A 57,671-nucleotide genomic window follows, 5' to 3' on the forward strand; every position below is an offset into this window, starting at 1 on the left:
GCGACATCGTTTTGAATTATTTTTCTCAAGATGCTGCGGTCAACAATCAAATAGATGAATTTGTGAATTTGGCTTTTTTTGCGGACGTTCCCGTGACTCAAATTGTAGAGATTCACATGGAATTAATGGACGAGTTTGCTAAACAGCTAAAAATAGAAGGGCGCAGCGAGGAAATATTGCTGGATTACCGTTTGACCCTGATTGACGCGATCGCTCATATGTGCGAGATGTATCGGCGATCGATTCCGAAAGAGACCTCTCAAGGTAGAATGTAGAAGGGATTCGGTATAATTTAAAAAAAAAGGTAGAAGGTAGAATCTAACAAAAAAGAAAGGAGCCGACTAACTGGCGCGCGAGCGCGAGGCGGAAATTATTATAAAATAACAAAGAACAGCGGATTTAAGACAAATAACAACTACAACTAACATCTGACAACTAATACTCAACATTTAAAAAAGTTCATGAGTCCTCTGAAGAAAACCTACGTTCTGAAGCTGTACGTCGCGGGGAATACTCCCAACTCAGTGCGAGCTTTGAAAACCCTAAAGGACATCCTAGAACAAGAATTTCAAGGTGTCTACGCGCTGAAAGTCATAGATGTTCTCAAAAACCCTCAGCTAGCAGAAGAGGACAAAATATTGGCAACCCCGACGCTGGCCAAAATCCTGCCGCCGCCGGTGCGAAAAATTATTGGCGATTTGTCCGATCGTGAGAAAGTTCTGATAGGATTAGATTTGCTCTATGAAGAACTTCGCGAAGAAGACCTGAATTCATAAGATAATCAGGTGAGAGTCAGTCGATTTTAGATTTGAGACTTCGGTTTGGCGTGAAACGTTCGGCGAGCGCTCAGTCGAAGCGTCGAGTCGCGCGAGCGTCGAACGATGTTAGATTTTAGATTTACTCCACAGATGAATCTGGGAGGTTGAACAAAAGTCTAAAATTTTTATTTTTCCACGACAGGAGTACGTGGCACGGTATCGGTTTTTGGGCGGGGTCATTAGTCAGCAGTCAGCAGTCATTAGTTATTGAGCAAGAGCCAAAACTAAAAGCTGGGTACAAAGACTCATGATCGGCGGTTAATGAGTGACAACTAAAGAATACTGAGAGTTGACAAAAATCGACATGAATGAAATTAGTCAAACGGTTCAACGAAAAGGATTGGTAACGCCAGGAGTTGAAAAAATTCGCACGATGATTGAGGGTTTCGATGACATCAGTCACGGCGGAATGCCACTCGGCAGAACCACCCTAGTCAGCGGCACATCAGGAACGGGAAAAACTTTATTTGCTGTACAATTTCTCTATAATGGAATTACCCATTTTGACGAAGCTGGAGTGTTCGTAACTTTTGAAGAATCTCCGACAGATATTATTAAAAATGCTTGCAGTTTCGGTTGGGATTTGGCACAATTAATCGAGGAAGGCAAGCTATTTATTTTGGACGCTTCCCCCGACCCGGAAGGTCAAGATATCGTAGGAAATTTTGATTTATCAGCCTTAATTGAGCGAATTCAGTACGCCATTCGCAAGTACAAAGCCAAGCGGGTTTCAATAGATTCTGTTACCGCCGTATTTCAGCAGTACGATGCAGCATCGGTGGTGCGCCGAGAAATTTTTCGCTTAGTTGCGCGCCTCAAACAAGTAGGAGCAACTACAGTTATGACGACGGAACGGGTGGAAGAATACGGCCCGGTAGCGCGGTTTGGAGTGGAAGAGTTTGTGTCGGATAATGTAGTGATTGTTCGCAACGTTTTGGAAGGGGAACGCCGCCGCCGCACAATGGAAATTTTGAAGTTGCGCGGTACAACTCACATGAAGGGCGAATATCCTTTCACTATGACTAATGACGGAATTAATATTTTCCCATTGGGGGCGATGCGATTAACTCAAAAATCTTCAAACGTGCGGGTTTCTTCGGGCGATAAAACTCTCGACGAGATGTGCGGTGGCGGTTTTTTCAAAGACTCGATTATTTTGGCTACGGGTGCAACGGGAACAGGCAAAACGCTATTGGTGAGCAAGTTCTTGCAGAACGCTTGTATGAACGGCAATCGGGCGCTGCTTTTTGCCTATGAAGAGTCGCGTGCTCAGTTGTTTCGCAATGCTTATTCTTGGGGCATTGATTTTGAGGAAATGGAAGAGAAAGGACTGCTGAAGCTGCTGTGCACTTACCCGGAATCGGCAGGTTTGGAAGACCACTTGCAGACTATTAAATCAGAAATTGCTGAGTTCAAACCTTCTCGAATTGCTATAGACTCGCTGTCGGCGTTAGCTAGGGGTGTCAGCAATAATGCTTTCAGGCAATTTGTGATTGGAGTGACAGGTTTTGCGAAGCAGGAAGAAATAACCGGCTTTTTCACGAATACAAGCGACCAGTTTATGGGTTCTCATTCGATTACGGACTCTCATATTTCTACGATTACTGACACGATTATCATGTTGCAGTATGTAGAGATTCGAGGAGAAATGTCGCGGGCAATTAATGTGTTTAAGATGCGGGGTTCGTGGCACGACAAAGGTATTAGAGAATACACAATTACTGAAAGAGGGCCACAAATTAAAGATTCGTTCAGTGGTTACGAACGGATTATCAGCGGTTCTCCTAGTCGGATTACAATTAATGAGAAGAGTGAGCTATCGCGGATTCTCCAGGGTGTGCAAGGTCAAGACGATGAGGATATTTGAGAGTTAGCAGTAATTCGTCGTTATTAAAAATAGGTTGGGTTGAGCTAGGAAACCCAACTTTTTTAATTTGAGGAGTTTGTGAACACTATAGAAACCGCGACAATGTTTTGCAAGTTCTTAATTGCTGAAATAGGAGCTTTTATTGCCTATCGAACCCAATACCTATAGTTTTTACACAGCAACAACAATACCTTGGGCAAAATCCAATACCCTGGCGATCACAAATCTCTTGAATTGCCCTTGGAAGGCGAATGCTGGCTGTATGATCAACCTCAGCTCGATTGGCAAACACGTAGCCTTGCTGGTGTTAAAGTTATAGTAGGAGGGCATTCTCCTGAACTAGCTTGGGTGCATGGCCATCGATATATTCCCATCGCCGAAAAAACTGGATTGATTTTGCCCGAAGAGCAAATTGATTTTAGAGCAAGCTTGCGGGCAATATCAGCAGTGCCTAGCAGCAGGACTAATTCTTCCTAATATCGCGGTGAATTTGTCGGCACGTCAACTCAGCCAACCGACTTTAGTCGCTAAGAGCGATCGCATTGTTGAGCGCACCGATATGAAGCCAAAATATCTATAGCTAGAGATTACGGGAACGGCAATGATGCTTAATGTTGACATTAGCTACAATCTTTTGAGCCAATGATCGGAGCATGGTATTGGGATTTATGTCGATGATTTTGGGACGGGGTATGCTGCTTTTAACAACCTGAAAAATTTTCCGGTGAAGTCGCTTAAAATTGCTCGCTCATTTGTCCGTGATTTAGCCAGCGATGTGAGCGATCGCGGAATTGCCAAAGCCATAGTTGCAATCCCAGATGGCTTAAATCTGAGCATAATTGCCGCAGGAATGGAAACCCCAGCGAAATGGGAATAGTTACAAGCGAGCGCCTAGGAAATCGGGCAGCGTTATATGTTGAGGAAGCCTGCCATTGCTGAGTCTGGTCTTCATTTAATCCGACATCCTTAATTGTTGTCTACCACTATGTGGGATCATCAATCCTCCCTCATGAAAGCGCGCAAAAGTCTTATAATTAATTTAATGCTCGTGTAGCTCAAATGACTAAAAATATTTTCTTACGGAATAATATAAAAGTGTTTGGACAAGGCACCCAGACGATGATGTTTGCTCATGGATTTGGGTGCGATCAAAATATGTGGCGTTTCGTAACACGGGCCTTCGAGAAGGATTACAAAATTCTCCTATTTGATTATGTAGGTTCGGGACAGTCTGATATTAGTGCCTACAGTTATGAACGGTATAGCGACCTCAATGGCTATGTTCAGGATGTCCTCGATATCTGTGAAGAATTGGCCTTGACTGATGTGATTTTTGTCGGTCATTCTGTCAGCAGTATGATCGGCCTTCTGTCCTCCATTCAAACTCCTAATTACTTTAATCGCCTGATTTTCGTAGGGCCTTCACCTTGCTACATCAATGATTTACCAAATTATTACGGAGGGTTTGAGCGCAAAGATATTGAGGATCTCCTCGATATCATGGAGAAAAATTACATTGGTTGGGCAAGCTTTCTGGCGCCAATGGTGATGCAGAATCAGGAGCGTCCTGAGTTAAGTGAGGAACTTGAGACAAGTTTTTGCTCTACCGATCCGGTGATTGCAAGTCGCTTTGCCGAGGTAACTTTTTACTCTGACAATCGCAGTGATTTACCCAAGGTATCAGTACCTTCACTGATATTGCAATGCGCTGATGACGTGATTGCTCCCACCGAGGTAGGGGATTACCTCCACCGCCACCTACCTAAAAGTACGCTACGGCTGATGAAAGCTACGGGACATTGCCCGCACCTGAGTCATCCACAAGAGACGATCGAGATGATTAAGGAGTATTTGAGTGTACCTCATACTACCTGATTTGTATGGCAAACATGACCTACCAGATAGACGAGCTACTCAACACGTCACCCTGTGGATTCCTCTCGTTTGCTGACGATGGTACGATCGTAATGGTCAACGCCACATTACTGCAATTACTCGGATACGAAACCGATGAACTGCGGCAACGGAAAATGGATTCCATTCTGCCAATGGCCAGCCGGATTTTTTTTCAAACCCATTTTTTCCCCCTGTTGAAGCTCGACGGTAAAGTAGAGGAAATTTACTTCTCATTAAGGTCAAAGCAGGGCAGTGATATACCCATGCTGATCAACGCTGTGCGTCGGAATCAGGGAGGAAACTTTGTCAACGATTGCATCTTGCTCTGTATCCGCCAGCGTATCCTATACGAAGGTGAAATTATTAAAGCCAAAAAAGCAGCAGAGGCAGCTATTCTGGCCCAAAAGCAAGCAGAAATAGCTCTGCGGAAACAGTACGACAAGGCGATATTACTTCAAGAAATTACTCAACACATCCGTCAATCTCTTGATTTGTCTACAATTTTTGAGATTGCTTCGCAGGACATTCGCCTGTTCCTTGATGCCGAGCGCGTCGGCATATTTAAGTTCGATCCTGACAGTAATTTTGGATATGGTGAGTTTGTCTCAGAATCCGTAGGCGAAGGATGTAAATTGGTAAGCAAAAATCAATTTAACGACCAGTGTGGTGGTGAACAAGATCCTGATTCATATCAAGAATGGAGAATGCAGGTAGTTGAAAATATCAATAATATTGACCTTCAACACTGTTACCGTGCTCTTTGGAAACAATTTCCGGTTCGGGCTAATTTAGTGGCGCCGTTGCTCAATGGACAAGATTTGTGGGGGTTGTTATGTATTCATCAATGTTCTGCACCTCGGCAATGGGAAGAATTGGAAGTTGACCTTGTTAAACAGATTGCTAATCAGTTAGCGATCGCCATTAAACAAGCGGATATTTTTCATAAGTTGCAGAAGGAATTGGCAGAAAGGCAGCAGGCCCAAGCGCGGATGAGAGAAATTAATCAACAACTGGCACTCTCTAACGAAGAACTAGCCCGCGCTACTCACCTCTTAGAACAAGTGGTAAATATTGATGGGTTGACTCAAATTGCTAATCGCCGCTGTTTTAATGACCGCTTAGAGCATGAATGGCAGCGGCTATACCGGGAACAAAAACCTATTTCTCTTTTGTTGTTTGATGTGGATTATTTCAAACGTTATAATGATTGCTACGGTCATCAAATGGGGGATAGTTGTCTGTTCAAACTTGCTCAGACGGTGCAAGAGGTAGTGTACCGTCCGGCGGATTTAGTGGCGCGTTACGGCGGAGAAGAATTTGGCATCATTTTGCCAAATACAGATATTGAAGGAGCGAGTTCGGTGGCCCAACGGATTCACGCTGCTATTCAAGCTTTACATATTCCTCACAAAACCTCTGATGTGAGCGATGTAGTTACTATTAGTATGGGTATCGCCAACTTGATTCCGATTTCGGAACTATCATCGGCTGACTTGATTGCGCTCGCCGATCGTTCACTCTACCGTGCCAAGCAGCAGGGGCGCAATCAGTCCGCGACCTGCGACTACAGTGGCGATTCGATTTTTGACACTGACGCTTAAATCAAAATAGTTGAGACCGAGGACAAAAATTTGTCCCCGGTCTCTCAAAATCAGTCCTTTGATAAATTTAAATGAGCACGGAGGGATTTGAACCCCCGACCCTCAGGACCGGAACCTGATGCTCTATCCACTGAGCTACGTGCCCTCGACTGTTTACAGTATAACACGTCTTGCGGAAAATGGCGAGTGCCGATCGCAAATTTCCTGGCCTGCCTCCAAACCGCTTGACCCATGCGGGTTAAACTCGCCCGCGCGATGATCTAATATCAGGCTGTTCTCGAAGCCAGAGACTGCAACTTTTACCTAAATGGTAACAATAATACGACAAGGGGTAAAATAATAGACTTTAATCGAGCAAACATTAGGTTCACATTCGATCGGGGTCGAGCATCTACCACAGCTAAAATAACCCGCATCAATTCGCCCTAGCTAATCGGCAGTAAATGATGCTGCAGTTAAGACAGGTTGTGCCAATACGGTTCTAGACTAAGTTCACCAAACCTCTCAATCTTATGGTTTCTAAAATTTTAGACAAATTACCGCTGCGAACTGTTCTCATAGTTCCATTTGTACTGCAAATCGTGGGAGCCGTGGGACTCGTAGGATATCTGTCTTTTAGAAACGGACAAAAAGCAGTTAATAACCTTGCTAGTCAGTTAATGAGCGAGGTCACTTTGCGTGTCGAGCAAAACCTGCAAGTTTACCTGACAACTCCCCATCAAATCAATCAAACCAAGCTGGATGCTGTCAAACTCGGGTTGTTAAATATGGAAAACTTATCAGCTTGGGAGAAATATCTTTGGCGGCAAGTACAATTATATCCCTATATCAATTTTACCTCGGTTGGCAACAATAGGGGAGATTATAGATCCGGTGAACAACTGTCTAACGGCTCCCGAACGATGAATGTGATAGAAAAATCTACTGGGTTAAATTTTAATTCTTACAATACGAACGCTCTCGGCGATCGCACTACAGTTACCACCCTTGTCAAAAACTATGATAATCGGCAACATCCTGCGTACCAAAAAGCCGTAAAAGTCGGCAAAGCTACTTGGAGCTCTGTTTTTGTTTCGTTACTAGAACCGACATTACTGATCAGCGCTATCCAACCCGTATACAGCGACAAAAATCAGCTAGAAGGAGTTTTATTTACTGCCTTGCGTCTCGACCATCTTGGGAGATTTCTCAACAATCTCAAAGTTGGCAAATCAGGTCAAACATTTATTATAGATCGCCAGGGTACTTTATTAGCAACTTCCACAACAGAAAAACCGTTTCGCACTAAAGGTAATGACAGACAATTGTTTAAAGTAGAAGAAAGCAGCAACCCTTTCACTCAAGCGACAGCTAAATATTTGACTGCAAAATTTAAAAAATTAGACCAAATTAAAAAATCAGAGTTATTGAGCTTTGAAATAGATGACAAGCGACAATTTTTAAAAGTCTTGCCGTTCCAAGACGGCAAAGGTTTAGACTGGGTAATTGTGGTAGTTGTTCCCGAAGCAGATTTCACCAAAGAAATCGATGCCAATACCCGCACAGCGGTTTTGCTTTGTTTCGCCGCTTTAGGAGTAGCTGTGGTGATTGGCATTCTGACTTCTCAGTGGGTGACAAATCCTATTTTGAGCTTAAATACAGCAGCAAAAAATATTGCTAAAGGTGAATGGGATAAAACAGTAGAAAGCGAACGCTCAGACGAATTGGGGGAATTAGCCAAGTCATTTAACAGCATGGCTCAACAACTGCAACAATCTTTTGAAACTTTAGAACAGCGAGTGCAAGAGCGGACGGCCGAATTGGCGGTAGCTAAAGACAAAGCGGAAGTAGCGAACCAAGCTAAAAGTACCTTTCTTGCTAATATGAGCCACGAATTGCGCTCGCCTCTCAATGCAATTATCGGCTTTTCCCAACTGATGACTCGCAGCCAAACTCTATCTCCAGAGCATCAAGAAAATATTAGCATAATTAGGCTCAGCGGAGAACACCTCCTTACCCTGATTAATAACGTGCTGGATTTATCTAAAATTGAATCAGGTCGCACCACCCTCAATCCCCATAAAATAGACCTCTATCGCCTGCTCAATGACTTGGAAGATATGTTTCAACTCAAAGCAGATGACAAGCACTTGCAGTTGGTTTTTGACCGCAGTCCCGATGTGCCACAATACATAGAAGCTGACGAGTTAAAGTTGAGACAAATCTTAATTAATCTGCTCAATAACTCTCTTAAATTTACCGAAGATGGCGGTGTATCTGTCAGAGTTAGCCAGCATCTGTTAGGCATAAATCAGCAGGACAAAGGGGGGAAAGTTGATAATCCTGAAACATCAAAAAATACAGAAATTACCCCAAGTAATGGTCTTAAGATATCTCAAGTTAGTCAGTCGGAAAATCAGATTTTTGTTCCCCCAAATGACGAGGCAGCTTCTACCTCTTCCTTCTTCCTTCATTTTGAAGTCGAGGATACTGGTTCCGGTATTGCTACCAATGAATTAGACGCTATTTTTGAACCTTTCGTGCAAACCAAGACAGGCAAAGATTCGCAAGAAGGTACTGGCTTAGGATTGCCCATCAGTCGCAAATTTGTGGAATTAATGGGCGGCGAAATGAGCGTCTGTTCTGCTGTTGGTAAGGGAACTAATTTTAAGTTTGACATTCAAGTTATTGCGGTCGATGCGGCTGATATTGAAAGCGCCAAACCGACGCGCAATGTTATTGCCCTGGCACCCAACCAACACACCTATCGAATTTTGATAGTAGACGACAAACCGCTAAATCGCCAATTGTTGATTAAAATCCTCCATCCTCTGGGTTTTGAACTAAAAGAAGCTAATAACGGCCAAGAAGCTATTGAGATTTGGGATAGTTGGGAACCGCATCTAATGTGGATGGACATGAGAATGCCTGTGATGGACGGCTACGAAGCTACGAAATACATTAAAAGCACTATTAAAGGTCAAGCTACTGCGATTATTGCGCTGACAGCGAGCGTTTTGGAGGAAGAACGGGCAGTTATTTTATCGGCGGGTTGCGATGCTTTTATGCGAAAACCTTTCCGGGAAGCCGATATTTTTGATTCTATGCACAAACATATCGGAGTGCGCTATATTTATGAAGATCCGGGTCAAACTAATTTATCGGCAATCAAAGAGAGCGATCGCGCTATGAGTGCGGCTGATTTCGTAAAATTGCCGGATTCACTGGTAGCTGATTTAAAGCTAGCAATACTAAATGCAGATATGGATTTAATTGATACTTTGATAGAGCAAATTCGATTAAAGGATGCAGTAACGGCAAGTGCGATCGCAACTTGTATAGAAAATTTTGAGTACGACAAAGTTTTAAAGTTAATATCTCAAACACTATCACATGAATAACGACCTTTCTAGGACCGATCGCGGTAATATTTTAGTAGTTGACGACACCCCAGCTAATTTGCGACTGCTAGCCGGAATTTTGAATGGCAAGGGCTATAAAGTCCGCCCCGTACCTAGCGGCGAGTTAGCGCTTTCGGCGGCCAAAGGTATGCCTCCCGATTTAATTTTGCTGGATATTATGATGCCCGAAATGAATGGGTATGAAGTTTGCCAAAAGATCAAAGCTGATGAACGAACTTGCGACATCCCCGTAATTTTTATTAGTGCCATTAATGACGTACTTGATAAGGTCAAAGCCTTTGCGGTGGGCGGGGTAGATTATATTACTAAGCCCTTTCAGGTGGAAGAGGTTCTCGTGAGGGTAGAAACCCATTTAGCAATATGCCAGTTGCGAAAAAAACTCCAACAGAAAAACAATGAACTTACAGTTACTTTAGACCAACTGCAAGCTACTCAGAATCAATTAGTGCAATCGGAAAAAATGGCAGCATTAGGGCAACTGATTGCGGGTATTGCTCACGAAATTAATACGCCGTTGGGGGCGATTCGATCGTCTATTGGAAATATTACCAGCTTTTTGGATAACAATCTCGAAAGTTTGCCAGTTTTTTTTAAACAACTGTCAGCAGAGCGGCAGCAAGATTTCTTGCGTTTGATGTACATTTCGAGTCAACAAAATTACTCTTTATCTACTAGAGAAAAACGGGTATTGAAAAAAGGCGTGAAGCAGCAACTTGAGTCGGAAGGCATTGACAATTCTGACAGCCTTGCTAGCATTTTAGTCAATATCGGATTGCAAGGAAATCTGCAAGAATTTTTGTCGTTGCTCAAAGATCCTGACAGCGAAAATATTATAAAAACAGCCTACGACTTTGCTAGCATTCACAGAAGCGCTCGAACGATTGCTACCGCTACTGATCGCGCTGCAAAAGTGGTCTTTGCTCTGAAAAATTATGCGCGTTACGATGTAAATGGGGAAAAAATACAAGTGAATATTACGGCTGGAATTGAAACGGTATTAACTCTTTATCAAAACCAAATCAAGCCGGGTGTGGAAGTTGTCAGAAACTATCAAGATAAATTGCCTGTGGTACTGTGTTATCCAGACGAACTTAATCAAGTTTGGACAAATTTAATTCACAATGCCTTACAAGCGATGGACAATCAAGGAACTTTAACAATTGACGCGGTACAGCAAGATACCAGCGTCCTGGTAAAAATTACTGACAGCGGTAAGGGGATTCAACCGGAGATTATTCCGAAAATTTTTGAGCCGTTTTTTACTACTAAACCTGCGGGAGAAGGCAGCGGGTTGGGATTGGATATTGTCAAAAAAATAATTGAAAAACATCAGGGTAAAATTGAGGTCGAGTCGGCACCCGGTAATACAGCATTTACAGTTTCTTTGCCGATTAATTTAACTGAGTAGGTAAAGCGTTGCAGACTGAAGTCGGGGGCTAAAAATTTGCAGTCTACCCGCGCGGAATGTAGAATTTGGAAAATGGTGTGCTTACCCATCGGGCTTCACCCTGCCAAACTAAAGAAGGAAACTAGCGATGTGTAAATCAGCAATTTTGTGTGTGGACGATGAAGTAGCGGTGTTGGAAAGTCTGGAAATTGAACTGCAACAGGCTTTTAACGGTAAATATCTTTGGGAATTTGCTGAAAGTGCTGCCGAAGCCCTAGAGATTATTGAAGAGCTATCTGAAGCAGAGGTTAAGATTCTAGTGATTGTCTCTGATTGGTTGATGCCCGGAATGAAAGGAGATGAGTTGCTGATTAAAATTCATCAAAAATATCCGCAAATTGTGACAGTGCTGCTGACGGGACAAGCAGACAAAGAAGCCATCGAACGAACACAAACTCAAGCAAATCTTCATGCTTTCATAGAAAAACCTTGGCAAAATCAAGAACTAATTGAAGCGATTAAGTCTGGTCTAGAAAATTTATGAAAAAACCAGTCATTATTTGTGTCGATGATGAGCAGACTATACTCGATAGTCTGGAAATAGACCTGCTAAAAGCCTTTGAAGATAAATATTTAATTGAAACGGCTCAAAGCGGCGAAGAAGCTTTAGAGTTGCTGTCAGAACTTTTAGCAGAACAGTATGAAGTTCCTGTAGTTATTTCCGATCATATCATGCCTAATATGAAAGGAGACGAACTATTAAGGAGCGTTCATGCTATCTCGCCGAACACTCTCAAGATTATGTTGACGGGGCAGGCAGATTTGGATGCGGTAGCTAATGCTATTAACTATGCTAAATTGTACCGATACATACCTAAACCTTGGCAATGTGATGACTTAAAATTAACTGTTACTGAGGCAATATACCGATATTTTCAAGATAAACAATTAGCTGAAAAACAAAGACAACTTCAGGAAATGAATCAGGAGTTGGCTCAATTAAATCGCAAGCAGGCAATGCTGATTGCCCAACTCCACGAAAACGAAAGTCGGTTGACGCAATACCTGGAAGCTATGCCATTGGGTGTGTGTGTACTTGATGCAAATGGGCAATCTTTCTACGCTAATCAGAAGGCGCGGGATGTATTTGGCAAAGGGGCTGTGCCGCATATTAATTCAGAGCCAAAAGCAGCCATTTATCAATTCTATAAAGCCGGAACTAATCAAAGATGCCCCGTCGAAGAATTGCCAATTATGCGGGCGCTTCGGGGTGAAAATGTGCGGACTGAGGGTGTAGAAATTCGTACAGCTAATAAGATTATTCCTGTAGAAAGTTGGGCAACTCCAATTTATGATTCTACAGGCGAAATTTCCTATGCCATTATTGCTTTTAGTGACATAACTGAACGCAAGGAAGCTGAAGCGGCGCTAATTCAAGCTGAAGAGAAGTATCGCGGGATATTTGAAAATGCTCTAGAAGGTATTTTTCAGACGACGCCGGACGGACAGTTTATCAGTGCGAATCCTGCTCTGGCGGAAATTTACGGCTACGATTCCGCGTCAGAATTAATAGAAAGTATTAATGATATTCAGCAGCAATTGTACGTGGAACCGAACCGCCGTCAAGAGTTTCTGGCGCTGATGAAACAGCACGGTACTCTGTGTGAGTTTGAGTCTCAGGTTTACTGTCGAGATGGCAGAATTATCTGGGTTTCTGAGTATGCGCGCACAGTTTATGATGCTAACGGTGAAGTGCTTTACTATCAGGGTTTTGCTAAGGATATTAGTTTGCAAAGACAGGTGGAAGTGGAACGAATCCGGTTTACTAATGATTTAGAAAAAGCTTTGGCAGCCGAAGAAAAGTTAAATGAGGCACTGTCAGAAAACGAAAGCCGATTGACTCAATTCCTGGAAGCGATGCCTGTGGGAATATTTGTTGTGGATGGTAATGGTAAACCTTTTTACATGAATTCTTGGGGCGAAAGGATACTAGCCCAAGGTTTAATTTTTGATGGGGATACTAACCAATTTCCTGAAGCTTATCATTTTTACGACGCTGGAACTAATCAATTGTACCCGAGGGATAGCCAACCGATTGTTCGGGCGTTGCGGGGAGAATTTGTGCGTATGGACGATCTAGAAATTCGTGGGTCGGATCGGATTGTGCCGATCGAGGTTTGGGCGAGTCCAATCTACGACGAACGGAAAAACATAGTTTACGCGATCGCCGCTTTTCAAGATATCACGGAACGTCTAGAGGTAGAAACCGAGCGCCGCCAATTCACAGACGATTTGGAAAAAGCTTTAGCAGCGGAAGAAAAATTAACAGATGCTTACGGGCGGTTTGTACCGCACGAATTTCTCCACTTTCTGGGATATGAAAGTATTCTGGAAGTGAAATTAGGCGATCAGGTGCAGAAAGAAATGTCCGTGCTGTTTTCAGATATTCGCGATTTCACTTCTCTTTCTGAAACGATGAATCCCGAAGAAAATTTTCAATTTATTAATGCTTATTTGTCGCGGATGGAACCGGCAATTACTGGGAATTTGGGTTTTATTGATAAATACATTGGCGATGCGATTATGGCGCTGTTTGATGGCAGTGCGGACGATGCTGTGAAAGCTGGAATTGCTATGCTACAACAGCTTAACGAGTATAATATTAGTCGCAATCGACCCGATCGCCCGCCGCTGCAAATTGGCATTGGCATCAATACGGGTTCTTTGATGTTAGGCACGGTGGGGGGCCAAAGTCGGATGGACAGCACGGTGATCAGCGATGCGGTAAACTTAGCCTCCCGCGTGGAAAGTTTGACGAAAGAGTATGGAGTTTCGATGTTAATTACTCACAATACTTTTATACACTTGAACGATATTTATGATTTGAGGTTGATCGATCGCGTATCAGTTAAAGGCAAATCGCGAACTGTAACAGTTTATGAAGTATTTGCGGCCGATCCGCCAGAGTTACGACAGAAAAAGTTAGAGACAAAGACAATCTTTGAGCAAGCTTTGGTACTCTACAATAGTGACAAGTGTGGCGAAGCTATAAGATTGTTTTCGGCCTGTTTGGAAATCAATCCTAATGATAAGGTAGCTCAAATTTATATGCAGCGGTGTCTGAAAGGAGCGATCGCTCCTGCATAATACCATTTGAGAGTGGAGATTTGAGAATTGGGAATGACTTATGCCATAAGGGTTGGGATTTTGCCTACAGTTGTATTCTTTTTGGAAACTGGTATAATCATTGTTTAGACAGGCAGAGAAACGCAAACTATTGTTTCTTGCTGCGGTACACTTTCTATTTTAAATTCTCCTCCGTGCAATTCTACAAGGCGTTGAACAATAGCCAGACCTAATCCCAAACCTGCTTGTTGATAAAGTTTGCGATCGAACTGCCTGTAAGCTTCTAGCTGGGCAATCTGATCGGTAGTCATGCCGCGGCCTTGGTCTTTGACAGACAGAATAAAAGTCTTATCTTTCACTAAAGTGCTTAATAAAACTGGCGTTCCTTCTAAAGAAAATTTGAAGGCATTGTCCAACAGTTCTTCAACAATTTTTGCGAGTCTGACAGAATCAATAGCTACCGACGAATCTTGCAAGTTTAATTGTAAATCGTCGGTTCTATTCGCGTGTTTTGCTTGCTGCCGCGCTTTTTGACTCAGCAAAGATTTTACACAGCTAAATTCGCTGTTTCGCATCTCCTTCAGCAGTTCGGGATTTGTGGCTGCTATCTCCAGTTCTGCATACAGCAAAAAGTTCTGAATCAGTCGATACAAGCGATGACCGGAAGTTTGAATTTGACCGATCATCTCTAAGATATCTGATTCCTCTAATACCTTATATTCTGACAGAATCAGCTCAGAAAAACCCAGAATTGCATTCAAAGGAGTCCGCAACTCGTGGGGCAGCGACATACTAATATTAGTGCGTAATTCGTCTAGCGTCTTTTGAGATTGTCGGCTAATTGTTTTTTGTTTTTCAAGTCTAATAGCAATGGCATTTAGCAGTTCTTGCGGCGTACACGGCTTAGTAATGTAATCGTCAGCTCCCAGTTCCATGCCCGTGCGAACGTCAACTTTATCGGCTTTGGCTGTGAGGAAAATAAACGGAATTGTGGCAGTCAAGGGTTCGGAGCGCAAAGCTTTGATAACGCCGTGACCGTCTACTTCCGGCATCATCATGTCGCACAAAATTAAATCCGGGATTTGTTCGATCGCCAATTTGATGCCGACTTTGCCGTTAATCGCTCCTATTCCTTCAAAATTCTCGGCTTCTAGCAACTCTAAAATATTCTCTCTAATCGCTTCTTCGTCTTCTATTACCAAAATCTTAACCACGGTGATAGCTCCTTTTAGTCAGTAGTTTGTTGGAAAATTCTGGGTTCCTAAACTTAATAAGTTTGTTTGTTTGGCGCTTAATTAATCGTTAAATAGCGGATATGTATAGTTGATAATTCAGTTGTTATTGACTGGGAGGGCAAATTAGAGGCAAGGTAATAGTGAAAGTTGTGCCTTTTCCTTCTTGACTGTCGATCGCAAGTTGGCCGCCGTGAAGTTCCACAGCCCTCTTCACAATTGCTAAACCGAGACCGGTTCCCGAAATAGTGCCAACATTTGGAGCTCGGTAAAAAGTTTCTAATATCCGCTCTCGATCGGCTTGGGGAATACCGATGCCCTGGTCTTGAACTTGGAAAACAGCTTCTTTGTTTTGACAGTTGAGGTGCAAGGAAACTGTACTGCCGGCGGGGGAATATTTGATGGCATTTGAGAGGACATTTCCCAAGATTTGCTGCAGCAGTTTTTCATCCATTTGAGCCTCGCAGTTGTCGCCTTCATATTGAAAGGCGATCGGGTGTTGGTTGCTGTCGTTGAGCTGCTGCTCTTCTACCAGTTGACGGCAAAATTTTTCAAGGTTTAAGGAAACCGGTTGAAACTGCAAGGTATTGGCTTCGATTTTGCCAATTACGAGGATATCTTCTAATAACTCTGTCATGCGTTTAATTGCTAATTGAATCCGCACAAAATGAGTAGATTTTTTATCTTGGGGCCACTGAGAACTGTAATCTTGCAGCAATCCAGCGGAAAATTGGATGGTTGTCAAAGGTGTGCGAAACTCGTGGGAAACCATTGTGACAAATTTAGCTCGCAGTTGTGAAAGTTCCTTTTCTCGTGCGAGGGCTTTGAGAATTTCCGCTTCTGCTCGTTTGCGATCGCTAATGTCACGGGCTTCCGCAATCAGCAGCAAAACTTGTCCTGTTTCATTTTTAACAGGTTTCAGTGAGAAATCAACTGTCATAATTTGGCCACTTTTGCCTAACAAGTCGATTTCGCTGCGGAAAAACTCGCCGCGACTTGCTTGGCCGATCGCGCATTGCAATTGTTCGGAAACCTGTGGCGACTGGGCCCAAATCGCCATATCCCAAATCGGGCGGCCCACAATACCCTCCGATCGCAATCCGGCAAAATCGAGGGCTGTCTCGTTCACTTCCAGCACAATTCCTTCGGGAGTCAGCAGCTTGGTTAGCTGAAACGATGAGTCAAAAATCGCCCGAAAGCGGCGCTCGCTTTCCCGCAGCATTTGAAATGTTTGAGAGCGTTCGATCGCATAGCGGATCGTCCGCACTAATAATTGAGTAGTAATTTGACCTTTAACAATATAGTCTTGAGCTCCCAAGCGAACTGATTCTAGGGCGATCGCCTCATCGTCCAAGCCTGTCATTACCACCATTGGCACATCAGGAGCAACTTCTCGCAGGCGAGTTAGCGTTTCCAAACCGCGGCTGTCGGGCAAAGAAAGGTCGAGCAAAACTACATCAAAGGGTTGTTTGCACAGTTGTGCGATCGCCTCATGGAGGAACTCAACAGACACCAGTTCCCACTCGACGCCCACAGATACTTCTAACAGTTCTGCAAGCAAATCAGCATCAGCCGGATTGTCTTCTACTAACAGAATTTTAATCCACATAGCTTAGACGTTTTTGACTGTAAAAATTTTACTCTACCCATCTTAGGTTAAACTTTTTGGCTTTCCCTTGCCATTTTCAACTTGAAAATTATTATTTGGGAACTGTCACCACAACCAGCCACCAATCCTTAATCCATCTCACCAGCTTAGCGACTTGACTAAAATCCATAAGCTTAGCGATGTAGCACCGGGCTGACAGGGCATAAAACTTGACCATCTCTTCATCGGCTGCTGAGGTTGTCATAATTACCACCGGAATCATTTTTAACTTGAGGACTGAGTTAATTTATATCAATATGTACAACCATTTTTTTTAGGCAAAATCAAGTTAAGCAGAATTAAATTAGACCGAGAAGGTGAACCGAAAAGCCTGCTTTATTCAATAAATTTATTGCTCATAGCATATTTTATACTATTTTCCAAGTGTTAAAAAGTGGCTTGTCGCCAGCTTTTATAAAGTTTATTCAGCATCGCTAAGCGTATCATCCACCCGCCGAATTTCCATAGGTTGAAAACTTTTATAGCGTGCATAAGCAAAGCATCTGTTCGTTTAATTTAGAGGAAGTTTGACGACTGCCAGCCAGAATTCCTCAATTAACCTGACTACTTTAGTAAATTCTACGAAGTCTACTGGTTTTGTTATGTAACAGTTGGCGTGGAGGGAGTATGACTTAAAAATATCTTCTGGAGCTGCTGAAGTGCTGAGAATCACTACAGGAATTAATTTTAACTTTGGATCAGTTTTAATTTCTTCTAGCACTTCTATACCGCTTTTTTTCGGTAGATGCAAATCGAGCAAAATCAAATCGGGACGAGGTACCCTGAGATAGGGTTCTTTTTGGCGCAAAAACTTGATTGCTTCGACTCCATCCTCCACAAAATGCAAGTTATTCAATATTTTACCCTGACTGAGGACTTCTATTGCCAAATCGGCATCGCTGGGAGAATCCTCAATCAGCAGAATCTCTATAGGTCTAACAGTGCTTCGATCGCTCATAACCGGCGTATCCTTTAAAGTATAAAAACAAAATTGAATTTTGAGGCTTCAGGTACTAATTATAGGAATAGTGAAGTAAAAAGTCGCTCCTTTTCCCTCTTGAGATTCCACCCAAATGCGACCGCCGTGGCGTTCAACAATGCGCTTGCACATCGCCAAACCTATACCAGTACCGGAATATTGGCGGCGGGAGTGCAGGCGCGCAAAAATGATAAAAATGCGCTCGGCATACTGCGGATCGATGCCAATGCCGTTATCGCGGACACTGAACACCCATTCGCTCTCTTGCCTGCAGGCAGCGATATGAATCAACGGGATATCTTGGCGACAAAATTTGATGCTGTTGGCGAGCAAATTTTGGAATAATTGCACCAGTTGAAATTCATCCGCCATCACGGTTGGCATCGCGTCGCAGGTGATTACAGCTTTTGTTTCGGCGATCGCAATTTGCAAATTGCACATAGTTTGCTTAACCACAGCGTTGCAGTCCGCCTGCTCAAACTCCTGACCCCTCGTTCCCAGGCGCGAATACGCCAACAAATCGTTAATTAACTGCTGCATTCTGGTGGCGCCATCGACAATATAATGAATATACTTATCTGCGCGATCGTCCAAATTTCCTTGATAGCGCTGGGCAAGCAATTGAGTGTAACTGGTAACGGCTCGGAGCGGTTCTTGCAAATCGTGGGAAGCCACATAAGCAAATTGTTCTAATTCCTCGTTGGAACGCTTCAAATCTTCTGTAAGTTGCAGCATTTGCTGCTCTGCTTCTTTGCGGCCTGTAATGTTGTAAACCAAGGCGCAACAAGACAGCAAATTCCCCTGGGAGTCCATGACGGGACTGGTAGACATATCAGTCCAAATATCTTTGCCGTCCTTGGTTTTGAATTTAAATTCGTGTTGTTCACCAATACCTTGCTTGCGCCGCTCGATATTTTCAATAGCTTGTGGTTTGTCCCGTTCGTCCATGAAATCAAAAAGCGACCGCCCGAACATTTCTAATTCACTATAACCTAGCATTCGCGCCATTGCGTGGTTTACGTAAGTCGTGAGGCTATTTCTGTCAATTACCCAAATACCTTCTTCTGCTAATTCAACTATTTGCCTGTACTTGAATTCGCTTTCTAGCAAAGCAGTTTCAGTTAGTTTCCGCTCAGTGATATCTTTCATAAAACAGTGGTGACCGTTAAATATCCCTTGTGCGTCGCAAGCTTTTACCATCGTTAATTGCTTATAAAAAAACGAGCGATTTTTTCGGACTCCTCTAGCTTCAACTTCTACTTTGCCAGAAATTAGCATTTCCTGATAAGCTGAGAGCATCATCTCAACATCGCCCGGATGTACGGTGCTCTGCCATTCCATGCCAAGCATTTGTTCCGGTTCGTAACCGCATTTATGAGCGTAAGCTCGGTTAACCTTCACGTAGCGCCCCTCAATATCCAGTCGCGAAATGCCTTCCACCGCATTTTGCATGGCACTGGTTAGGTCACGCAGCTCTTTTTCAGCTTGTTTGCGATCGCTAATATCCTGACCGATACCCAAAAAACCGTTAATATTTCCGCTACTATCAAATAAGGCAGTCACTGACAGCAGTACCGGAAACCGCGAACCATCTTTGCGAATGTAAGTCCATTCATTTTCGTCCGCGATTTCCCGGCACGGCAAGGCAAATAATACTTGAATTCCCGGCTCTATTTTCACTCCTAATGCTTGAGAAAGAACTTCAGCTCTTTGAGCGACCTCCAGCGGATCGTGAATTATTGCTAGCGTTACTTTCCCGACTACTTCTTCTAGCGAATAACCTAAAAGTTGCTCTGCCGCCCGATTAAATGTTTTAATTGTACCGTCGGGATCTGTAGAAATAATTGTGTAGTTAGCGCTATTAAGAATTGCATTTTGCAGTTGCGTCAATTCCAACAAAGTGAGTGCAATTTTTTCGCGGTAAGCTATTTCTTTTTGCAATTGGTGGTTAGAAATTTCGATTTGAGCAGTGCGCTCAGCAACTCGATGCTCCAGAGTTTCATTGAGCCGTCGATTTTCCTCTTCTATCTGCTTGCGTTCTGTAATATCAGTAATAGTACACACATAACTTTTAACCTCCCCATTTTCTCCGATTTTACCGACAGATTGACCGAAGACCCAACTGATTTGAGTGTGATGAATGCCTTGAAAGCGGTACTCAGATTTAAACGGCAATTTCTCCTGCGCGGCGCTATACCATTCAGAAAAAACCCGATCGCGGTCGTCTGGGTGAATGCCTTGCAACCACCCTTTGCCCAAAGCTTCATCACAGGTTATTCCCGAAATTTGACACCAGCGCTCGTTGACATACAAGCAATCTCCTCCAGCATCTGCATAAAATATTCCTACCGGCGAAGCTTCAGTTAAAGTTTGATAGCGAGCTTCCGTTTCTCGGCGTTCAATTATTTCTTTTTGCAGTATTAAATCGATCATCCCTAATTGAGTTGGACTCAGCAGAGTTAATGCTTGGGGAACGAAAGGAATTAAGGCAAAAGCGGTGTAACCAGAAATCGCGGCGGTAATAATTTTTAGAATGCCAGAAGCCCAATAAACAGGATGCCAGAGCGTCCAAACTTCCATTATATGAGTAGAGCCACAGGATATAATAAAGGCTGCACACAGCCAAAAGATATTGCGAAAGGGTAAGTCTTTTCGCTGAACGATAAAATAAATTAGGGATAGCGGTATTGAATAGTAGGCCAGGGCAATTATAGAGTCTGACACTATGTGGAGCGCGACTAGCTCTCGCTGCCAAAGGTAACAGTAGCCTTGAGGAATATAATTCCCGGTGAATAACAACTGATTTAAAAAATTCCAAATCATCATAAATGGAATGGGTAATCGAGAATTAGTAATTGGTAAGCGGGAATTGGTAATTGGTGATTTAACCCAATGACTTATAACCTATCTCAAATTTTTGAAAGATACAGTCTTGAACGCACCGGGGGCTAAAAACCCGGTTTCTGGTTAGATGCCTCGTTGCCAAACCGAATATTGTCGTAGAAACTGGTTTTTCTTCCGTAACTCTTAATATAGCAATTCTTAATGATTCGCGAGTTCTAGCGAGCTCTAGGTTGGGTAGAACGAAGTGAAACCCAATATTCCGATTTTAGATTTTAGATTTTAGCTTTTCCTTCCTTCTTTCTTATCTTCTAGATAACTAAAGCCTTCTCTCCTAGATAACTAAAGCCTTCTTCCATTTATCTGTTACATCTGTTACATCCGAAGAAAGCTAATCCGTTGCCGAACTTCCTTCGGCTATAAAAAATGGGGCGAGCTCGAAGCCCGCCCCACCAAAATTTATGCTGCTGCTATTAACCCAACAGCGCCTGAGCCTTAGCTACCACATTATCAACGGTGTAGCCAAACTTTTCTAAAGCAACGGGGCCCGGTGCAGAAGCGCCGAATCTGTCAATACTGAGGCTATCGCCTTCAGAACCCAAATAACGTCCCCAGCCGAAGCTAGAACCTGCTTCAACGGCCAACCGCTTAGTAACAGCTTTCGGCAGTACAGATTCACGGTAAGCGGCATCTTGTAAGTCAAACAATTCCCAGCAAGGCATCGAAACTACGCGCACTTTATTACCTGCGGCGCGCAATTTTTCAGCCGCATCAACGCAGAGGTAGGTTTCGCCACCGGTGCCGATTAAAATGATGTCAGGAGTGCCGCCGTCGTCGGACAAAATGTAAGCGCCTTTGGCTGTTCCTTCGATCGAGCTTCCAGCCAAGTTAGGCAAGTTTTGGCGCGACAAAGCCATTAAAGTTGGGCGGGTGCGGCTTTCAACTGCCACTTTGTAAGCGCCGGATGTTTCATTACCATCCGCAGGGCGCATTACCAACAAATCGGGAATTACTCGCAGAGAAGCGATGGTTTCCACGGGTTGGTGAGTGGGGCCGTCTTCGCCCAAGGCTACGGAGTCGTGAGTCATTACATAAATAACTCCAGCTTCCGAGAGTGCAGAGAGGCGAATTGCTCCCCGCATATAGTCAGCAAATACCAAGAAAGTAGCGCAGTAAGGAATTAAACCGCCGTGCAGAAGCATACCGTTGGCGATCGCACCCATGCCGTGTTCCCGCACACCAAAGCGCAGGTTACGTCCTTCGTACTGACCTTTTTGGAAGTCTTTTTCACCCTTGAGCAAAGTCATGTTAGAAGATGCCAAGTCAGCGGAACCGCCGATCAGTTCAGGTAACACACTTGCCAAAGCATTCAAACATTTTCCAGAATGATTCCGAGTCGAATCGGCCTTATCTTCTGCCTTGTATGTCGGCAAAACTTTATCCCAACCTTCAGGAAGTTTACCGGCAACTGTGCGCTCATATTCTGCTGCTTCTGCAGGATATGCTGCTTTATAAGCATCAAAAGCTTTCTGCCATTCTTGCTCAGATTGAGCGCCACGTTCGACTGCTTTGCGGAAGTGTGACAAAGCATCATCAGGAATCTCAAACGGTGCGTGTTCCCACTTCAAGAAATCGCGAGTTGCTTGCACTTCATCGCTACCCAAAGCAGCGCCGTGAGCACTGTAAGAATTGCGCTTGTTGGGAGAACCGTAACCAATGATGGTACGGACTTTAATCATGGACGGTTTGTCCGTGACTTTTTTGGCTTCTTCAATAGCTTTGTGAACTGCTTCTAGGTTAGTATCTTCGTCTAGAGCGGTATTGTCTACTGTAATAACGTGCCAATTGTAAGCTTCAAAACGCTTGCCGACATCTTCAGTAAAGGCCAAGCTTGTGTCGCCTTCAATAGAAATGTGATTGTCATCGTACAAGGCAATTAATTTGCCTAGTCCGAGGTGTCCGGCCAAAGAACAAGCTTCGCCAGAAACGCCTTCCATGTGGCAGCCGTCACCCATGATGACATAGGTGTAGTGGTCAACAATTTTGTGGTCGGGCTTGTTAAACTTAGCAGCGAGGTGAGCTTCTGCCATTGCTAAACCGACGGCATTAGCAATTCCTTGTCCCAGGGGGCCGGTGGTAACTTCTACGCCTTCGGTGACGAAGTTTTCGGGGTGTCCGGGGGTTTTGGATTCCCACTGACGAAATTGCTTGATGTCGTCGAGGGTGACGCTATCGTAGCCGGTCAAGTACATGAGGGCGTACTGTAGCATACAGCCGTGGCCGGCGGAGAGGACGAAGCGATCGCGATTAAACCACTTGGGGTTTTTGGGGTTGAACCGCATGAACCGATCCCACAGCACAAAAGCCATAGGGGCAGCGCCCATCGGCAGTCCCGGGTGTCCTGATTTTGCTTTTTCTACCGCATCGATGGCCAAAAAGCGGATAGAGTTGATGCAGAGTTCTTCGAGTGATTGGGTTGCAACAGCCATAATTCTGGTTTTTATACGTTAAGAGAGAGTGTGTGTGGTCGATTCTGACAGAGGTGCGATGAGCCGAGTTCGATCGCTCGCGTTTCTGCTGTTCAGTTTCTGTGGAACTGCCGTGAGGCTGCACTACATATCATCTCACCAGTTGCGATCGACAGACAACTTAATTTTTTAATGTTTCGGTCGCTTTGTGCACTCGATCGCAAATTGTTATCGGAGATATTTCTGGGGCGAGTGCGGCTCTGTGCTATCCGGCTACGATAGGGTGTAACTTAATTATTTGGCAAATTGGCTCTCAAAGCTGCCCAGTTATGATAGAGTTTGGTGTTTCTGACATCTTGCAGCTTTGTCACGAACAGGCAAGATGCCTGTTCCACAAAGAGTGAATTTTCTTGTGGGGCGTTGCTCAAAGCAACGCCCGATCGCACGATCGCCAGAATAGTGCAAGATGTCAGATATTTGTAATTTTAATCAGGCAATAACTAATGACTCTCAGTGAAGCCGAAGTCCGCAGTCAAAAAGTAGACGAACTGCGATCGCAAGGCATAGAACCTTATCCCAGTGAATCCTACGCGCGATCGCACACAGCCCAACAAGTTCGCGAAATATTTAGTCAGCCGGGAAAAGAACTCGCAAACGGAGAAAGTGACCCCGAAGAAATTCCCCTGCGATTAGCCGGCCGCATCACTTCCAAGCGAGACAGCGGCAAAATTGGTTTCATCGATTTAAAAGACGCCACAGACAAAATTCAACTCAAAATCGAGAAAGCAATCGTCACCGGCGAAGTCGGTTTGAGCTTTGAACAAATTAAAAAATTGCTCGATGTCGGCGATTTTGTCGGCGTCGAAGGTATCGGCTGCCGCACCCCCAGGGGAGAACTTTCTATTTTAGTGAGGGAATTAAAGCTTTTATCAAAAGCTACCATTCAATTTCCCGATTCTTATTATGGAATTAACGACCCCGAAGTTTGCCGCCGTCACCGCGAAATGGATTTGGCAAGCAACCAAGATGCGCTCAACCGTTTTATGCTTCGCAGCCGCATCGTTCAAAGCATCCGTTCCTATCTGTGGCAAGCCAATTTTTACGAAATAGAAACACCAACACTGCAAGCTATTTATGGCGGTGCTGCTGCTAAGCCCTTCATCACTCACCATAATGCTTTGGAAGTGGATTTATATTTGCGAGTGGCTCCCGAATTATTCTTAAAAAGAGCAATTTGCGGCGGTTTCGAGCGAGTTTTTGAACTAGGGAAAGCATTTAGAAATGAGGGAATTGACAGCACCCACAATCCAGAGTTTACCTCTTTAGAGGTTTACCAAGCTTATGCCGATGTTTTCGACATTTTAACAGTTGTCGAAGACGTGATATGTTTCGCAGCGACGGCGGTATTTGGGGATGTCAAGGAAATTGAAAATCAGGGGGAAACGATTAGTTTAGAACGCAAGTTCGACTACAGCGAAAAATATCCGGGTTTCAGCGGCAAACACTGGCAAGTGAAAACGATGGTAGAAGCTGTCAGAGACGAGTTTGGGCTGGATTTTGACAGTTTGGACTTGGAAAGTGCGATCGAATCTGCAAGCAAACTCGAACTGCACCTGTCTAAGTTAGAACAACAGAGTTTAGGCTACGTGCTGTATGCAGTTTTTGACAAATTAGTTGTTCCCAAACTAATTCAACCTACCTTCATCATCGACTATCCTGTCGAAGTCAGTCCCTTAGCAAAAGGACATCGCAGCAAGCCGGGATTTGTAGAACGTTTCGAGCTATTTATCAACGGTACAGAATACTCGAACGGCTTCTCAGAATTGAACGATCCGAAAGAGCAAAGAAAGCGGTTTGAGGAACAGTTAGCACAGAAAAATGCGGGCGATGATGAAGCGCATCCAATGGATGAAGATTTTATTCAAGCGCTATCTTTGGGGATGCCTAACTGTGCCGGAATGGGCATCGGCGTAGACAGATTGGTGATGCTTTTAACTAATACTCAAAGCATCCGCGATGCGGTGATGTTCCCGACAATGCGGCCGGTCAAAGATTGATTGGAGTAGCTTTTTTAACCGCAGATTTCGGCGGATTAACACAGATAAACGCCGATGAAATTACATCGGCGTTTATCTGCGTTTATCTGCGGTTAAAAAAACATTTTTTATATCATCGCATAAACGAACCGACAACACCGTTCATATCTTCAGCCAAAGGATTTCCCAAAGCCTTAAACTTCCACTCGCCGCCTTCTCGATAAACTTCTCCCATCAACATATTTAATTTTCCTTCATAAGATGGGTCATTAGACAAGCGATAGCGAGCGATTTCTTTCCCGGCGGCATCTACAGCTCTCACAAAAGCATTTTCTACCAGGCCGAAATGCTGTTTTCTCTCTTTTCCATCGTAAATATTTACGCCCAAAATAATTTTGTGATATTCGGCTGGCAAAGAGTTCAATTTCACCAATATTTGTTCGTCGTCTCCGTCTCCAGCCCCCGTGAGATTGTCGCCTGAGTGAACAACTGTTTTGTCCTTTGACTCCAAATGAGAGTAATAAATTACATCCTCTTTGTAGTTCTTTATTTTGCCATTTTCTCCCAGCAGCAGAGCGTAGGAATCTAAGTCAAAATTTGCACCGCTGCTGCGGCCGAAAAGACCTTGTTTAGATTTCGCTACATCCCAGCCCAAAGCCATTGTTAGTCTGGACAAGTCGTATTCGCTTTTGCTGAGAACGATCGATTGTCCTTTTGTCAAGTTGATAGCCATAGTTTTGTGATTCTGTAAGGTTTATTTTGAAGTTGAATGATTGCCCTAAGCTAGCATTTTGTTGGCCGGCAAAAGCTGTTTCTAGGGTAAGAGATTTTTGATTCGTGCTGATTTTACCCAATGTGGATATTCTGCTGTCAACAAATCGTATAATTCCTCATCGGCAATATGTTCCGGGTCTTCTAAACTGAAGAAATCGGCGTTGTCTAGGTAGCCATGGCCCATTTGGTCAAGCTGCTCTAAAAAGCTAAAATCGCTCGCTACGGCTCTTGCTAACCACCCTCGAACTCCCTTACTTTTGACATCTTTCTGCGACTTGCCGATCGCCATAAACTGCCAAAATATCGGTTCGTGGGACGACCATTGTAGCTGCTGCTTGCTTTCCGACTCGTCCGCAGTTTCTCCATCCGTTACAAACATGACGTAGACAGGTCGATCTGCTTTAATAGCTGCGTAGCGCCTGCTACCGCGAGCGTCAGGAAAATAGAAGTTTCTAATTTCCTTCATCACTTTACCGTAGTAAGTACCTGGTTCTAAAGGATACTGTTGCAGTATATGGTGGATGAAGTTTGAGAAATTGTCGATCGACATTTCACCGGGATTGTGGGGGTTGACCCCAAACAGAAATATGTCGATCGATCCGTTGTCATCAAACCGACATCCCAAAGCCAAAATCTTCTCTGCCAAACGCTGAATTTTTCCTGAACTGTACAGCGAAGACATGGAACCAGAAATATCGAGGCAAAGCGCTACTTGAGCATTGTGATTTGTTAAATTTGCTTTCTTGAGCGAGATATCTGCTTTCTTCGCGAGATTGAAAATGTGCGGCGCTTTCTCCTCAAGCTTTTTGTCTAATGCTATAGCTTTCTGACTTTTGTGGCTATCTTCAATAACTGGTAATTTAGGCAGTTCTACTGTACGTTGTGCTGGCTTTTCTTGCTGTTGAATCTCTGAATGATACTTGTCAACAAAACTCTGCAACCCTGCTTTATATCCTTGTCCTACGGCCTGAAATCTCCAAGCTGCATCTTTTTTATACAACCGTCCGAACTCGACTGCTGTTTCTTCAGAAAAACCTTCTGTTAAATCATACCGGGCTAGTTCGCTGTCGGTTTCGCGATCGTACAATCGGATAAAAGCATTACTGATTTGGCTGAAATTTTGATGTTTAGCGTGTCCGTCGTGAATCGTGACCACAAAAACCATTTCCTCAACAGCAGCCGTTACCTTTTCTAAGTCTACATAAATTGTCTCGTCATCGCCTTGAGTTTGACCAGTTTGATTATCTCCCGAATGGGCGATCGCTCCGTCCGGCGACTGCGAGTTATTGTAAAATACAAAGTATCTTTCATCGGGAATTTTGCCATCAGAACCTAATGCAAAAACCGAGGCATCGATATCGCAGCTTTGCTGGTTTGAGTCCGAGAAATTTAGTTCAGTTGCTATTTCCCAACCCAGCGCGATCGCAACTTTTGTTAAACTTGGAGATGTTTTAGAAAGATTAAATCTTTCGCCTTTCTTTAATTGAATTCCCATCTGGTTTATCACCTCATGAGTCTGGCTTAAAATCGAGGGAAACATTCCTACTTCCGAATTTTCCCTCGATTTATTTAGCTAGTAGCGATCGCCCTTTTATCCGGCATACTTGTCTACAAAGCTTTGCAAGCCGGAATTGTAGCCTTGTCCTACAGCTTGGAACCTCCACTCACCGTCTTTCTTGTAAAGCCTGCCAAACTCTACCGCTGTCTCCCTAGAAAAATCCTCGTCCAAATCGTACTTAGTTACCTCTGTGTTAGTAGTAGTGTCGTAAATCCTAATAAAAGCATTCCGCACTTGACCAAAGTTTTGCCTTCTCGATTCTGCTTCGTGGATAGTCACCACAAACACAATTTCTTGCACTGCCGGATCGACTTTGGTTAAATCGACTGTAACGGTTTCATCATCGCCAAATCCTTCTCCGGTTCGGCTATCTCCCAGATGTATTACAGAAGTGTCCGGCGACTCCTTGTTGTTGTAGAAAACAAAGTATTTTTCGCCGGGAATTTTGCCAGTAGCCCCCAACATAAACACGGAAGCATCTAAGTCAAATGCTGCTCCGGTATCTGTAGCATTGATATCCCATCCCAAACCAATCCCGGCATTTTTTAGCCCCGGTGCTTCTTTAGAGAGATTGATTCTCCCGCCTTTTTCCAAATTGATAGACATTCGCCCTCCTATTCACAACATCACTGGCGTTACTACTAGCAATTATATCAAGTGTTATAGTAAGTTGACAATTTGCTTTTGGTACTCGTCCTCTGTGATTAGTTCGTGGGTATTTTCCACTCTGTCTAAAAACACGATTCCATCTAAATGGTCGTGTTCGTGTTGAAAAATTCGGGCCACAAAGTCTGTCAATTCTTGTCGGTGGAGTTTGCCGTCTCTACTGGTGTATTCTATCTCGATCGCCGTACTTCTGGGCACCAATCCCCGAATCCCCGGAATGCTCAAACAGCCTTCCCAGTCTTTGACTGTCTCTGTTGATGCAGCCACAATCCGGGGATTAATCATCGCTGTGGGCTCCATGTTGGGTGCTTGGGGATAGCGCAGGTTGGGGCGCGATGCGACGATGAACAGGCGATCGGACTGAGCCGCTTGAGGGGCGGCAATCCCCACTCCGTTTGCCTGCTGTACGGTAAATATTAAGCTGTCAATCAACTGTTGGATGCGATCGTCCTTAATATTCTCGACAACTTGCGACTGGCGGCGCAGTACGGGATTTCCTAATTGAGAAATTTGCAAGATTTCTGCCATATTAATTAGTCATTGGTAATTGGTAATTGGTAATAACCATCAACTGTCAACTGTCAACTGTCAACCGTCAACAGATTATCCAACTTTTTGAACCGGCAAACTCCCCGGTTTAACAGTCAAATTAACTATTTGCCCGTTACGGTTAATTTCCATTTGCAACAGCCCGCCCACCTTAGCATTTTGCACGAACTCCTGAACAGCTTCCGACTGAATAATCGGCTGATTATTAATTTTTTGAATCACATCTCCAGCCCGCAAACCGGCTGCTGCTGCGGGAGAATTAGGAACAACGCTAACAATAGCCACACCCCGATCGACTGCAACTCGCAGGCTGCTGTTAGCGTTGCTGTTAATTTGCTCCTTAACCTCTGGATTCAGCGTCGCCATTTCAATTCCCAAATAAGCGTGTTCGACTTTCCCCGTCGAAATCAGTTCCTTCGCCACCTGTTGCGCCGCCTGAATGGGAATCGCAAACCCCAATCCTTGAGCACCTTGAATAATCGCCGTATTCATGCCAATAACTTGGCCCGAAGCATTCAGCAGCGGGCCGCCGGAATTCCCCGGATTAATTGCAGCGTCTGTTTGAATAAAACCGATCCGCTTGTCGGGTACGCCCACATCTGAGCTCGATCGCCCCGTAGCGCTAATAATTCCCGCAGTTACGGAATTGTCCAAACCCAAAGGATTGCCAATGGCGATCGCCCATTCCCCAGGCAACAGCTTATCCGAATTGCCGATCGCCACTACAGGCACATTATTCGCCTCAATCTTCACCACAGCCACATCCGTCACCTTATCAGCCCCCAACACCTGCCCCTGAAAGCTGCGGCCGTCCTTGAGAGTTACATTTACCGTATCGGCTCCCTCTACAACGTGAGCGTTAGTGAGAATCAGGCCGTCGGCACCGATGACAAAACCCGAACCAGTACCCCGTTCGATCCCGCCCCGGCCCCCCGAATTCGGTTCTCTGCCAAAAAAATCTTCCGGCGACAGCCCTCTATTTCCCGGTTTCACCCGGCGCGAAGCATCGATCCGAACCACTGCCGGGCCAACTTTTGCCACCGCAGCCACAATAAAATTCACATTAGCCGCGTCGCCTGACAAGGAAACCGGCGGCAAGACTTTGCTAACTCGATCCTTTTCCTTTGTATTAGGAGGCAGTTGCAATTTCGGTTCCAGCGCCCTTTGTCCCGAATCGCCAGAATTTCCACGAAATTGAGAAACCGTCAGACGATCGCCCAACATGGCGGCCCCGGCTCCCGTTACCAGCAGCAATATGTAAATTGCCGGTTGCTTCCAAAATTTGCCAGTAGAACTCTTCATGGCCATGTTTTAAGGCTTTCCTGCCAAATCTAAATATTTGCTGAACAGCTCCCCGATACCTGGTTTGGGCTGCAGAGCCGCCAAATTTTTGGGCGATGGCGTCCCGCCCCGCAAGCTACGGCAGACTCCCTTAAACTTTAACATCTGAGGACTAAACTCTCTAGAGTAGAATTAATATCTTGAATGCCGATCGGCAGAGGTGAGCAGTGGACATTCCCCTCGAAAGTCTGTGGAATCAGATACTTGAACGTCTCCAGGTACAACTGAGCAGACCTAGCTTTGAGACGTGGATCAAAACTGCCCGCGCCGAACAACTCGAAAATAACTGTTTGATCGTCAGCGCCCCCAACCCCTTTGCTCGCAATTGGTTGCAAAAATATTACAGAGAAATCCTTGCCGATGCAGTGTACGAAATTCTCGGCTATCCCGTAGACATTTACTTGACAATTGCTGGGGGCAACGAAACAGGTGGCAGCAGTGACTCAGCCATGATTTGGCCTTCCCCCATCGCCGCCGATGTCCCCGAAAGCCACTCGCTTCACCCCCCCAAACCCGCCAATTTAAACCCGAAATACGTATTTTCCCGCTTTGTCGTCGGTTCCAACAACCGCATGGCTCACGCGGCCTCCCTCGCGGTAGCCGAGTCTCCGGGCCGAGAATTCAATCCCCTATTTTTGTGCGGTGGCGTCGGTTTGGGCAAAACTCATTTGATGCAGGCGATCGGTCATTATCGCTTAGAAATTGACCCCAACGCCAAGATTTTTTACGTTTCTACTGAGAAATTTACAAACGATTTAATCGCGGCAATTAGGAAAGACAGTATGCAAACTTTCCGCGATCATTATCGAGCAGCCGATGTTTTATTAATAGATGATATCCAATTTATTGAAGGCAAAGAATACACTCAAGAAGAATTTTTCCACACTTTTAATACTTTGCACGAAGCCGGAAATCAAGTAGTTTTAGCTTCCGATCGCCCGCCGCAGCAAATCCCTCGCCTGCAAGAGCGTTTGTGTTCCAGATTTTCCATGGGATTAATTGCCGACATTCAATTGCCCGACTTGGAAACTAGGATGGCAATTTTGCAAAAAAAAGCCGAGTATGAAAATATGCGTCTGCCGCGAGATGTCATTGAATACATTGCTTCTAGTTACACTTCCAACGTTAGGGAATTGGAAGGTGCTTTGATTCGGGCGGTAGCATATCTTTCAATTACCGGTTTGCCGATGACCGTGGAGAATATCACCCCGGTTTTGAACCAGCAAACTGAAAGCTTAGAGGCGACGCCAGATGCAGTAATTGCAGTTGTGGCTGAAGAGTTTGATGTTTCTGTGGAAGATTTGAAAGGCATTTCTCGCAGGCGTGAAATTAGTCTTGCCCGTCAAGTAGGGATGTATTTAATTAGGCAGCATACTGGTTTGAGTTTGCCAAAGGTGGGCGAAGTGTTCGGCGGCAAAGATCACACGACTGTGCTTTACAGTTGCGACAAAATTGCTCAGTTGCGGAACACTGACCCGAATTTGGCTCAAACTTTGCGTCAGTTGAGCGATCGGATTAATGTTGTCAGCCGTAAAACTTAATTTGAAGTCAGTTGTCTGTTGACAGTTGTCAGTTGTCATCACCCAACACCGTCAACAGTTACCAGTCAACAGCCAACAGTCAACAATTCCCATTCCCAATTCCCAATGCCCCATAATAGACAATCTTGCCTGTGGAAAAACCTGTGGAAAAGTCCCCCTCCGTTTGTGGAAAACTTTACTCGATAGCCCGAAATAGTTTTTCCACAAAAATGGGCGGGCGATCGACCGCACCAGCTTTCCCACCAGTTTTCCACAGGTAATATCAATTCCGGCTGCGCCGGAATGATATCAAATCCTTGCTTCAAAAGTCGGGCGTAAAGTCGAATCCCGAGGCCAACAAATAATTCGCGCAATTTTCATTTTTTTGACCCTCCTTCTACAGTCAACAGTCAAGAGTCAACAATGATAAGGAGTGCAACCGGAATCGATATCATTGGGGTCTGCGAGTCGCAATGGCTAGTTTAACTCCTTTAACCTGTCGCACCCGATCCATAACGGCTACAGCCAAGCCAAAATCAACGCTTTCGTCAGAGTTGATCACGGCAATCAGGTCTTGACGAGTAGCAGCTAAGGCGCTCAGTTGTGCGGGCAAAGCCTCTACGGTTGTGGGCTGACGATCGAGACTGACTTGTCCTTTTGAATCAATCGTGACGGTGACTCGGTTCGTTGTCTGTGTCGGGTGGCTCGCAGTCGCTTTGGGCAAATTCACAGGCAGTCCTTCAGGGCTGCTTAAGAACAAGCTAGAGAGAATGAAAAATGTGAGCAGCGAGAACACCACATCAATCAGCGGCACAATATTAATTTGTGGAGGAATTTCAGGGTCTTTGGGTAAGTTCATATTCTTTTTGTGCAATTCGATAATGACGACGATAGAGCAGTTCTAGCTGCCCTGCATATTCTTCAATTCGGCCAACTTCGCGCTGATATAAGCCCCGGTAAATGCTGGAAAATGTCAGAGTGATAATGCCCACGAGTAATCCGGCAGAAGTGGCAATCAAGTCTTCGCTAATGCCTGCGGTCAAACCCGATTTATTTGTCGCTCCAAGGTTGCCAATATTAATCGATGCAAATGTGGTCATTAGCCCAAATACTGTGCCTTGAAGACCGAGCAATGGTGCTAGCGCAACGATCGTGTCAAAAATATGATTGAACCGCTTCAGTAGCGGAATTTCGATTTTTCCCTCGGTTTCTAGCGCTAGAATAAATTCTTCAGGTGTCGCCTCTTCAAGCTGCAACGTGCTGAGGAAAATGCGGGCGATCGGTAAGTCAACATTCTGCTTGAGCTTATCGATCACACTTACCATGTTATTGAGTTGATAGAACCGCAAAACATCATGAGCAACTTGCTTTTGTCGTCTGTAAATTTTGATCCAGAATATGGCGCGTTCGCTCGCCAGCGTTACCGATAGAATTGAACAAAGCAGCAGCGGCCACATGACAAGACCGCCTGCCAAAAATTGTTCACGTATTGCTGAAAAATTCATCCACTTCTCCTAATTGACCGCTGGTAGTACCAGCAATTTTGCTCGACAGCACTGATGATAATCTATCTCAATAAAAAATCCAATACCAAAGGCAGATGAATTTGAGTCTTCCAAAGCCATAGGAGGAAATTGGCATCATCTTGAATCAACGCCAGCCGATCTCGACCGGGTGACAAGCTGGTTGAAAGCAAGGCTGCGTCAAGGTTTTGAGTTGAGGAACCAAGCGTAAGGATCTTCGCCTGGTTACTCAAGAAAAGAGAGTGGGGATCGTAGAGAATCAGGTTCAAGGATCTCTCGGACGATATTATCAGTCAATAAGCCTGTCAATAATCAGCTATCTTTTTTGAGATTTATGGGCTTCAATGCTTTTATCATCAAGGTTCCAGAGGCATTGTCACCCCGTCAACAGCCGATCGCCCAACCAAGTGAAACTCGAACCTGTCCGCACATGGGCTGGGCGATCGCTCATAGGATCTGCGCCCTTGCTGTAACGAAGCGGTACGCTCTTAAGCACTGTAGCGTGCAGCGTAGGATCTCGCTGTACAGTCAACAGTCAACACTCAACAATGATTCCGGCGCAACCGGAATCGATATAATTCTTAGCTACAAGTCACGCCCAGCAAACAATTAACTTTTTTTTCCACAGTTTCCACAGGGCGATCGACACAAAAATAATTCAATAAATTAAAAAATTATAGCGATCCCTGCACACCCAACACAGATAATTTGCGACGCGCGCTGACTTCAGAAACCCGGTTTATACGAAGATTTCTCGTTTTTACAGACAAAATTTTGCCTAGAAACCCGGTTTCTAGCCCCATGCTTAAGCCCTACACACAGAAAAACTGACCCGCCGGCTTTCTGTGATACGATTTGTTTCTGTTTCAAATCCGGTTAATTAACCTTCCTACCATGAAATTGGTTTGCACCCAAAGTGACCTCAACGCCAACCTCTCGTTGGTAAGTCGGGCCGTTCCCTCCCGCCCGACACATCCGGTACTCGCCAACGTGCTCTTAGTAGCGGATGAGGAAAATCAGCGGGTTAGCTTGACAGCTTTCGATCTCAGTTTGGGCATTCGTACCAGCTTCGCAGCAGAAGTAACAGGCGGCGGCAGTTTTACCATACCCGCTAAATTACTCAACGATATTGTTTCGAGACTCCCAGATGGAGAGATTACTTTAGAAGACGAAGCGGGGGACACCGTAGCATATCTCACTTGCAGTTCTGGCAGCTACCAAGTTAGAGGCATGGGCCCGGAAGAATTCCCAGAATTGCCCGCCATCGAAGGCGGAACAATCCTCAAATTGCCACCGGAAGCCTTGATAGAAGGACTCAAAGGAACTTTATTTGCTACTAGCCCCGACGAGGCAAAACAGGTACTTGCAGGCGTGCATTTAAAGGTATTGCAAGATTGCCTGGAATTTGCAGCTACAGACGGCCACAGATTGGCAGTAGTTCAAACTGCAAATGAAAAAGCTGAAGGCGAAGAAACCCAAGAAGAATTTGAGGTGACAGTCCCCGCTAAAGCATTACGGGAAGTAGAAAGAATGCTGGTGATGCGGCAGTGGACTGAACCTGTCACCCTGCATTTTGAACACGGTCAAGTAGTGTTTGAGTGGGCAGACCAGCGGCTGACAACCCGCACCTTGGAAGGGCAATATCCCGCATATCGGCAGTTAATTCCGCCCTCCTTTGAGCGGCAAATTACCTTAGAAAGGCGATCGTTCTTAGCAGCAGTAGAAAGAATTGCAGTGTTTGCAGACCAAAAAAACAATATTCTCAAATGCAGCATCGACGAGGAGAATCAGGAAATTACTTTGTCTGTAGATGCTAAAGATGTCGGATGCGGCAAAGAGTCAATGCCCGCACAGATTTCGGGAGACAGCATAGATATTGCTTTCAACGTGAAATATCTGATTGATATTTTAAAAACGGCTCAATCCCCAGAAATTCAACTGCAATTAAACGGTGCTTTAGCCCCCGTAATTTTCCAGCCTTTGGGTGGAGTCAATGCTACATTCTTGGTGATGCCAGTTCAGCTAAGAGCTTAAAAAGAGTCAGTAGTCATTAGTCAACAGTCACCGATGCTGCAACCGGAATTTATCTAATTCATCTGCGTTAATCGGTGTTGATATGCCCTCATCTGCGGTTAAAAAAATATAATTTCTCAGACCGCAGATGACAAGGGATTGACCTGATTCACGCAGATAAAGAGAAGAGAGATAGGAATAATTCCGATGCTAATAGCTTTGATATGACTTATTGCTTCAAATCAATGGCAACAAAATTTCAAATTCAGTACCTGTACCGGGCGTAGAATGCAAATTTAACTTGCCTTTATGCTTTTCCGTAACAATTTGATGGGTAATTGCCAATCCCAAACCAGTACCTTTGCCTGCGGGTTTAGTAGTAAAAAACGTCTCAAAAATCCGCCGCTGAATTTCTGGCGGAATTCCGGGCCCGTTATCGGCTATTCTGATGGCTATCCAAGCGTTATTTTGATTTTTTTCGCCTGCTTCTGGGCTGAAACCGGCGTTGTGGGTGGCGCAGGATAGCTGTTTTGAATTTTGTCGATCGCCCATAACATAATTTTGAATTAATTCCGAATTAACGCAGTCTCCGTCAGAACTATCTATTACCTCAGTTTCAATAGTAATCGCAGGCATAAAATCTTTTTCTGCTTTGTCCTCTTCCAAAGCGTCGATCGCATTACTGATGATATTCATAAATACCTGGCTCAACTGACCAGAGTAACACTTGACCAAAGGCAAATCTCCATAGTTTTTAACTACTTTAAACCCGTACTTCAGACGATTTTTCATAATTAGCAGCGTACTGTCAATACATTCATGGATGTTAGCTTGTTTCAAGTGGGTTTCGTCCATGTGAGAAAAGGTGTGCAGGCTGGTGACGAGTTCGGTCAGCCTCTGTGATGAAACTTTCATACTTTTGAGAATTTCCACCCAATCTTCTTGCAAAAAATCAAATTCTATGTGTTTTTTGAGTTGGTCAATTTTTTCGTTTTCACCGACAATGTGTTCGTAAGCAGACAGCAAGTCCATAATGTCTGTCAAATAGTTGGACAAAAAGCCTAGATTTCCGCTGATGCAGGTGACGGGATTTCTAATTTCGTGGGCGACTCCAGCTACCATCTGCCCCAAACTGGCTAGTTTTTCGGTTTGAATTAGTTGAGATTGAGTTTGCTGCCTCAGCAATTTTGTTGCTAGTTCATGAATGTTGGATTGGGCTACTAACAGTTCGTGCACGTCTAGCAAACTATAAGTTTGAGGCGAAACTTGAACCACAATCGGTTCGTAAAGCAGTTCTTTCGATCGCAACAGCGACTTCCTGGCTGCATCCACGATTAAAGTATTGCTGGGAAAAATTAAACTCTCAGTTTCGGCAAAGCGGTACAAAGCCCTCACAGGTCGCTTTAAAAATAATTCTCGCCCAAAAGGACGGCTGATAAATTCTAAAAATCTCCGCCGGGAAATCATACCGGCAAATTCACCTTGATGAGTGACAATGACTCCTGGTAACAGTGGATTAGCTTCTAACATCTGAGAAATTCGCATTCCCCAATCCGTAGCTTCTACCTGAAAATCGTAAAGCGACAATTGTTGGAGAGTAGAGTCTAAACAAAGTTCTCCTAGGTCAGCCTCGGAGATGGGTTGGACGGGTCTTTCTACACAGGAGGTATTCAACATAAATTTATCAGCACGCTTTTTTGGGTTCTATTTGCCAGCAGACATTCAGCTACCAAAGGTCAACAGGTGAGTTGTTGAGTGTTTTGACCGCCATCCCCCTGGCACACTGCATTTTAAATTACACAAAAAACTGACTGTAGCAATGAAAATTTTACCACTTAAAGTATTAGGCAAGATTTAGTATCACCGAGATAAATGCGCCCTGGTAATTATACCTGACTTTATTTTATACTGACTTGAGCGGTATTAGCGCTTGGTTCAACTATTTAACTATTCATTAACCTTAAGTGATGCTCTTAACCTTTTGTTAATAAATTATTAGCCTGAGAAATATAATCGATTGATAATAGAAGAAAATCGGGATTGCCCGATCGCCAACACGATGCACTCGTCAGCAGACAAGTTAAAAGCCCAAATTGGAGCGATCGCGTCCCTGAGTTTTAGCTCGCTAAGGGCGATGGCGGGACGCCTTGCAAGCTAAGGCATTTGAGGCGATTTCATCCCATCTCCCCGATCCGGTACTCGCAACCCCCCGTAACGATCAGCCAGCGACACACCTGCCAGTGCGTCCCCTATAGGTTGGTAGTGAAAACTAAAGTCATCGCAACAAACCAATTTTTTAGCGATCGTTATATAAAACAGTTAGCCTCGCCGGCAATCTGCAAAATCTGCCTTAGCAGTTGTTCTACAATCAACCATTGTTAACCCAAAGATCCATCAAATCGGCGACGGTTTGCCTAGTCAATTATTGATTGGCTGTACGAGGCGGATATCAATAAAACTTAAGTCAAACTCAAACAAGTTTAACCATTCCAAATCATTCAAAGCATCAGCATTGATTATTAAATTAAAAGCTCTACAAATTCTAGCAAAAAAAGGCAAAAAAAATTTAACTGGATCTTAACTTAGTGCTATGCTTTGGTATGATCTACAAGGAGTTCAACCAAAGACGTATAGCTAAATAGCAATCTACCAGTAGGTGATCGATGCAACCCGGTCTAACGAATCAGTTAAACAATGCTTTTACCCTTTTTCTCAGCTTGTTAGTAGAAGCAATACCTTTTCTGCTGCTCGGAGTTTTATTTTCAGGTTTGCTGCTGGGGTTTGTAGACGAACGCAAACTCGTATCGCGCATCCCGCGAAACCCGCTGCTGGCGGCTTTGATGGGCAGTTTGATCGGCTTTTTGTTTCCCGTGTGCGAGTGCGGTAACGTGCCCGTAGCCCGCAGGTTACTGATGCAGGGAGTGCCCGCACCAGCCGCGATCGGCTTTTTGCTTGCGGCCCCCACCATCAACCCCGTGGTAATTTGGGCTACTTGGACGGCATTTCGCGATCAGCCAGAAATTGTAGTTTTGCGGGTGGTATTTTCTCTGTCTATAGCCACAATTATCGGCTGGGTGTTCAGCGCCCAAAAAGACTTGCGGCCTCTGCTGCAACCCTCTGTAGCCCGCGCGATTCCCCTGCCAAAACCAGAGTTTTCCGAAAAAGAACTCGTCCAAGCTAACACTCCGCTGCTGTTGCAGTCGGGAACATTTATGCTCGGTCAGCCGGGGGGGGTGGTGCCGATCGAATCTTTGCTACAAGACGACTGGAAGCCATTAAAAACAGGCAAAACAGAAAAAACATCGAAACGTTCCTCAATGTTTCACCGCGTTTCTAAAGAGCGTCTGCGCCTGCTTTTAGATACTATGGTACAGGAGTTGCGCGAATTGGGAGGAGTGTTGGTAATCGGAAGTGCGATCGCAGCCATCATTCAAGTTGGCGCCCCCCGCGAACTAATTCTCAACCTCGGCCAAGGCCCCGTTTCCTCGATTATAGCCATGCTGCTATTAGCGGCAGTCGTATCGATTTGTTCTACAGTAGATGCCTTTTTTGCCCTATCTTTTGCCTCCACATTTACCAGCGGTTCGCTGTTAGCATTTCTCGTTTTCGGCCCGATGATTGACCTCAAAGGTATCGGTTTAATGCTGTCAATTTTTAAAGGTAGAGCCGTAGTTTACTTAATTGTCTTGGCAGCTCAGTTAACCTTTTTAATGACCCTCGCTGTTAACTTGCATTTAGGTTAATAAGTTCGCTAAAACTGACAACTAATACCATTTTTGATTTGCGATTTTCTTCAATTACCTTGCTCCCCGACACGGAAGTCACGAATATACAGATAGGTGTTTTTTCTTTGCCATCTTCCCTATTCCTTCTTCCTTCCCAATCACTCTTAAAAAATGAATTTAAAAAAAATTAGCCCCTTGCTGGACGCCCTAGCTATCTTAGGCTGGGGAATATTGCTCCTCAAATATTGGATCACCGGCCAATTAAGCATTCTCATTCACCCCAATTACTTTGGCTTGACTCTAGCAGGAGGAATCGCCTTATTGGTTATTGGCGGTTTAAAAACTTGGGAACTCTTAAAACTCGATCGCACCACAAAGCAATCGCGGACATCAACAGCAAATAACTCTCTCAGAATCACAGAAGTTGAACACGTTACTTTGTTTCCCCCCAGTATCGGCAGCACCTTAATGTTGGGGGTCGCATTAATAGGTTTACTAACAACGCCACGCACATTTACCAGCCAGACAGCATTAGAACGAGGCCTCACCGAATCCCTGCCCATCACCAGACTGCAACCCCAAGAATTTCGCAATACTACAAAACCCGAACAGCGATCGCTCGTCGAATGGGTGCGGCTGTTAAATTTCAACCCCGAACCGGATACATACAGAGGTCAAAAAGTCAAAGTTCAAGGATTTGTAATTCACCCCCCCAACATAGCAGAACAATATATGTGGATCGGGCGTTTTATCATTACTTGCTGCGCGGCAGACGCCTATCCGATAGGGTTACCAGTAAAATTACCTATCGGTCAAAGTCGCGCCACCTTTGCGCCAGACATTTGGCTAGAAATAGAAGGAGAAACGATCGTAGAAGAACTGCAAGGCAAGCGCAAATTAATCATTCAAGCATCCTCCCTCAAACCAATTCCCCAGCCCAAAAACCCGTATGATTATTGATGTGGAGTAAGTATGAGATTAAATTGTACTTTTATTGCAAGATGGACACTCCAGGCCCTTCCTCCGTATACAAATTAAGATACTGTACAGTCAGCTATAAAAGTGGCAACACCATCCTCTAGGAGTTGCCAAAAACAAATTCAGCAACTACACTCGTCATTAAGTAAATAAATTCTGAGTATATGTCATCAGGAAAAAAATTAGCTATCAAAGGTGCAGCCTGGACGATCGTCAGCTATGGAAGCAGTCAAATTATCCGATTTGGCAGCAACTTAATTTTGACGCGCCTGCTTTTGCCAGAACTATTTGGTCTGGTAGGTCTAGCCTACGTTTTCATCATAGGGATCAACTTATTTTCAGACATAGGTCTAGGCCCAAGCATCATCCAGAATAAGCGCGGGGAAGATCCTCTATTTCTCAACACCGCGTGGACAATGCAAGTCATTCGCAGCTTTTTCGTTTGGATTTGTTTGATTATAATTACCCAGCCTGTTGCGAGTTTTTATGGAGAGCCCCGTCTCCTGTGGTTGATTCCACTAATAGGTATAAATTCTTTAATAGGAGGCTTTAAATCCACTGCCACAGCCAGCCTAGAACGCCAAATGGCAGTGAAGGAAGTAGTAATTTTTGAGTTGGGTCAACAGATTGTTTCTACAACAGTGATGATTGTCTGGGCCTGGTTCGATCCCAGCATCTGGGCGATCGTTGCAGGCGGCTTTACTGGAGCTTTAATAGAGGTAGTATGGAGCCATTTTTTGATTCCCGGCAAGTCAAACCGCTTTGCTTGGGATAAAGAAGCAGCTAAAGAAATATTTTCTTATGGCAAATGGATATTTTTGTCTACGGCTTTGTTTTTCTTGTGTTCTCAAGCCGATAGACTCATCCTTGGGAAAATCTTTACTTTAACAATGTTGGGTATTTATGGCATAGCTTTTACTCTCGGCGATATGCCGCGCCAAATAATTATCGCCATTAGCAGCAGGGTGATTTTTCCCTCGATTTCTATGCTGGCAGAGTTACCCCGGGAGGAGTTGCGTGCGAAGATACTTAAGAACCGCAAGCTAATTCTAATACCATTAGCCGTAGGTTTAGCAATTTTTGTGAGCTTCGGAGATCAGTTAATTTTAATACTTTATCCGAAAGAGTATGTGGCGGCATCTTGGATGATGCCAATCTTGGCTTTAGGTATCTGGCACACCACCCTGCACAATATGATGGGTTCTTGTCTGCTAGCCGTAGGAAAGTCTCAGTACCAAGCTATGGGCAATCTGCTGACTTTTGTGAATCTATGTATAAGTATACCGCTGGCATACCACTTAAAAGGTAATTTAGGTGCCGTGATTGCTATAGCTCTCGGCGACCTTCCTACCTATGCAGTAATTAGCTACGGTTTGTGGAAAGAAGGACTAACTTGTTTTTTGCAGGATATTCAATTAACAGGGCTGTTTGTAGGGGTGCTGCTCATTATAATTTGGGGTAGAGTGGCTTTTGGTTTGGAGCTGCCGATAGATAAAATATCACCGATGGATTTAATCCCAATTAATCAACTGTTTCAGTAAACAAAAAGGAGTATCCGCTCAATAATCCGGGGTAAATCGCTCAACGATTCACCTCAAATGACGCAAAATCGTTTTTGAGTGGGTAGTCCGCCCCGAATTAGTGAGCGGATACAAAAAGGAGATTGTATGTTATGCTATCGTAAAATATAATCAGCAAAGTAGGGCTATTTATTTTTTTACAAATAGGGCTATTGCGAGAAATATCTCGCGTTGCCACGAGGCCTACTAAAATGATATTTTACCATAAAAGAAGTCGCATCATAAATTTATTCAAAGAAAACGAACAGCCGGAAAAAAAACGCCAAAAAGTTTGCTGGGCTGTAGCAGACATTACATCAGTTAAATAATCTAAAAATACAGAAAAATCCACAGCAGAAATAGAGAGACTCAGGTACACAATTAAGGTAAACGCATCTTAACTGGAACCCAAAATATGCTACAGTTAAATCGGACTAATTTTCTATGTAGTTTGTGGTAGCTTATTGGTGCTAGCAATGGCAAGAGGTTTTAGTAAAACTTTAACTTCGCAACAAAAACAAATAGATTCATTGCCTAAGCGTGAATATTGTAACTGCCAGTTTTTTAGAAAATTTTGTCACCTTGAACGACTTAAAAATAGAAAAAAGTAAAGAAGATTTGCTCCAATATATTATCGCGAGTAGGATTCTAGCTATCATCAGCGGTGCAGACGGATGGGTGACAATAGAAGCCTATGGTAACGCCAAATATGAATGGTTAAAAAGCTTTCTAAAATTAGCGAATAGTATACCATCTCATGACAGGTTTAGTCGAGTATTTTCTCGAATTGAACCGCCAATATTCCGGAGAGTTTTTATATGGCCCAAGGGCTTATGTTCGGTTGACTTCGCAGCCCCTGTGGATCATTAAATCAATGTCAGCTCCACCCGTGACTTACATTTAATTCGACTTCTTTATGCTCCTGGCCCCGCGTAAGCTTGTAGTCTCGTTCCAAAAACTGTCCGGAGTATTGAAAAATCTAAAATCTAAAACAGTCCTGGACGCAACTGGCACAATGGTAGTGCGATCGACGGTCGTCAATACCTCTCTCGATCGAGCAATTTTAAGCCATTATGCACTGTACAAGCTAAAATTTAAAATCTAAAATCAGTATACTTCGTTGCAGCCCTTTCGCCTGGTAAAAAAAAACGGGTTTCTGGGGGCCTGGAGTGCATCTAGGACTGTAAAATTTAAGAGGGAAAATTTGGTAGTTAATTTTCAGCAGAAATAGGAGAGAAAGATTTGTGAGTATTTTTAACAAAAAAATTAATCCTTCACCCTTCGCTATTCTGCCATTCAAACAGCCGATCGACCGCACGGCCATCTTCCTCATGCTAGTGCTGAGCGTCTTAATCGGACTGCTGCTGCTGAGCGGCGATCGCACAGCACCCAGAGTGCGAGAATTTACCTGGGAAAACAAACAAATCGGCGCTGAAGATACCGGCTTTATCCTCACCTTCTTTCGGCCGATGAACCAGTCCACCGTCGAGGAAAACTTAAAGCTAGAACCCCCCCTCCCCGGTAAATTTAGTTGGGCTGGAAGACGCATGGCTTACACCCTCAAAGATCCAGCACCCTACGGCGTTACCTACACAGTCAAACTCGCCGGAGCAACCGACAAGTATTTCGGAGAAAACAACCAAAAAAAAGGAACGCCAATGCAACCGTTTAGCAGTTCCTTTCGCAGCCGCGATCGAGCTTTTGCTTACATCGGTGTCCAAGGCGAAACTGAAAGCAGATTAATGCTAGTCAATCTCACCAGCAGCGACTCGAAACCGATACCGCTGACTCCCAAAGATTTAGTCGTTACCGATTTTAAACCGTATCCTGACAGCGATCGCATTTTATTCTCCGCCACAGATCGATCGATCGCCCGTACTCGCGGCACTCTAAATCAAGAACTATTCACAGTCACCACTGGCCTCAACCCCCAATCGGGCTCAGGAACTAAACAAAAATACCCAGCCGGTAGAATCGACAAAATCTTAGACTCCAAAGATTACCAAAACCTCAAATTCGACCTCTCAGCCGACGGAAAAATCATAGTTGTCCAGCGCGTCAACCGCAGCAATCCCGGCGATTTCAGTCCTTGGATTGTGGAAGAAAAAGTGCCGCCCCGACCGTTGGAAAATGAACAAGGCGGAGATTTTATGATTCGCCCCGATAGCAAATCGATGGTAATATCTCAAAAACAAGGATTAGCGATCGTCCCCCTCAAACCGGAAGCAGACCCAGTAGAATTTTTGCCAAAATACGAACAAGTATTGGGTATGGCCCGCGACAACTCCGCCGCCGCCTATGTTAAATACAACAGCGACTTTACTCGATCGCTTTTCATCTTAGATAACCAAGGTGTAGAACAAGAAATATTGCGTATTCCCGGCAGCATTATGGCCGTTTATTTCGACCCCCGCAAAAACCAAGACAACCAAGTTCAGCGTCTTTACTGTTTGTTAGCCCAACGCCTCAAAACAGAAAGCTACAAAGAACAGCCTTTCATCGCCACCATCGACCTCAAAAAAGAGGGTACTCGTTTGGTAGGAACCATCAAACCGCTGCTGATTTTGCCCAACCAATTAGATACCCAAATCAGTTTATCTCCCGACGGGCTGGCATTAATTTTCGACCAATCAGTCACAGCAGCAACTCCCTCAGTAGCAGACAGTCCCCGCAACGATAGTGGACAGTCGATCGCCACCAGCCGCCTCTGGCTGCTACCCTTAGTAGAAATATCGGCAGACGGTTCTCCCGCAAAACTACAGCCAGAAGAACTTCCCTTTGCCGGCTATCACCCCCGGTGGCTCCCCTAAATCGATTTTAGATTTTAGATTTTAGATTGACCGATATTGGTAAATATCAATAGGTTAAGGTGCGCCCATAAACACTAAGCGTTGAAATATGCGCGGTGCACAGCCTACTTTTACTAAATTGATTTGAAATTTGAAATTTGAGATTTTTGATTTGAAATTGAGTTGATACTAAGCCATACTGGTAAATATTACAAACTTTTGAAACGAACTCAGCAGCCTGCAATTTCACATCTCAAACCTCAAACCTAAAATCTAAAATTCTCATGACTCCCGAAGAAATTAGCAATACCCTTAAAGACTTATTTGGTGACAGTGTTGAGATGCCTGCTGCCACTTCTTGGCAAGTAGAAACGCCCAATTTTCGCCTGTTAGTCCTCCTTTCTGAAGACGGGAGTTGGCTGCGGATTTTGCTGCCGATCGCCGATGCCCAGGAAGCTCAACCATTTCTTGATAAACTGCTAGAAGCTAACTTTGACACCACCCTTGAAACTCGCTACGCCTTACATCAAAACGTTTTGTGGGGAGTATTTCAGCACAGTTGTGCCACACTCGCGGCCGCAGATTTCTCGGCCGCCGTCGCCCGAGTGCTGGCTTTGCAAGAGCGAGGTTTGTCCGACTTTTTCGGCGGTTTAATAGAAAGCCGCATCCGTCAAATCATCAAAGCTGCCAAGATGCAGGGACAGTCTGTGGAAACTACCCTTCAGACTTTAGACCGTTTCTACGCAGAGGGATTGATGGGTGAAATGGAACTAGGGCGAGAGTCTCGCGAAAACACTCTCGCGGCTTGGCGGTATCAGCTAGAACGCCTTTGGCCGGAGGTGGAACCCTAAGACGATTGGAGATTGCAGATTGCAAAAAACTTATGACTATCTAGGTTCGGAAGTTGCCTAAAGTTGCATTTCTTTTGACTGGTATAGGAACTCCGGCTGACGGTTAGGATGTTCTTAATTCCACAAACCCTTGCGGAACATTGCTTCTTCCTTCTCTCCTAGATAACTAAAGCCTTCCATCCGTTACATTCGGTTACATCCGAAGAAAGCGAATCGGTTGCCGAACTTTCTTTGGCCTGGGCCCTAGTCTTGACAATAGGAGGCTGCAAGCCCCTTGGACGATAGCTAATCCGAACCCTCGAACCCTCGAAGGAGGCCCGTATATTCACTTATAACCTACTCGCGGTTCTCCAATTCCCTTCTATCACTAGAACAATGGTATAATTTATCACAATAATTCGTTATAAATATTAAACATTTTCCGAAAACACGCGATCGCAGGTATATCATGGTAAAAAGTTTACAGCAGAGTTCAGTAAGTTCCACAAAAGCTTCGATCGTTTAATATTGACTTAGAAACAAAATCTTTAGCAGACAATGCTACTGCGATCGGGTTTTCCCATGGGGTGCTGTTGTAATTTCACAAATGAGCAACTACCCGCTACAAATTACCCGTTACGAATTAATAGCAACTTAAGTTGTTCATGAATACAATTTTTAACAGGGGTTTCATCTATGTTTGCTGTGCGTGAGATTAGCTCGGAGTTATCAGTGTTGCATATAGCTGAAATTTGTACTTGGAACATCTCCTTAGAATCAACTCTCCTAGACCTGCCACTCTACAACTGCCAAATTGAATTAACTCAACAGGCAAAAGAAGTAGCCCAGGCTTTTGAACAAAATTCCATGCTTCCCGGCGTCATTTTGACAGAGGGGGGTAATTTTGTTGGCATAATATCCAGGCGTCTATTTTTTGAAAAAGTTAACCGCCGCTACGGATTAGAAATGTTTTTCAAGCGACCCATAGAGGTATTGTACAAGTTTTCCAAGCCAGAACCGCTGGTACTTCCCGGCAGTAAATTAATAGTAGAAGCCGCCCAGGAATCGCTTTACAGGTCAGGAGAATTAATTTACGAACCCGTAGTAGTGGAAATAGCCCCTCAGACCTACAAGCTGTTAGACGTACACCAATTAATGGTCGCTCAATCAAGAATCCACCAATTAACAAATAAGTTACTCCACAAACAAACCCAAGCCAAACTCATCCAAACAGAAAAAATGGCGAGTTTGGGGAGGATTGTAGCAGAAGTAGCCCACGAAATCAGAAATCCGCTGAACTGTATTTGGGGAAATTTAACTTTTCTGCTGTCCTATTTTGAACACTTGCTCCAGCTAATGTCGCTTTATGAAGAAGAATATTCGGCACCGTGTGCCCGAATTGATGCCCTTAAAAAAGAAATTGAATTTGATTTTTTACAAGAAGATTTGCCGATCACCTTAGAAGGGATGGAGTTAGGAGCCTCGCAATTGCTAAAAATAGTTAACGGGCTGCACCACTTCTCTCACATGGACGAGACAAAACCAGCCGAGACAGACATTCACGAATGCGTGGAGATGACGCTGTTAATTCTGAAAAACCGCTTTAAAAACAGCATAGAAGTGGTTAAAAATTACGGCGAACTGCCGCTAGTTAGTGGCTACTCCGGTCAGTTGAGTCAGGTATTTTTGAATTTGTTAGTTAATGCTCTAGACGCCCTGACAGACTACGCAGCCGATCGAGAAATACACACCCCGTGCGGGGACAACTGGCAGCCCCAAATCGAAATTACCACTAAAGTTATAGAAACCGAACACGGCAAGAGGGCCGCAATTTGCATTGCCGATAACGGGCCCGGCATTGCCCCAGAAAATCACAAGCAGATATTTGAAACCTTTTTTACCACTAAACCAGCAGGCAAAGGCACCGGTATGGGGCTGGCTATCTGCAATCAAATCGTCACAGAAAAGCACGGCGGCCAACTGAGAATGCGATCGCAACCAGGTAAGAACACTGAATTTGAAATTCTCCTGCCTATAGTTGGCACAACATGATTAACTCAAGAATATTCTCGGTTGTTCGCTCCTGCGGTGAAATGATAGGGTAGCTTAGTAGTAGGTTCTCATTTCACTTTCCCAGCGTTTCGGCAACTAAAAGTTCCAGTGGCAAATAAATTCAGTTCCAAACTCCTTGGCCCTTCACTCTCCGAAGGCAGCCATCAAGACCTTTCCCTAGAGTCTACCCTCTGGGATTTGCCCCTGTATGACTTTCAGGTAAAATCGAGCTGCTTGGCCGTGGCAGTTGCCGAAATGTTTGAACAGCATCCCCTAGTGCCGGGGGTCGTCTTGATGGAAGCAGGAGAGTTTGCTGGCATGATATCCCGCAGGCAACTGCTGGAATATTTGCTTAAACCCCAAGGCCCAGAGCTCTTTTTGCACCTGCCGCTGAAAGTTCTCTACAGTTACGCTCGCGTCGAAATATTATTAGTCGCAGAGAGTACAACGATTTTGGCAGCAGCCCCGCAAGCTCTGCGTCGATCGCCCGAATTGCAGGCAGAACCGATCGTCGTCCAAATAGACTCCCAATCTTACCGGCTCTTAGACCCTAACGCACTAAACATCGCGTACTGGCAAATTCGTGGCATCGAAACTCAAGTCCGCTACGAAAGAGCCCAAACTCAAATGATTCAAAGCGAAAAAATGGCTAGTTTAGGGCGTTTAGTCAACGGAGTAGCCCACGAAATTTTAGATCCGGTAGGCTTTATTTGGGGGAATTTAACCTACGTCACCGACTACAGCAAAAACTTGATGGAGTTGCTCTCAGCTTACGACGCATACTGTACTGACCCCCCACCGGAAATAGCACGGCTCAAGGAAGAGATAGACTATGACTTTTTGCAAAACGATTTCCTCCGAACTGTTGCCAGCATTAAAGCCGGAGCCGAACGGTTGAGCAAGTTGGCAAGCAGTTTGCAAAACTTCTGCCACATCGACGATATTTATCCCAAACCCACCGACTTGCACGCCAACATAGACAGCATACTTTTGCTGCTCAAAAGTCGTTTGACTAGGGAAATCCAAGTAGTGAAAAACTACGGCTACCTGCCACCAGTGCCATGCTATGCAGGACAGCTAAACCAAGTATTTATGAATATCTTGACCAATTCTATTCATACGTTAATTAACGAAGCAGTCGGTCAAGAATTGGCGAAAGAGTTTAAAGGTGGAGGACTCAAAGACTTCGATCGCCAGCCTAAAATTGAAATCACCACTCAAGTCTGCTGTCCCGAACCTGCGGCGGATTTAGACAAACTTCATGTTCGCTGGGTGTCGATTTGCATATCAGATAACGGGCCAGGAATGTCACCTAGCAAGTACAAAAAAATCATAGAATCATTCTCTACGGAAAAACGCGCCCTCAAAGAAACGAGTTTAGCAGTTAGCTATCAAATTGTGACGGGCAAACACGGCGGTGCGTTCAGAATGCGATCGGAGTTAGGCAGAGGCACTGAATTTGAAATTTTGTTACCCTTGGCTTAAAGAAGGAAGAGGGAAGTTCGGCAACGGATTCTGTAACGGATGTAACGGATGTAACGGATCTCAGGAAGAAGGAAGAGGGAAGAAGTTACAGTGTATTCCTGATTTATGAAGTATAGGACACGGCAATGCCGTCTCCCTACCCATTATCTGTACTGCACTCAACAGTCAACACTCAACAGTCAACCATTCTCTAATTGACTGCCGCACATTTTACAAAATCTAGCATTAGCATCGTGTACAGACCAACCGCAACCTTTACAAACAGCTTCTCCGTGATTAGCACTTTTAACTAAGTGTTTAATCAAATCTCCCAATTGCCAAGGAATTAGAGCAATTCCCGTCAAAATCATCAAAATAGTCAGAAAACGACCGGATTCCGAAATCGGAGTAACATCGCCAAATCCCACGGTGGTCATGGTGACAACCGAGAAATAAACAGCATCCAAAAAAGTTCCAAAACTTTCGGGATTAGCCGGATGTTCGACTTGATAAATCAAACCAGAATAAACAAAAATTATTGCCAGCAAAGTAAACAAAATTCGAGCAAAAATCACCCCATCTTCGCTGCTGATGCGGAAAATAGAAATTTTTAATTCCAGAAAGCGGATGAGTCGGAGAATCCTAAACCAGCGGAAAATTCTGATAAAACTAACGTTGACAAATCCCAGTAAAAATGGTAATATTGCCAGCAAATCAATAATTGAAAAAAAACTAAAAATAAATTTAACTCGATTTTCGGCACACCATAGTCGCAATAAATACTCAAACACAAAAACAACTAAAAGCGCTGTATCGAGAGTTTGCAAATTAATTCTAACAGTTTCCGAAATCGGGTAAGTTTCGGCGATGAAGCTGGTCGAAGATAAGAGAATTAGTCCGGTAAGAGTTAAATTGACGGTTCTGCCAATTGGGGTTTCGATGTCTTCGAGATAAAATCCAATTTGCGATCGGGTTAACATAGATGAGATAATTAATACCATTTATGAGGTAAGGGAATTATCGCATATGAGTATCGAATTAACTAAGGGTGAAAGATTCAATCTTTCTAAAGAAACTCCTAATTTCAATAAAATTGCGATCGCCCTGGGGTGGCAAGTCAGCCAGACAGCCCAAAACTGCGACATTGACGCATCTGTTTTTATGTTAGCGGCGGACGGTCGCATTCCCGATGAAAAGTATTTTGTATTTTACAACAATCTGACATCGCCGGACGGTTCGGTGCGGCATTCGGGAGACAGCAGGAATGGACAAATTGAGGGAGATGATGAGACGGTTTATCTGGATTTGAGCAAAATCAATGCGGCGATTCAGGAAATTGTGTTTGTGGTGACTCTTCACGACGGACAGGAAAAAAATCAAAGTTTTAGTCAAGTTGAAAATGCTTTTATCCGGCTTTACAATTCAGAGACTCTTAGCGAATTGGTTCGGTACAATTTAAATCAGATATTTTCCCAAGAAACGGCTTTAGAATTTGGACGTTTGTATAAGAAGAATGGCGAATGGAGGTTTCAGGCCGTAGGACAGGGATATAATGCTGGGTTGCAAAGTTTTGTAGATAAGTATTATGTTGAGAATGCGGTTGAGAAAAGCTCGAATGCTGCTGAGAAGGTTGATGATGCTGAGGTTGTGAGGCGGTTTAGCGATCGGGTGGATAAGCTATTGCGGGAAGAGGCGATCGATCAGACAGCGCTTCCAGCATCTAGCGAAGCGGTAGAACAGTCGGCTGCTACTCCTGTAAATGCGGATACTATGCAATCTCAGGAAGAGGAAAAAATAGATGATTCTGCACTAGAAAATCTGGAAGCAGCTATTAGTGCTGAGGAATTTTGGAAACGGTATGAAGACGGAGAACGCGACTTTACAGGGATAAACCTAACGGGAGTGGATCTAAGTGGCAAAACTCTCGACTCTAATGTCAGTCTAAGTCAAGCAAACCTCAGCAGTGCCAATCTAGCAAATGCCAAGTTGATTCAAGTAAATTTGATTGGATCTAACTTGCAAGGCGCAAATTTGAACTCAACAAACTTGCAAAGTGCGGATTTGATTGAAGCTAACTTAAGTGGGGCTAACTTAACTAAGGCAATCTTGTATTATGCAAGACTAATTCAGGCAAATTTGAGTCAAGCCAACTTAAGTGAAGCAAAGTTAGATAAGGCAAACCTGACTACAGCAAACCTCAGTAGAGCTAACTTAACTCAGGCAAGTCTAGGTAGTGCTAACCTGACAGGAGCCGATTTAAGCCAATCGAAGGTAACTAAAGTCAACCTTAGTGGTGCCAACCTCAGTGGTGTTAACTTAACAGGGGTAAGTTTGACTGGGGTAAACCTTCAAGGAGTTAACCTTAGTGGCATGAATTTGAGTGGGGTAAATTTGACTGGCACAAATCTAAGTTATGCCAAGTTGATTGGGATTAACTTAAGTGGAGCAAGTTTGAGTGGGGCAAACTGTTTAGGCGCTAACTTGGATGGTGCTAACCTCACAGGGGTAAATTTGATTGGGGTAAACTTACAGAGCGTTAATCTGAGCGGGCAAAACTTGAGTGGCTTTAATCTGTCTGGGGTTAACCTACATTATGCAAACTTAAGTGAAGCAGACTTACATTCTACAAACTTGTGTGGGGCAAATTTGAGCTATGCAAACTTAGAGAAAACTAACCTGAAGGAAGCTAAACTGGTTGGAGCAAATCTGGACTATGCAACACTTACAGGTGCAATTATGCCAGATGGCACAATTCACGAATAAATTCGATCGCCAATATTAAACAGCAAGATGGACAATGTATTTGTTTCAATTTAACCGAAAGTCCGCCAGGGAATGAATTCCCATGCTAATAGTAAAAGTCTTCTGAAGAGGACTAATGAGTTCTTCAGTCATCATAGCGAGGACTTTTGCTATGAGGCAGGGGTTTAAACCCCTGCCGGACTGAGGGAAATAGCGTTAAATTGACACCAATGGTGTGCATCGCCTTCCATAAAAATAAAGTATGATGAGTGTGAAATATCAAATACATAGATTGTCGATGAATGAATCTGACACAGAAATTATAGAATCCACCCTCAGATGGATGACGGAGTTTGTCGAGTTGCCGCATCCAGTTTTTAGCGATTTACCGATTTGTCCCTTCAGTAAAAAAGCACGCTTGGCTAATCAAATTTTATTCAAAATCGAGCGGTTTTCTGCGCTGACTGAGTTCGATCGCGATTCTGCCATAATGAAATCCATTTATGAATTGTACAATTCGGAATTTGAAATCATGGTAGTAATTAATCCCGAAAAAACAGCAATTACTGCGCCAGAAACTAAAGAATTGATAGACAAATTGAATAATCAGATTTCAGAATTGGGCTTGCTGGCTTTTCACATCCATCCCGAAGAAGATTTTAATATTGACGGGCTTCATACTAGGAGGATGCCGTATCCGGGCTTCACCGTTCAAGTAAATTCTAAGCTGAAGCCAGCTTCCGATGCTTTAGAGAAAACTGAATATTACAAAAATTGGACTGCCGAACAACTAAAATATTTCGGGATTCCGAGAAATTGACGATCGCCCGCCCTCCCCGCGCATCTCTGTGCCATTACAATAAACTCAGCAAAAAATCTTTACACATAAGAACTCATGCAGCTTAAGTCAACAACCCGCCATATTCGCATATACACCGCCATCCTCGAAGATAACGAACTCGTACCCAGCAACGACCTTTTGACCCTCGACATTGACCCAGATAACGAACTTAACTGGAACGACGAGTCAGTCAAACAGGTATATGCCAAATTCGACCAACTCGTAGACGCATACGAGGGCGAAGACTTGACCGAGTACAACCTCCGTCGTATCGGTTCGGAGTTGGAACACTTGGTACGATCGCTCTTACAAAAAGGCCAAATCAGCTACAATCTCAACAGCCGCGCTGTCAACTACAGCATGGGATTGCCTCAAGTTGATGCCAAAATTCACCTGTAACGGCGATCGGGCGATCGGCATTTATGTCAACTTAAGATTGAAACCCATAATAAATGTCGCTTGTAGCTGAGTTTCGATCCCTCCTACTTCTCTTAATCAGGGGAGTACGGGGGGAAAAGAGGGTTCTGTTTTTTCTCTCGCTTTGGGGATTTAGACTTGGATACAGAGGAAAGGTGGAGATGGGGAGAATTGGGAAAATCTGCTTTTATTCTTCTTCCTGCTTGTTTCTGACTCCTGACTCCTGACTCCCGGCTTCTTCCTTGTTCCGACTGCGATCGGACTTCTCCCCCGCCTCCCCAGCATCAACCGGAGAATTTGGAACGCGATCGCGTTCCAAAAACTGTTTAACTGCAAGTTGGCGGTTGGTCATAAACTGACCCCAAGCGCCGGGAAACAGCCCATCCAAGGTTTCCACCAGCGCCCAAACCTCAAGATTCATCACTTTGTAATAAAAACTGTGAGAATGTTGAATGCTAGTGAGTATTTCGTCTATTTCAACAGCAGGCGGCAGCTTCGGATCGGGCAAATTCTTGGGAAAGGCGCTGGGCTCATGTGGGGGCATGGTTAAATACTCAACAGCTTGCAGAGGCCGGTCAGTCGATTTTAGATTTTAGATTTTAGATGGACTCCACAGATGAATCTGGGGGCTTGAACTAATATCTAATTTTTTTTGCTCTCCACGACTCCTGTCGGGGGCTTGCGTCCCTCAGTAGATGTGAGATGTGAGATTGTCGATTTTATACTTTAGATGGACTCCACAGATGAATCTGCGGGCTGGAACTAATATCTAATTTTTTTTGCTGTCCACGATTCGTGTCGGGGGCTGGCATCCGTCAGTCGATTTTAGATTTTAGATTTTAGATTGACTCGACAGATGAATCTGCGGGCTTGTATCCGTCTTTGGGTAGGGTTAAATTTAACTTCTGTTGCGAAACTAGGGTGCGAGGCACAGATGACCCTTCGCGAGAAAACCGACAATTGATATTTATTTATACCTGTCGGCTCAGGTGATTTCTACCTAGCAGCATCATACCATTATAGTTAGTCTAAAATGTCAATTCCCTTGAGTGCTGCGATTTCTTCGGAAATGGCCACTATCAGGAATATGCTGAAAACAGCGTGATTTCAAGCCGAGGACTTGGGCCTCGCGCGATCGTCTAACTCTGAAAGCTCCTAGCAAAATTCATCGGCGGGTTAACAAAATGGTAGACTATTTGTGTCAGTACAAGACATTAAAACCTACCCCTGGACTGGGGGAAAGTCACGCCTAAAACATTGTCAGGAGATATCACTACGCACACAACAGTGGAAACGTGGTGAGCCCGGGAACCTGAAAAATCAGGATATTAGGACTGCGAAGTCTTAAGAATCTCCGTCTGTTGAGAAAGCGGGGGTGTCAAATAATCGCCACGTATCAACCCGTCGAGGTTCAATCGCTAAAATAGTTCAGATCAGCACGCTTGCCCAAAGGCGTCAGGAACCCTTATGCAAAACTCTGTGGCAAAACACTACTTATGGGCTTTAGGTGAAGGGATCAAAGGGTGTAAGCCAGGCGATCTGATCGCTGGTCGCTACTTGGTCAAGCGCGATCGACTTCTTGTCGATACTCAACCCGAACACTTGCCAGAACTGCCCGATGAGATTCCGAGTGTTGTCACTCCTTATCTGAGACTGTTTGCCTATCAGTTGCACGTACCTCAAGTATACGGCCTGGTATCGTCCAAGATGAGCAAGCTATCGGGAGATATCTGGCTGCTGGAAAACGGGCCTATTTTGAAGGTGACGGAATCTTTAATGCCGGAATTGGCGGACTCCTGGAAAGGAGCAGCAGCGATGCGCCAGCTCAATTGGCTGTGGCAAATGGCCCAGTTGTGGCAGCCGTGTATCGCTCAGGGCGTGGCTTCGACGCTGCTGACTCCGGAACTGCTGCGGGTGGAAGGGCAATTGGTGCGGTTTCTGGAATTGCAGCCCGATCGCAAACCGCCTCATTTGTCGCAGTTGGGCAAATTGTGGCAGCAGTGGCTCGAAGATGCTCACCCAACTATTGCCAATTTTTTGAGGCAACTTTGCCAGCAAATGGTTGCCGGTCAAGTGCGCCACGGCGAACAACTGATGGGCCAATTGGATAAAGCTTTGGCAAAATGTGGCAAATTGTACGATCGTCACGTTGAAATTGCCACGGGCACGGATGTAGGCAGATCCCGCGCTCACAACGAAGATGCTTGCTATCCGCCCAGCGGTACGCTGTTCGCAGGAAAGCCGGGTGCGGAAGCTTGCGCGATCGTCTGCGACGGTATCGGTGGACAAGACGGCGGCGAAGTCGCTTCGGAAGAAGCGATTGGTGTGCTGCGCGACAAGTTGCAGCAAATGCCCCTGCATCAGGCTAATTGGGATCCGTTGAGCCTGACTTCCAAGCTGGAACGGGCGGCTTGTGCTGCTAACGACAAGATAGCCAGTCGCAACGACAGCGAACACCGCCAAGGCCGGCAGCGGATGGGAACTACCCTAGTTATGGGTTTAGCCCACATTCACGAACTCTACGTCGCCCACGTCGGAGACAGTCGGGCTTACTGGATTACCCGCACCGGCTGCTATCAAGTTACTCTCGATGATAATGTGGCTTGCCGCGAGGTGCGTTTGGGCTACTCTCTCTACCGGGATGCTTTGGAACAAGTAGCCGCCGGAGCTCTGATTCAAGCTTTGGGCATTACTTCGTCCAACACTTTGCACCCGACTGTGCAGCGTTTTCCGGTGGATGAAGACTGCGTTTTGCTGCTGTGTTCCGACGGTTTGAGTGATAAAGACCGGGTTGAGGAATGTTGGGAAGCGGAGATTTTGCCAATTCTCGACGGTACCATTAATTTGGGTAAGGCGCGCGATCGACTGATTGATATTGCTAATACTAGAAACGGTCACGATAACGTCACTGTTGCTTTAATTCACTGTCAAGCACATTTGAGGGAAGAAGGCAATACTTTTACAGAACTGTCTGTCGCACCTTTAGATACGCCGATCGAACTAATTTCCGACAGCGAGGATTTGCCAACGGATTTGAATGAGCCGACAAGCCCTGGCGATGGGAATTCTGAAGGAAAAACGCAGTTGTTACAGCCGGAAAAAAGCAAAAGTTTATTTTCGCTGCTGCTGAAAATTTTATTTTTATTAGGATTAGGGGGTGTATTTGCTTATTTTTTCATCCCTCCGGTGGGTCGCGCGATCGATACTGCCGGGGAGTCGATTTTCGGGAAACGGGGTTTAATTAATGCTGGAAGGATGCCGGAGAAAACAGTTGAATCTGTAGCTTCTCCTGTCCAATCTTTAGAAACAGGATCGTTTATAGAGATTAAAAGTTCTGCGGCTGGGGAAGTGGGAAAAGAGGGCGATCGCTTGGATTTGCGAGGCGCAATCGGTGAGTTGACTGTCAAAGGAACAGTCCCAGCCGGCAGCGTTTTGCAGGTGACAAACAAACAGCTTACGCCTCAAGGCAATTGGCTGGAATTGAAAGTTTGTTCGCTTCCTGAAATAGTGCGATCGAACTCTCCGAAACCCGAGTCTAATAAAGATTTTTCTACAGTTTCAAAACCGACACTGAATCCATCTCCCGCTGTGGCAACTCCCTCGCCTTCCCCGGCAGTTAAGCCAACAGTTGAAGTAGAAAGCGCCAAGCTGCAACCGGGGGAAATCGGATGGATTCAAGAACAAGCTGCTGTTTCTAAAGTAGTCTCTAACCTAGTATTAAACCCAACTCAACAGGGGAAATGCGTTGCTTCTGACTGAAATCCAAATGCTAATTAAACTCTCATTGCTAGATTTTGCAGAGGGGATTTGAGTAAGTTTGAGAAAAAGGAAGATACCTCTTGCTAAAGATGGAGGAATTTAAGGCAGACAGAGACTTAAATTGAAATCGGAGTCCAGCCAGCCGAAGATTTATCAAATTCTTGATGCCAGAGCGAACTATGACGAAAATCACAGACTATTTCCAGGGAGTTTATGCGGTAAATCTACCTGAGAGGAAAGATCGACGCCAGCTCATAGTCAACGAATTAGAGGAAGCAGGAATGCCCCTCACGCCCCATAAAATTGAGATATTTCCCGCAATCCGCCCCGACGAAGCTGGAGGTTTCCCCAGCATTGGGGCGAGGGGATGCTTTTACAGTCACTTAGCTATCCTCAAGCAGGCAAAACAGCAGGGATTGAGCAATATCCTGATTGTAGAAGACGACCTAGAAATTTCACCAAAGTTAAGAGCACACCAAGCTGTTATCGTCGAACAACTGTGTCAGCAAGATTGGGATTTCGTCTACTTCGGACACGTCGAAGAGATTGAACAAAAGCCTCCTGTCGCCCTCGTGCCCTTTTCTGAGGAGGTGATGACAACTCATTTTTACGCTGTAAATGGCAGGATTTTCGATCGCCTCCTGCGGTTTCTGGAAGAACTGCAACAGCGACCTCCGGGACATCCCGACGGCGGCCCGATGCACCTCGACGGAGCTTATTCTACTTTCCGAGCTCAAAATCCTGATGTTGTCACCTTGATTGCTTCTCCAAACCTGGGGTGGCAAAGGAGTTCTCGTAGCGACATCTCTCCTAATGCCTGGTTTGACCGTGTACCTGGGGTCTGGCAATTGGCAGGTGCAGCAAGAACAACCAAAACATGGCTGAAGCGTAGCCTTTCTACTTAATTGAGTTCGAGTTTAAAATAGTTTACTCAGCTCGAATCTGTGAGCACAATTGTCCGGAAAATAATTAATACCAAATCCGGGTTTATTACTCCCTTGATGAAGGAGGGGGTTGAAACCTTTTAACCTCAAACTATACAAATAAAGTCTGCCGGAGTTTACGCGACACGACGTAGGCTCGGACAGAGTAAGAGATCCAGGAAATATTTATGCCGGATTTGGTATCAGCATATTTGATAGGATGCTTGATTGCTAACCTAATTTCTTAGATACCTCTGCAAGTTTAGTCACCATTTGTGAGACGGCTTTGTCAACTGCCGCGCTCAAAAGTGACTCTTCATTGCTGCTGCCAGAATTGCCGCTGACACC

48 protein-coding genes and 1 tRNA gene (2 of these 49 cut by a window edge) are annotated in these 57,671 nt (G+C 44.6%); 29 read left to right on the forward strand and 20 right to left on the reverse strand.

Annotation, left to right across the window (positions count from 1 at the left end):
• The 7 genes from QUA25_RS00285 to QUA25_RS00315 form a co-directional block, all read left to right on the forward strand.
• On the forward strand, positions 1–275 hold the end of the coding sequence (locus QUA25_RS00285) for a circadian clock protein KaiA (protein WP_333034669.1). 661 nt of this gene lie to the left of the window's left edge; the window shows 275 of its 936 coding nt (coding positions 662–936); its start codon lies beyond the left edge, outside the window; its stop codon occupies positions 273–275.
• Positions 276–461: 186 nt separating this feature from the next.
• Positions 462–776, forward strand: coding sequence for a circadian clock protein KaiB (kaiB, locus tag QUA25_RS00290; protein ID WP_006632119.1), 315 nt, complete (start codon positions 462–464; stop codon positions 774–776).
• A gap of 346 nt (positions 777–1,122) precedes the next feature.
• Positions 1,123–2,685 (forward strand): circadian clock protein KaiC, encoded by a 1,563-nt coding sequence (gene kaiC, locus QUA25_RS00295; RefSeq protein WP_333034672.1) that lies wholly within the window; start codon positions 1,123–1,125, stop codon positions 2,683–2,685.
• A 412-nt stretch (positions 2,686–3,097) separates the two neighbouring features.
• Positions 3,098–3,265: a hypothetical protein gene (locus QUA25_RS00300; protein ID WP_333034675.1), complete on the forward strand. Its 168-nt coding sequence runs from the start codon at positions 3,098–3,100 to the stop codon at positions 3,263–3,265.
• 78 nt (positions 3,266–3,343) lie between these two features.
• Positions 3,344–3,562: an EAL domain-containing protein gene (locus tag QUA25_RS00305; protein ID WP_333034949.1), complete on the forward strand. Its 219-nt coding sequence runs from the start codon at positions 3,344–3,346 to the stop codon at positions 3,560–3,562.
• Between the two features lie 182 nt (positions 3,563–3,744).
• Complete coding sequence (locus QUA25_RS00310; protein ID WP_333034677.1) at positions 3,745–4,560, forward strand: alpha/beta hydrolase; 816 nt, start codon at positions 3,745–3,747, stop codon at positions 4,558–4,560.
• 5 nt (positions 4,561–4,565) lie between these two features.
• On the forward strand, positions 4,566–6,182 hold the full coding sequence (locus tag QUA25_RS00315; RefSeq protein WP_333034678.1) for a diguanylate cyclase domain-containing protein: 1,617 nt from the start codon (positions 4,566–4,568) through the stop codon (positions 6,180–6,182).
• 72 nt (positions 6,183–6,254) lie between these two features.
• Here the strand turns inward: QUA25_RS00315 and QUA25_RS00320 are convergent.
• Positions 6,255–6,327: transfer RNA gene (locus QUA25_RS00320), tRNA-Arg, on the reverse strand.
• A 367-nt stretch (positions 6,328–6,694) separates the two neighbouring features.
• On the opposite strand from QUA25_RS00320, the gene QUA25_RS00325 reads away from it, so the two are divergent.
• The 4 genes from QUA25_RS00325 to QUA25_RS00340 all read left to right on the forward strand — a co-directional run bounded on the left by QUA25_RS00325 (position 6,695) and on the right by QUA25_RS00340 (position 14,117).
• Positions 6,695–9,562, forward strand: a complete 2,868-nt coding sequence (locus tag QUA25_RS00325; RefSeq protein WP_333034680.1) for an ATP-binding protein — start codon at positions 6,695–6,697, stop codon at positions 9,560–9,562.
• Positions 9,555–10,991 carry a response regulator gene (locus tag QUA25_RS00330; protein ID WP_333034682.1) on the forward strand — a complete coding sequence of 479 codons (1,437 nt, stop codon included), beginning with the start codon at positions 9,555–9,557 and terminating at the stop codon, positions 10,989–10,991. The genes QUA25_RS00325 and QUA25_RS00330 overlap by 8 nt, the downstream gene beginning before the upstream one ends.
• Positions 10,992–11,118: 127 nt before the next feature.
• On the forward strand, positions 11,119–11,514 hold the full coding sequence (locus QUA25_RS00335; protein ID WP_333034683.1) for a response regulator: 396 nt from the start codon (positions 11,119–11,121) through the stop codon (positions 11,512–11,514).
• Positions 11,511–14,117, forward strand: coding sequence for a PAS domain S-box protein (locus QUA25_RS00340; RefSeq protein WP_333034684.1), 2,607 nt, complete (start codon positions 11,511–11,513; stop codon positions 14,115–14,117). Before QUA25_RS00335 ends, QUA25_RS00340 begins: the two co-directional genes overlap by 4 nt.
• A 104-nt stretch (positions 14,118–14,221) precedes the next feature.
• On the opposite strand, the gene QUA25_RS00345 is transcribed toward QUA25_RS00340, so the two are convergent.
• From QUA25_RS00345 to tkt, 6 genes are all read right to left on the reverse strand, one after another.
• A complete protein-coding gene (locus QUA25_RS00345) occupies positions 14,222–15,310 on the reverse strand; it encodes a response regulator (protein ID WP_333034685.1) in 1,089 nt (362 codons plus the stop codon).
• Between the two features lie 124 nt (positions 15,311–15,434).
• A complete protein-coding gene (locus QUA25_RS00350) occupies positions 15,435–16,937 on the reverse strand; it encodes an ATP-binding protein (protein WP_333034687.1) in 1,503 nt (500 codons plus the stop codon).
• Between the two features lie 91 nt (positions 16,938–17,028).
• The gene (locus tag QUA25_RS00355) at positions 17,029–17,181 is read right to left on the reverse strand and encodes a hypothetical protein (RefSeq protein ID WP_333034688.1); all 153 of its coding nucleotides are present in this window, start codon (positions 17,179–17,181) and stop codon (positions 17,029–17,031) included.
• A 306-nt stretch (positions 17,182–17,487) separates the two neighbouring features.
• On the reverse strand, positions 17,488–17,934 hold the full coding sequence (locus QUA25_RS00360) for a response regulator (RefSeq protein ID WP_333034689.1): 447 nt from the start codon (positions 17,932–17,934) through the stop codon (positions 17,488–17,490).
• A gap of 48 nt (positions 17,935–17,982) precedes the next feature.
• Complete coding sequence (locus QUA25_RS00365) at positions 17,983–20,781, reverse strand: PAS domain S-box protein (protein ID WP_333034690.1); 2,799 nt, start codon at positions 20,779–20,781, stop codon at positions 17,983–17,985.
• Positions 20,782–21,269: 488 nt separating this feature from the next.
• On the reverse strand, positions 21,270–23,285 hold the full coding sequence (gene tkt, locus QUA25_RS00370) for a transketolase (protein WP_333034692.1): 2,016 nt from the start codon (positions 23,283–23,285) through the stop codon (positions 21,270–21,272).
• 34 nt (positions 23,286–23,319) lie between these two features.
• On the opposite strand from tkt, the gene QUA25_RS00375 reads away from it, so the two are divergent.
• Entirely contained in the window at positions 23,320–23,457 is a 138-nt protein-coding gene (locus QUA25_RS00375) for a hypothetical protein (RefSeq protein ID WP_190274302.1), read from the forward strand.
• Between the two features lie 310 nt (positions 23,458–23,767).
• The gene (gene lysS, locus QUA25_RS00380; RefSeq protein ID WP_333034696.1) at positions 23,768–25,321 is read left to right on the forward strand and encodes a lysine--tRNA ligase; all 1,554 of its coding nucleotides are present in this window, start codon (positions 23,768–23,770) and stop codon (positions 25,319–25,321) included.
• 112 nt (positions 25,322–25,433) lie between these two features.
• Here lysS and QUA25_RS00385 read toward each other — a convergent pair whose 3' ends face one another.
• The 5 genes from QUA25_RS00385 to QUA25_RS00405 form a co-directional block, all read right to left on the reverse strand.
• Positions 25,434–26,033 carry a TerD family protein gene (locus QUA25_RS00385; RefSeq protein WP_333034698.1) on the reverse strand — a complete coding sequence of 200 codons (600 nt, stop codon included), beginning with the start codon at positions 26,031–26,033 and terminating at the stop codon, positions 25,434–25,436.
• An 81-nt stretch (positions 26,034–26,114) separates the two neighbouring features.
• The gene (locus QUA25_RS00390; RefSeq protein ID WP_333034701.1) at positions 26,115–27,569 is read right to left on the reverse strand and encodes a TerD family protein; all 1,455 of its coding nucleotides are present in this window, start codon (positions 27,567–27,569) and stop codon (positions 26,115–26,117) included.
• Between the two features lie 96 nt (positions 27,570–27,665).
• Positions 27,666–28,238 carry a TerD family protein gene (locus tag QUA25_RS00395; protein ID WP_333034702.1) on the reverse strand — a complete coding sequence of 191 codons (573 nt, stop codon included), beginning with the start codon at positions 28,236–28,238 and terminating at the stop codon, positions 27,666–27,668.
• Between the two features lie 54 nt (positions 28,239–28,292).
• Positions 28,293–28,826: a peptide deformylase gene (def, locus tag QUA25_RS00400; RefSeq protein WP_333034703.1), complete on the reverse strand. Its 534-nt coding sequence runs from the start codon at positions 28,824–28,826 to the stop codon at positions 28,293–28,295.
• 75 nt (positions 28,827–28,901) lie between these two features.
• Positions 28,902–30,149 carry an HhoA/HhoB/HtrA family serine endopeptidase gene (locus QUA25_RS00405; RefSeq protein WP_333034705.1) on the reverse strand — a complete coding sequence of 416 codons (1,248 nt, stop codon included), beginning with the start codon at positions 30,147–30,149 and terminating at the stop codon, positions 28,902–28,904.
• Positions 30,150–30,355: 206 nt separating this feature from the next.
• Between QUA25_RS00405 and dnaA the strand changes: the two genes are divergently transcribed.
• Positions 30,356–31,729 carry a chromosomal replication initiator protein DnaA gene (gene dnaA / locus QUA25_RS00410; protein ID WP_333034707.1) on the forward strand — a complete coding sequence of 458 codons (1,374 nt, stop codon included), beginning with the start codon at positions 30,356–30,358 and terminating at the stop codon, positions 31,727–31,729.
• A gap of 65 nt (positions 31,730–31,794) precedes the next feature.
• Here the strand turns inward: dnaA and QUA25_RS00415 are convergent, their stop codons facing one another.
• From QUA25_RS00415 to QUA25_RS00430, 4 genes are all read right to left on the reverse strand, one after another.
• Positions 31,795–32,082, reverse strand: a complete 288-nt coding sequence (locus QUA25_RS00415) for a hypothetical protein (RefSeq protein WP_333034708.1) — start codon at positions 32,080–32,082, stop codon at positions 31,795–31,797.
• Positions 32,083–32,159: 77 nt separating this feature from the next.
• Positions 32,160–32,567 (reverse strand): biopolymer transporter ExbD, encoded by a 408-nt coding sequence (locus QUA25_RS00420; protein ID WP_333034710.1) that lies wholly within the window; start codon positions 32,565–32,567, stop codon positions 32,160–32,162.
• Positions 32,545–33,213, reverse strand: coding sequence for a MotA/TolQ/ExbB proton channel family protein (locus tag QUA25_RS00425; protein WP_333034711.1), 669 nt, complete (start codon positions 33,211–33,213; stop codon positions 32,545–32,547). The genes QUA25_RS00420 and QUA25_RS00425 overlap by 23 nt, the downstream gene beginning before the upstream one ends.
• 394 nt (positions 33,214–33,607) lie before the next feature.
• Positions 33,608–33,763 carry a hypothetical protein gene (locus QUA25_RS00430; RefSeq protein WP_333034713.1) on the reverse strand — a complete coding sequence of 52 codons (156 nt, stop codon included), beginning with the start codon at positions 33,761–33,763 and terminating at the stop codon, positions 33,608–33,610.
• A gap of 362 nt (positions 33,764–34,125) precedes the next feature.
• Between QUA25_RS00430 and dnaN the strand changes: the two genes are divergently transcribed.
• Positions 34,126–35,265 carry a DNA polymerase III subunit beta gene (gene dnaN / locus QUA25_RS00435; RefSeq protein ID WP_333034715.1) on the forward strand — a complete coding sequence of 380 codons (1,140 nt, stop codon included), beginning with the start codon at positions 34,126–34,128 and terminating at the stop codon, positions 35,263–35,265.
• Between the two features lie 216 nt (positions 35,266–35,481).
• Here the strand turns inward: dnaN and QUA25_RS00440 are convergent, their stop codons facing one another.
• Positions 35,482–36,921 (reverse strand): ATP-binding protein, encoded by a 1,440-nt coding sequence (locus tag QUA25_RS00440; RefSeq protein WP_333034716.1) that lies wholly within the window; start codon positions 36,919–36,921, stop codon positions 35,482–35,484.
• Positions 36,922–37,261: 340 nt separating this feature from the next.
• Between QUA25_RS00440 and QUA25_RS00445 the strand changes: the two genes are divergently transcribed.
• From QUA25_RS00445 to QUA25_RS00485, 9 genes are all read left to right on the forward strand, one after another.
• On the forward strand, positions 37,262–37,402 hold the full coding sequence (locus QUA25_RS00445) for a hypothetical protein (RefSeq protein WP_333034717.1): 141 nt from the start codon (positions 37,262–37,264) through the stop codon (positions 37,400–37,402).
• Between the two features lie 505 nt (positions 37,403–37,907).
• Complete coding sequence (locus tag QUA25_RS00450; protein ID WP_333034718.1) at positions 37,908–38,987, forward strand: permease; 1,080 nt, start codon at positions 37,908–37,910, stop codon at positions 38,985–38,987.
• Between the two features lie 153 nt (positions 38,988–39,140).
• Positions 39,141–39,929, forward strand: a complete 789-nt coding sequence (locus QUA25_RS00455) for a TIGR03943 family putative permease subunit (protein WP_333034719.1) — start codon at positions 39,141–39,143, stop codon at positions 39,927–39,929.
• A 182-nt stretch (positions 39,930–40,111) separates the two neighbouring features.
• Positions 40,112–41,488 carry an oligosaccharide flippase family protein gene (locus QUA25_RS00460; protein WP_333034722.1) on the forward strand — a complete coding sequence of 459 codons (1,377 nt, stop codon included), beginning with the start codon at positions 40,112–40,114 and terminating at the stop codon, positions 41,486–41,488.
• Between the two features lie 558 nt (positions 41,489–42,046).
• On the forward strand, positions 42,047–42,376 hold the full coding sequence (locus tag QUA25_RS00465) for a transposase family protein (protein WP_333034724.1): 330 nt from the start codon (positions 42,047–42,049) through the stop codon (positions 42,374–42,376).
• A gap of 374 nt (positions 42,377–42,750) precedes the next feature.
• Positions 42,751–44,316: a hypothetical protein gene (locus QUA25_RS00470; RefSeq protein ID WP_333034725.1), complete on the forward strand. Its 1,566-nt coding sequence runs from the start codon at positions 42,751–42,753 to the stop codon at positions 44,314–44,316.
• Between the two features lie 263 nt (positions 44,317–44,579).
• Entirely contained in the window at positions 44,580–45,146 is a 567-nt protein-coding gene (locus QUA25_RS00475; protein WP_333034726.1) for a hypothetical protein, read from the forward strand.
• A 675-nt stretch (positions 45,147–45,821) separates the two neighbouring features.
• Complete coding sequence (locus QUA25_RS00480; RefSeq protein ID WP_333034728.1) at positions 45,822–47,177, forward strand: ATP-binding protein; 1,356 nt, start codon at positions 45,822–45,824, stop codon at positions 47,175–47,177.
• A gap of 108 nt (positions 47,178–47,285) precedes the next feature.
• On the forward strand, positions 47,286–48,662 hold the full coding sequence (locus QUA25_RS00485) for an ATP-binding protein (RefSeq protein WP_333034730.1): 1,377 nt from the start codon (positions 47,286–47,288) through the stop codon (positions 48,660–48,662).
• 179 nt (positions 48,663–48,841) lie between these two features.
• Here QUA25_RS00485 and QUA25_RS00490 read toward each other — a convergent pair whose 3' ends face one another.
• Positions 48,842–49,642 carry an ion transporter gene (locus QUA25_RS00490; protein WP_333034732.1) on the reverse strand — a complete coding sequence of 267 codons (801 nt, stop codon included), beginning with the start codon at positions 49,640–49,642 and terminating at the stop codon, positions 48,842–48,844.
• A 25-nt stretch (positions 49,643–49,667) separates the two neighbouring features.
• Between QUA25_RS00490 and QUA25_RS00495 the strand changes: the two genes are divergently transcribed.
• The 3 genes from QUA25_RS00495 (at position 49,668) to QUA25_RS00505 (ending at position 52,623) form a co-directional block, all read left to right on the forward strand.
• Positions 49,668–51,404 (forward strand): pentapeptide repeat-containing protein, encoded by a 1,737-nt coding sequence (locus tag QUA25_RS00495; RefSeq protein WP_333034733.1) that lies wholly within the window; start codon positions 49,668–49,670, stop codon positions 51,402–51,404.
• Positions 51,405–51,681: 277 nt separating this feature from the next.
• Entirely contained in the window at positions 51,682–52,203 is a 522-nt protein-coding gene (locus QUA25_RS00500; protein WP_333034734.1) for a hypothetical protein, read from the forward strand.
• 75 nt (positions 52,204–52,278) lie between these two features.
• The gene (locus tag QUA25_RS00505) at positions 52,279–52,623 is read left to right on the forward strand and encodes an NAD(P)H-quinone oxidoreductase subunit M (RefSeq protein ID WP_333034736.1); all 345 of its coding nucleotides are present in this window, start codon (positions 52,279–52,281) and stop codon (positions 52,621–52,623) included.
• 205 nt (positions 52,624–52,828) lie between these two features.
• Here the strand turns inward: QUA25_RS00505 and QUA25_RS00510 are convergent, their stop codons facing one another.
• Positions 52,829–53,185, reverse strand: a complete 357-nt coding sequence (locus QUA25_RS00510; RefSeq protein WP_333034739.1) for a hypothetical protein — start codon at positions 53,183–53,185, stop codon at positions 52,829–52,831.
• Positions 53,186–54,108: 923 nt separating this feature from the next.
• Between QUA25_RS00510 and QUA25_RS00515 the strand changes: the two genes are divergently transcribed.
• Together QUA25_RS00515 and QUA25_RS00520 are read left to right on the forward strand one after the other, a co-directional pair.
• Complete coding sequence (locus QUA25_RS00515) at positions 54,109–56,400, forward strand: protein phosphatase 2C domain-containing protein (RefSeq protein WP_333034742.1); 2,292 nt, start codon at positions 54,109–54,111, stop codon at positions 56,398–56,400.
• Between the two features lie 179 nt (positions 56,401–56,579).
• A complete protein-coding gene (locus QUA25_RS00520) occupies positions 56,580–57,305 on the forward strand; it encodes a glycosyltransferase family 25 protein (protein ID WP_333034743.1) in 726 nt (241 codons plus the stop codon).
• Positions 57,306–57,554: 249 nt separating this feature from the next.
• Here the strand turns inward: QUA25_RS00520 and QUA25_RS00525 are convergent, their stop codons facing one another.
• Positions 57,555–57,671 carry the 3' portion of an LPS assembly lipoprotein LptE gene (locus QUA25_RS00525; RefSeq protein ID WP_333034744.1) on the reverse strand. 579 nt of this gene lie beyond the right edge of the window, so 117 of the gene's 696 nt are visible here — the last part of the coding sequence; its start codon lies off the right edge, out of view; the stop codon is at positions 57,555–57,557.

Source organism: Microcoleus sp. Pol17C6, assembly GCF_036701145.1.
Classification (GTDB): domain Bacteria; phylum Cyanobacteriota; class Cyanobacteriia; order Cyanobacteriales; family Microcoleaceae; genus Microcoleus.

Bases quoted from the DNA above. Each gene is read 5' to 3' on its own strand.
- kaiB (WP_006632119.1), top strand. From the start codon at position 462: ATGAGTCCTCTGAAGAAAACCTACGTTCTGAAGCTGTACGTCGCGGGG.
- kaiC (WP_333034672.1), top strand. From the start codon at position 1,123: ATGAATGAAATTAGTCAAACGGTTCAACGAAAAGGATTGGTAACGCCA.
- QUA25_RS00310 (WP_333034677.1), top strand. From the start codon at position 3,745: ATGACTAAAAATATTTTCTTACGGAATAATATAAAAGTGTTTGGACAA.
- QUA25_RS00315 (WP_333034678.1), top strand. From the start codon at position 4,566: ATGGCAAACATGACCTACCAGATAGACGAGCTACTCAACACGTCACCC.
- QUA25_RS00325 (WP_333034680.1), top strand. From the start codon at position 6,695: ATGGTTTCTAAAATTTTAGACAAATTACCGCTGCGAACTGTTCTCATA.
- QUA25_RS00330 (WP_333034682.1), top strand. From the start codon at position 9,555: ATGAATAACGACCTTTCTAGGACCGATCGCGGTAATATTTTAGTAGTT.
- QUA25_RS00335 (WP_333034683.1), top strand. From the start codon at position 11,119: ATGTGTAAATCAGCAATTTTGTGTGTGGACGATGAAGTAGCGGTGTTG.
- QUA25_RS00340 (WP_333034684.1), top strand. From the start codon at position 11,511: ATGAAAAAACCAGTCATTATTTGTGTCGATGATGAGCAGACTATACTC.
- QUA25_RS00350 (WP_333034687.1), bottom strand. From the start codon at position 16,937: ATGTGGATTAAAATTCTGTTAGTAGAAGACAATCCGGCTGATGCTGAT.
- QUA25_RS00355 (WP_333034688.1), bottom strand. From the start codon at position 17,181: ATGACAACCTCAGCAGCCGATGAAGAGATGGTCAAGTTTTATGCCCTG.
- QUA25_RS00360 (WP_333034689.1), bottom strand. From the start codon at position 17,934: ATGAGCGATCGAAGCACTGTTAGACCTATAGAGATTCTGCTGATTGAG.
- QUA25_RS00365 (WP_333034690.1), bottom strand. From the start codon at position 20,781: ATGATGATTTGGAATTTTTTAAATCAGTTGTTATTCACCGGGAATTAT.
- tkt (WP_333034692.1), bottom strand. From the start codon at position 23,285: ATGGCTGTTGCAACCCAATCACTCGAAGAACTCTGCATCAACTCTATC.
- lysS (WP_333034696.1), top strand. From the start codon at position 23,768: ATGACTCTCAGTGAAGCCGAAGTCCGCAGTCAAAAAGTAGACGAACTG.
- QUA25_RS00385 (WP_333034698.1), bottom strand. From the start codon at position 26,033: ATGGCTATCAACTTGACAAAAGGACAATCGATCGTTCTCAGCAAAAGC.
- QUA25_RS00390 (WP_333034701.1), bottom strand. From the start codon at position 27,569: ATGGGAATTCAATTAAAGAAAGGCGAAAGATTTAATCTTTCTAAAACA.
- QUA25_RS00395 (WP_333034702.1), bottom strand. From the start codon at position 28,238: ATGTCTATCAATTTGGAAAAAGGCGGGAGAATCAATCTCTCTAAAGAA.
- def (WP_333034703.1), bottom strand. From the start codon at position 28,826: ATGGCAGAAATCTTGCAAATTTCTCAATTAGGAAATCCCGTACTGCGC.
- QUA25_RS00405 (WP_333034705.1), bottom strand. From the start codon at position 30,149: ATGAAGAGTTCTACTGGCAAATTTTGGAAGCAACCGGCAATTTACATA.
- QUA25_RS00420 (WP_333034710.1), bottom strand. From the start codon at position 32,567: ATGAACTTACCCAAAGACCCTGAAATTCCTCCACAAATTAATATTGTG.
- QUA25_RS00425 (WP_333034711.1), bottom strand. From the start codon at position 33,213: ATGAATTTTTCAGCAATACGTGAACAATTTTTGGCAGGCGGTCTTGTC.
- dnaN (WP_333034715.1), top strand. From the start codon at position 34,126: ATGAAATTGGTTTGCACCCAAAGTGACCTCAACGCCAACCTCTCGTTG.
- QUA25_RS00440 (WP_333034716.1), bottom strand. From the start codon at position 36,921: ATGTTGAATACCTCCTGTGTAGAAAGACCCGTCCAACCCATCTCCGAG.
- QUA25_RS00450 (WP_333034718.1), top strand. From the start codon at position 37,908: ATGCAACCCGGTCTAACGAATCAGTTAAACAATGCTTTTACCCTTTTT.
- QUA25_RS00455 (WP_333034719.1), top strand. From the start codon at position 39,141: ATGAATTTAAAAAAAATTAGCCCCTTGCTGGACGCCCTAGCTATCTTA.
- QUA25_RS00460 (WP_333034722.1), top strand. From the start codon at position 40,112: ATGTCATCAGGAAAAAAATTAGCTATCAAAGGTGCAGCCTGGACGATC.
- QUA25_RS00475 (WP_333034726.1), top strand. From the start codon at position 44,580: ATGACTCCCGAAGAAATTAGCAATACCCTTAAAGACTTATTTGGTGAC.
- QUA25_RS00480 (WP_333034728.1), top strand. From the start codon at position 45,822: ATGTTTGCTGTGCGTGAGATTAGCTCGGAGTTATCAGTGTTGCATATA.
- QUA25_RS00490 (WP_333034732.1), bottom strand. From the start codon at position 49,642: ATGGTATTAATTATCTCATCTATGTTAACCCGATCGCAAATTGGATTT.
- QUA25_RS00495 (WP_333034733.1), top strand. From the start codon at position 49,668: ATGAGTATCGAATTAACTAAGGGTGAAAGATTCAATCTTTCTAAAGAA.
- QUA25_RS00500 (WP_333034734.1), top strand. From the start codon at position 51,682: ATGAATGAATCTGACACAGAAATTATAGAATCCACCCTCAGATGGATG.
- QUA25_RS00505 (WP_333034736.1), top strand. From the start codon at position 52,279: ATGCAGCTTAAGTCAACAACCCGCCATATTCGCATATACACCGCCATC.
- QUA25_RS00510 (WP_333034739.1), bottom strand. From the start codon at position 53,185: ATGCCCCCACATGAGCCCAGCGCCTTTCCCAAGAATTTGCCCGATCCG.
- QUA25_RS00515 (WP_333034742.1), top strand. From the start codon at position 54,109: ATGCAAAACTCTGTGGCAAAACACTACTTATGGGCTTTAGGTGAAGGG.
- QUA25_RS00520 (WP_333034743.1), top strand. From the start codon at position 56,580: ATGACGAAAATCACAGACTATTTCCAGGGAGTTTATGCGGTAAATCTA.